This is a genomic window from Cupriavidus pauculus, from assembly GCF_003854935.1.
Classification (GTDB): domain Bacteria; phylum Pseudomonadota; class Gammaproteobacteria; order Burkholderiales; family Burkholderiaceae; genus Cupriavidus; species Cupriavidus pauculus_C.
In genome coordinates this window covers 1,527,767-1,583,221 of the sequence record NZ_CP033969.1, presented here as the reverse complement: position 1 = coordinate 1,583,221, position 55,455 = coordinate 1,527,767, and the positions used below count along the sequence as shown (strand labels likewise).

The following is a 55,455-nucleotide window of genomic DNA, read 5'->3' as shown; positions in this document are numbered from 1 at the left end:
GCGCACGCTGACCGCCCGCATCGTGTCGCGCGATACGGCCGATGCCGACGCCGAGGCGCTGGCCCGCGCCGCCTGCGAATCGGCGCTGGAGAACGGCAACGATGCCGTCTTTGGCGCGCTGTTCTGGTTCCTGGTCGGCGGCGCGCCGGCCGTCATCGTGTTCCGGCTGGCCAACACGCTCGACGCGATGTGGGGCTACCGCACGCCGCGCTGGGCCATGTTCGGCTGGGCGGCGGCACGCATCGACGACCTGCTCAACCTGATTCCCGCGCGGCTGACCGCGCTGTCGTATGCGCTGCTGGGCGCCACCGCGCAGGCGCTGCGCTGCTGGCGTACGCAGGCCGCGGCGTGGTCCAGTCCCAACGCCGGCCCGGTGATGGCGGCCGGCGCCGGCGCGGTGGGCGTGGCGCTGGGCGGCGGCGCGCGCTACCACGGCGAATGGGAAGCCCGCCCGCCGCTGGGCGTGGGCGATGCGCCGCGCGCCGCCCACGTGCTGGCCTGCCTGCGGCTGGTGCAGCGCACGCTCTGGCTGTGGCTTGGCGTGGCGATGCTGAGCGTGCCGGCCATCCATCTGATCTCCGCTTCATGACGTCCACCATCCGCCACGGCGGCAACCTGCAGCAGGCCATCCGTGAATTCGGCGGGCCGGCCGCGGACTGGCTCGACCTGTCCACCGGCATCCATCCCGACGGGTACCCGGTGCCGGCGCTGCCCGCCGCCGCCTGGCACCGGCTGCCCGAGGACGACGACCTCGCCGCGCTGGCCGCCCGCTACTACGGCGCACCGCACGCGCTGCCCGTGGCCGGCTCGCAGGCGGCCATCCGCACGCTGCCGCGCCTGCTGCGGCCCGGCCGCGTGGGCATCGCCGCGCTGGGCTACAGCGAGTACGCGCCGGCCTTCGCCCGTGCCGGGCACACCGTCGTGCTGCTCGATGAAGCCGACTTCGGCCGCCACGACCTGGCCGACGCGCTCGACCATCTGGTCGTCGTCACGCCGAACAACCCGACCACGCGCCGCGTGCCGTCGGACACGCTGCGGCACTGGCACCGCCGGCTGGCGGCGCGCGACGGCACGCTGCTGGTCGACGAGGCATTCATGGATGCCACGCCCGGCGGCTCGCTCGCGTCCCACGCCGATAGGCCGGGGCTGGTCGTGCTGCGCTCGCTGGGCAAGTTCTTCGGGCTCGCGGGCGTCCGCTGCGGCTTTGTGCTGGCGGCGCCGGCCCTGCTTGACGCGCTCGATGCCGAACTGGGCCACTGGGCCGTCTCGGGCCCGGCCCGCGCCATCGCCCGGACCGCGCTGGCGGATGCCGGCTGGCAGGCCCATGCACGCGACCATCTGGCCGCCAGCGGGCACCGGCTGGCGACGCTGCTGACCGGCCACGGCCTGGCAGTGGCATCGCACCCGCTGTTCTGCTGGGTGCCGCACGCCCACGCGCGGCGCCTGCACGTGGCGCTGGCGACGTGCCGCGTCTGGACCCGTTATTTCGATGCCGCCGGCGGCCAGCCGCCGAGCCTGCGTTTCGGCCTGCCGCCGGACCAGCCCCGGGCGTGGGACCAACTGGCCCGCGCGCTCGACAAGACCCTTCCCCTGCCCGATGCCGATGGCCTTTAAATCCTTCATGCTGGCCGCCCTGCTGGCCGCCACCCTGCCCGCGCACGCCGCCATCACCGTGGTCGACGACGCGGGCCAGACCGTCACGCTGGCCCAGCCCGCGCGGCGCGTGGTCTCGCTGGCGCCGCACGTGACCGAAATGATCTACGCGGCCGGCGGCGGCGAGCGCATCGTCGGCACGGTCAGCTACAGCGACTACCCGCCGCAGGCGCGCGACATCCCGCGCGTGGGCGACAACAAGGCGCTGGACCTGGAACGCATTGCCGCGCTCAAGCCGGACCTGATCGTGGTCTGGCGCCATGGCAACGCCCAGAAGCAGACCGACCGCCTGCGCGCGCTGGGCATGCCGGTGTTCTACAGCGAGCCGCGCCGGCTGGAGACCATCCCCGAGAATCTGGAAAAGCTCGGCACGCTGATGGGCACCGAACCCGTCGCCCGCCGCGCCGCGAGCGACTTCCGCCAGCAGGTGGACACGCTGCGCCGCACCTACGCGGGCCGCCCGCCGGTCACGGTGTTCTACCAGGTCTGGCAGCAGCCGCTGATGACGCTGAACGGCCAGCACCTCGTGAGCGACCTGCTGACGCTCTGCGGCGGCCGCAACCTGTTTGCCACCGAGGCGCCGCTGGTGCCCACCGTGTCCGTCGAAGCGGTGATCGCCGGCAACCCCGAGGTCATGCTGACGGCCGCCATGGGCGCCACGCGCCCCGACAAGCCGCTGGCCGATTTTTCGATATGGGAGAAGTGGAAGCAGGTCACCGCCGTGGCGCGCAACAACCTGTTCACCATCGACGGCGACCTGGTCAACCGCGCCGGCCCCCGCGTGGTGCAGGGGGCGGCGGAAATCTGCAAGGACCTGGAGGTGGCGCGGGGGCGCAGGGGGCGGTGAGGATGCCGGTGGTGCGGGACGCGCTGGCCCGCTCCCCCGGCCCCGCTCCCGCTTGCGGGCGAGGGGAGCAAACCGGCAGCATCTGAATTGCCGATGGATTTCCATCTCCCACAACGCGGGAGATCGGTAGGAGGTGAGGGCCAGCCGCTGATCAACCCACCACGCGATTCCACCACCCCAGCCTGACCGTCCCACCTTCCAGCACGAACTTGCACGTCGCGGCGAATCCCAGCGACCAGTGCAGCGTCTGGGCCAGCGGCAGGCCCAGCCAGTGCGCGGCCAGCATGCGCATCGGGCCGGCGTGGGTGACCGCCCAGAGCCGCGCGTCGGCGCCCGCATCGAGCGCGTCGGCCCAGGCCGTCACGCGCGCCATGGCCTGCGCGGGGCTCTCGCCGCCGTGGGGCCGGGCGTGCAACAGGTCGGCGGCCCACAGGTCCAGCGTGTCGCGCGGAATCGCGTCCCAGCGCTGGCCTTCCCAGGTGCCGAAATCCATCTCGCGCAGCGCCGGCTCCGCCTCGCAGACCGGCGGCGCGGCCAGGCAATCGGCCAGCAGCGTGGCGGTGTCGCGCGCGCGGCGGGCCGGGCTGGTGACGATGCGCGCCGGCGGCGCGAGCTGGGCGACGATCGACGCCAGCGGCGCCACGGGCTGCGCCAGCGCGAGGTCCAGCCGGCCGTAGCAGACGCCCTCGGCCACGTCGGGCTGCGCGTGGCGGATCAGTACCACTTCCATGCGGCCGCCACGAGGTAGATCGACAGTTCGGCCAGTTGCTGCGCCATGCCCAGGCAGTCGCCGGTATAGCCGCCGATGCGGCGCACGAAGTACGCGCCCAGCGCCGCGCGCAGGCCCGCCAGCACCAGCACCACCACCGCCGCGAACACCGGCGAGATCAGCAGCAGCGGCACCGCGCCGCAGGCAAGCGCGAACAGCAGGCTGCGCGTCTCCAGCCGCTGCGCCACGGGCTTGGCCTTGCCTTCGGCGCGCACGTAGTCGTGCGTGGCCAGGAACGTGATCGCCATGGCGCGGCTGGCACCGTGCGCGGCCACCAGCACGGCCAGCAGCAGCCCGGCATCGGCGCGGTCTTCCACCGACACCAGCAGTTGCCACTTCAGCAGCAGCGCCACGACGAGGGCAATCGCGCCAAACGCGCCGACGCGGGAGTCATGCATGATTTCCAGCACGTCCTCGCGCCGGTAGCCGCCGCCGAACGCATCAACGCAATCGGCCAGCCCGTCCTCGTGGAACGCACCCGTCAGCAGCAGCGTGGCCGCCATGCCCAGCACGATGGCCACCGGCGGCGACCAGAACTGCCACGAAAGACCCGTGACCGCGGCGCCGGCCAGGCCCACCAGCAGCCCCACCAGCGGAAAGTAGCGCGCGGCGGCGTTCAGGTAGTGCGGCGCAAAGCCGACCCAGCTTGCCAGCCGCTGCGGCAACGGCACGCGCGTGAAGTAGCCCACGGCGGTCAGGAAGAAGCGGAGTTCGTCGGCCATGCTCGCCCCCTTGCCGCTATGCCGACGCGTTGCTGACGCCGGCGCCGCTGAACGTGGCCATCTCGCGCAGGAAGGCCGCCGCCGAGGCCACCAGCGGCCACGCCAGCGCGGCGCCGGTGCCTTCGCCCAGGCGCAGGTCCAGCGCCAGCAGCGGCTCGGCGCCGAATTCGGCCAGCAGCGCGCGGTGGCCCTGCTCGTGCGAGCAATGCGAGAACACGCAGTACTGCAGCACGTTCGGGTCGATGCGCGCGGCCACCAGCAGCGCCGCCGACGCGATGAAGCCATCCACCAGGATCACCATCCGGCTGGCCGCCGCGGCCAGGTAGGCGCCGGTCATCGCCGCGATCTCGAAGCCGCCGAACGTGGCCAGCACGTCGAGCGGATCGGTCACGCCGGCATGGCACGCCAGCGCCTGCGACAGCACCGCGCGCTTGTGCGCCACGCCGGCGTCGTCCAGCCCGGTGCCACGGCCGATGCACGCCTCGATGGGCAGCCCGGTCAGCCGGCTCATCAGGCAGGCCGCCGCCGAGGTATTGGCGATGCCCATCTCGCCAAAGCCCATCACGTTGGTGCCAAGCTGCGCATGGCGCAGCACGCGCGCGATGCCGGCATTGAGCGCCGCGCCGGCCTGCGCCGGCGTCATGGCCGGGGCGTCGACAAAGTTGCGCGTGCCATTCGCCACCCGGCAGTTGACCAGCCCCGGCGCGGCCGGCAACGGCGCGCGCACGCCCACGTCCACCACTTCCAGCGCCAGCCCGTGCAGCCGCGTGAACACGTTGATCGCCGCGCCGCCGTTCAGGAAGTTCAGCACCATCTGGGCGGTGACCTCGGCCGGGAACGCGCTGACGCCGGCATCGGCCACGCCATGGTCACCGGCGAACACGATGACGGCCGGGCGGGACAGCACGGGCGCCGCGTCGCCACGGATCAGGCCGATCTGTAGCGCCAGCGATTCAAGCCGGCCCAGCGATCCGGGCGGCTTGGTCTTGTCGTCGATGGCGGCCTGCAGCGCCGCGCGCAGCGTCTGGTCCAGCGGCGCGACGGGCGGCAGCGTCAGCGCGACATCGGCAAAGGGGGTCATGGTCATCGGACGCTTCCCGGGCTACATTTCCACGCCGCGCTGGGCCTTGATGCCCTGCTGGAACGCGTGCTTCACCGGCGTCATGTCGGTGACGGTGTCGGCCGCCTCCACCAGCGCGGGCGGCGCGCCGCGGCCGGTGATGACCACGTGCTGCATCGGCGGACGGGCGCGCAGGTCGGCAATCACGGTGTCGACGTCCAGGTAGTGCAGCTTCAGCGCGATGTTCAGCTCGTCCAGCAGCACCAGCCCGACCGATGGGTCGCGCAGCATGCCGCGCGCGATCTCCCAGGCGGCCTCGGCCTTGGCCACGTCGCGCGCGCGGTCCTGCGTTTCCCAGGTGTAGCCCTCGCCCATCACGTGGAATGCGCACTGGTCCGGAAAGCGCTGCAGGAACAGTTCCTCGCCGCTGGGAATGGCGCCCTTGATGAACTGGACCACGCCCGTGCGCATGCCGTGGCCCATCGCCCGCACCACCATGCCGAAGCCCGAGCTGGACTTGCCCTTGCCGTTGCCGGTGGTGATGACGATCACGCCGCGCTCGGCCTGCGCGGCGGCGATCTTTGCATCCACCACTTCCTTCTTGCGGACCATGCGTGCCTTGTGGCGCGCGTCGCGGCCGTCGGCGTCGGCCGGGTCGATTCGTTCAATGTCGCTCATGGGGGTATCCGTCGGGGATCAGCGCGGTGTGCGTGCCGTCGCTGAGACTGATGATCGGGGTGCGCAGAGCGCGGGAGCACTGCGCGGGAGTCAGGACTTCGGGCGCGGGGCCGTGCAGCGCGGGGCCGTCCTCGGCCATCAGCAGCGCATGGCTGGCGTAGCGCCGCGCCAGGGTCAGGTCGTGCAGGATGACCACGGCGGCGTGGCGGCCTGCGGCGGTCAGGCGGCGCAGGACGTCCAGCACCATGATCTGGTGCCGCAGGTCCAGGTGCGACACGGGTTCGTCCAGCATCAGCAGCGGCGCCTGTTGGGCCAGCACGGCGGCCAGCGACACGCGCTGGCGTTCGCCGCCGGACAGCGTCAGCACGTCGCGCGCAGCCAGCGCGTCAAGGTCCAGCGCGGTCATCACGTCGCGCACGATGCGGTCGTCGTCGCGCCGGCCCCAGCCCCAGCCGCTCAGGCGCGGATGGCGGCCCACGCGCACCGCATCCTCCACGGCCATCGAGAACGTGTCGTGCACGGCCTGCGGCAGGTAGGCGCGCTGGCGGGCCAGCGCGGCCGGCGCGATCTGGCCCATGGCGGCGCCGTCCAGCGCCACGCTGCCGCCGTCGGGCGCGCGCAGGCCGGTCAGCACGCCCATCAGCGTGGACTTGCCCACGCCGTTCGGGCCGACGATGCACCAGAGCTGGCCCGGCGCGATCGACATCGACAACCGGTCGACCAGCACGCGCGGGCCGGCCTGCAGCCGCACGTCGCGCAGCGCCAGTTGCGGGCAGGCCGCCAGCGGTTCGTACCACGCGCTCATCGCGGCCTCCGCAGCAGCAGGTAGAGGAAGGTGGGCACGCCCAGCAGCGCGGTGATGACGCCCACAGGCAACTGCGCGGGCGCGATCACGGTGCGGGCGATCAGGTCGGCGGCCATCAGCAGCGTGCCGCCCAGCAGCACCGACGCCGGCAGCAACTGGCGCTGGTCGTTGCCCCAGGCCAGCCGCACCATGTGCGGCACCACCAGGCCGATGAAGCCGATGGAGCCGGCCGTGGTGATGGCCGCCGCAATCGACACCGACGCGATCAGGAACGTGGCCAGCCGCACGCGGCCCACGCGCACGCCCAGCGACTGCGCCACCGTTTCGCCCAGCAGCATCACGTTCAGCGCGCGCGCCATCGGCATGGCCAGGGCCAGCGCCACCACCAGCGTGGTCATCGCCCAGCCGTAGCTGGCCGTGCCGCCCAGGTCGCCGGTCAGCCAGAACAGCATGCCGCGCAGGCGCGATTCCGGGGCGATGGCCAGGATCAGCATGATGACGGCGCTCCAGCCGGCCGCCAGGATCACGCCGGTCAGCAGCAGCCGGGCGCCGGCCTCGTGGTGGCCGCCCTGCACCTGCGGGTGAAGCAGGTCGCGCCGCGCCAGCGTGGCCACCAGCAGCATCGACGCCAGCGCGCCGCCGGCCGCGCCGGCCTGCACCATCCAGACCGGCAGCGTCAGCAGCATCGCCATCAGCGCGCCGGTGGATGCCCCGCCGGACACGCCCAGCACGTAGGGCTCGGCCAGCGGATTGCGCAGCAGCACCTGCATCAGCGCGCCGGACAGCGCCAGCAGGCCGCCGCAGGCAAACGCCGCGGCCGCGCGCGGCAGCCGCAGCTCGCGGACGATGGCGCCGGCCGTGCCGCTGTCGGCGCCGGAGAGCGCCTGCCAGAGCTGCCCGGCATCGAGCGCCACGCTGCCCGCAGCCAGCGACAGCGCGAACACGGCCGCGCCGGCCAGGGCCAGGACCGTCCAGACAGCCAGCGCGCGCCGCAGGTCAGTCATCGGTTACTTCTGCCTCCAGCCAAGCGTGATGAAGCCGGCACGGCCCTGCGTGTTGTAGGGGTAGGCGAGCATGTAGTCCTTGTCGAACAGGTTTTCCACGCGGGCGGCGACGAACCATTGCTTGTCGATGTTGTAGCGGGCGGTCAGGTTGACGATACCGTATCCGCCCAGCCGGCGCGAGCCGGAATCCATGCGCGACGACGACAGCAGCCACTCGCCGCCGAAGCGCCAGTCGCCGAAGTTGCGGCCCACATCGAACGACGCATGGCGCCGCGCGCGGCGCAGCAACTGGGTATTGCTGCTTTCGTCCACCGGGTTCTGGAACGTCACGCTGGCGCCCAGGTCAGTGCCCAGGACCGTGGCGCGCCACGACGCCTCCACGCCCTGCACCTTGGCCTTGTTGACGTTCTGGGCCAGGTAGATGCCGCTGCCGACGCCCACCGGCGTGGACACGATCAGGTCGTCGTAGCGGGTCTCGAACGCGGTCACGCGCAGCAGGCCGGCGCTGACGGTATCGACCTGCACGCCAGCCTCGGCCGACTTGGCCCGCTCGGGCTGCAGGTTCGGCTGGCCAAAGCCGGGGTAGTACAGCTCGTTGAACGTGGGCGCGCGGAACGCGTTGCTGACGTTGGCGATCAGCTTGACCTGATCGGTCACGTTGAAGCCGTAGCCGGCGAAGAAGCTGCCCTGGTTGCCGAAGTCGGAATAGTGGTCGTTGCGGCCGTTCAGCTGAAGCTGGTGCCGGCCGATGCGGCCCTCGTAGCCGCCGTAGACCGAGAACACGTTGCGCGACGGCGCGTTGTAGGCGCTGGACGTCAGCTCCTGCTGCAGCCAGTCGGTGCCGAACAGCAGCTTGTGGCCGGCCGTCAGCGCGTATTCGTTCTGCCAGTTGAACTGGCGGTTGCGCGTGCTGAACAGGCTGTCGAACAGGCCGTTCTTGCGGCCCTCGCTGCGGTCCTCGCTCTGCGCCACCTTGACGTGCGTGGTCCAGGCCGACGTCAGCCGGCCGTTGGCGAACGCGGACAGCGTGTAGAGCTTGCTGAGCAGGCGGGTATCGTCGGTGCGGCCGCCGCCGTCGTAGGACAGGTCGCTGTCGGAGTAGTACGCGGCCACCCCTGCGTCCCAGTCGGGCGTGAACTTGTGGCGGAGCTGGCCGGAGACGCTCTTGTTCTCGTACGGGTTGTCGTTCGGGTTTGCGGTCGGGCGCAGTTTGGTATTGATCGACGAGAAGCCGTCGGTCTTGAACATCGACCCGGTCACGTTGAACGTGGTGTCGCCGATCTGGCCGCCATAGCCCACGGAGCCCTGGCGCGTGTTGTTGCTGCCGTACTCGATCTGCGCATTGGCCGCCGGCGCGTGGCCGGCGCCGTTCTTGGTGAAGACCTGCACCACGCCGCCGATGGCGTCGGACCCGTACAGCGCCGACACGTTGCCGCGCACCACCTCGATGTGGTCGATCTCGTCGGGCAGGATGTTGGCAAGCTGGGCCGTGCCGCTGCTGGCGCCGGACACGCGCACGCCATCGATCAGGATGAGCACCTGGTTGGAGTTGGCGCCGCGCATGAACAGCGACGTGTTGGCCCCCATGCCGCCGTTGACGGCGAATTCCACGCCGGCCTGGCCGCGCAGCAGCGAGCGCAGGTCGGGCGCCTGCGAATTGACGATGTCCTCCTGGGTCACCACCGTGGTGTGCGGCAGCGCCTCGGTCACGCTCTGCGCGGTGCGCGAGGCGGTGACGACGACGGGCGCCAGGGCCTGCGGCTGGGATTGCGGCTGGGATTGCGACGGCGCGGCATCGGCCGGCGCGGTCTGGGCAAGGCCCGGCACCGGGGCGGCGGACAGGACGGCAACGGCCGCCACGATGGCGGACGTGGATAGGCGGACCGGCGGCTTTGCCGCGGCAGTCGACCTGGAAGGCGTGGAACGCATGAGCAGGATGGAAGAGAACGGCCGGGTCCGTTCCCCCGCGGACCTGTTGGCGAATGGGCGCCGCAAGGGGCGGACGCCCGCGTTCTTCAGGCCGGTATCCGGGCTGACGACATCAGGCAGGCCGCCTTCCCGATCGGATCGCCAGAGGCTGACGAAATTGGATCAGTGGCGCTTGGCCGGCCCTGCGGGCGACGCTCGTCATGAGCGTGTCCGCGGTCGCTTACCGTTGCGGGGGCAGCACAGGTTGGCCCGCGCCGCGCTGTCCAGGCTGGCGATATCCAGTCTGGCAGCGGCACCCCGGCTCCCTGTTTCCCGTTGAACTGCAGCGCCTGCGAAAGGGCTGCGAGCACCTGGAACGTGCGCGAGTGTAGGGAGTTTCAAAGTTGGCGTCAATGCGATGGATCAGGTTGCCGATAACCACCGGATGACGCGCGCAATCGGGCCGATCGGCGGCGATCCGTGCAACTTCCGTGCGGCACGCAAGTCTCACCGGGCTTGTTGCAGGTAGCCAGCGTGCGTGCATCGGCTAGAATCCCGAAACCTGACCCTTACTCCTTACCGGACACGACAGGCACTATGCTCAACGAACTCGAACAACTGGCCGCCAAGATCGGACGTGTGCTGCACCATGCGGACACCCTGGCGGCGGAAAACCAGCGGCTGCGGGCGGAGATCGACCGCCTGCAGGCCGAGGCGGGCCAGTTGCGCGCGGACCGCGAAGCCATGGCGGCCGACCGCGAACTGCTCAATATCAAGATCGAGGAAGCCCAGTTGCGCATCCAGTCCATCCTGGACAAGCTGCCCACCGCCAGCGATGCGCGCCAGCTCGACCTGCTGGGCGACGGCCCGCGTGCCGCGGCGGAAGGTTCGCAGCAAGCCCCCGGAGAACATGCATGAGCAACAAGCAAGTGGAAGTGAACATCGCCGGCCAGCCCTATCGCTTCGCGATCTCGCCGGACAACGAGGCCGCGCTGCTGGAGGCCGTGGCGCTGGTCGACGACAAGATGAACAAGCTCAAGGGCAGCGTGGCGGCCAAGGGCGTGGAGCGCGTAGCCGTGATGGCCGCGATCAGCATCGCGTCCGACCTGCTGGCGGCCCGCCGCAAGCAGGAAGAGGACGGCGCGATCCCCGTGGACGCGGTGCGCGCGCGCATCCGCGAACTCAACGAACGCGCCGACGAGGCGCTGCGCCAGTACGCCCACGTGGGCACGCGCTGAGCCGCTGAAAAACCCTGCCGCGCATGCTTGAATTGCGCGGCGGTGGCCACATATGACGGCCATGTGAAGCCGATGCCGCGCCCTGTGTGGGCGTGGCGACAGGTGTGGTGGAAAATGTAACGACGCGACAGGTCCGACTTGGTATGCCCGACCTCGCGGTGTATAGTGGAGCCACTGCGCGGCGCGTGCGACCGACGCAGCTGGATGGTCGGGTTATCGTGCCTGGCCGCCGTTTCCATCCCATCCTAGTTTGAAACGGCAAACGTCTGACATCCCGAGCGTGCTGCACGCACAGGAACACAGGTCAGACGTTTGACAGTTTCCCTGCCTGGTTCGTGAGGGTCATAACTCCTTGAACCGATATGCATTGCATGGTGCGGGATCATGTCGTGTGGGCGAGCGCGTCGCCGCATTCATAGTCTGGGCCCAGCCTGGACTCCCTGAGTGGGTGATGTACCCGAAATACGACTTCCGCAGCCACTCTGAACCTCACTTGGGTTCAGGATGCCGACCCAGCGGCCAAGGCGGGGACCCCCTTCAAGTGATGAAGAGGCGGTGGTTTCAACGAACCACCGCCTTTTTCATTTCGCCTCCCGACCTGTCATCTGACCTGTCATCCATTGACCATGGCCGAACAGCGCGCCCGCCAGTACTGGCTGATGAAGTCCGAACCGGACGAAGCCAGCATCGACGACCTTGCCCGGGAGGGCACGCTGCCCTGGACGGGCGTGCGCAACTACCAGGCCCGCAACTTCATGCGCGACCAGATGCGCATCGGCGACGGCGTGCTGTTCTACCACTCGTCGTGCCCGGAGCCGGGCATTGCCGGCCTGGCCGAGGTCAGCTCCCAGCCCTACCCCGATCCCACGCAGTTCGATCCCAAGAGCGACTATTACGACAAGGCGTCGAAGCCCGACGACCCGCGCTGGTCGCTCGTGGACGTGCGTTTCGTCAGCAAGAGTGCGCTGGTGCCGCTGCCGGCCCTGCGCGAGCACGATGCGCTGGCCGACATGGTCGTGCTGCGCCGGGGCAACCGGCTGTCGATCACGCCGGTCACGCCGGCCGAATGGCGCTACATCACCGAAAAGCTGATGAAATAGCCGCCGCGGCGCCCGGTTTTCTTGCCCCGCCTTGACCCCGATCGGGCCGCTCGCCCGTTGGATCGCCCTGCTGGCCCGCGCGCGGAACGAAACGCGCGAACCCGTATCTGATAGCCATCACATTGATCGGAGAACAATATGAAGAAACTGTTGGCCGCTTCGCTGCTGGGTACCTGCGCCGCCATGGCCTCGGCCCAGACCGTGACCATGCCGCAACCATCGGGCGTGCTGTCGCTCAACGCCGAGGCCGTGACCGAGGTGCCGACCGACGTCGTCACAATGGTCCTGGCCGCCGAGCAGGAAGGCCCGGAGCCGTCAGCCATCTCCAGCGCGCTGGCACAGCGCACACAGGCCGCGCTGGCCCAGGCCAAGCGGGTCTCGGGCGTGGAGGCCCAGTCGGGCGGCTTCACGATCCATCCGAACACGGACCGCAACGGCAAGATCAGCACCTGGCGCGGGCGCTCGGAGATCCAGCTCAAGTCGAAGGATTTCGCGGCCGTGTCGAAGCTGGCGGGCGAACTGGCCGGCCAGATGCAGGTGCAGAACGTGGCGTTCTCGCTGTCGCGCGAGGCCCGCATGGCGGCCGAGCAGAAGCTGGCCGACCAGGCCGTCGCCGCGTTCCGCGACAAGGCGCAGGCCACCGCCAAGCTGTTCGGCTACAGCGGCTATACGATCCGCGAGGTTGCGGTCAACGAGCAGGGCGGCATGGTGCCGCCGATGCCGCGCATGTACGCGGCCAAGGCCATGTCCGCCGACGCCGCCATGCCGATCCCGGTGGAAGGCGGCAAGACCCAGGTGACCGTGTCGGTCAACGGGTCGGTGCAGATGGTGAAGTAAGCGGTCCGTTGCGCCCGGGCCCCGCGCGGGGGCCGGGCGCAAATCCCGCAAATCCGTATCCGGCGGGCCTCAGATGCCCGCAAACTGCTGGCGCAGTACGTTCTTCTGGACCTTGCCCATCGTGTTGCGCGGCAGTTCGTCCACCACGTGCACACGCTTGGGCACCTTGAAGTTGGCGATGCGGCCCTTGAGCGTTCCGATCATGCCGGCTTCGTCGATGTCGGCACCGGGCTTGCGCACCACCACGGCCACCACGGCCTCACCAAAGTCGGCATGGGGCACGCCGATCACGGCGGACTCGGCCACGCCCGGCATCTCGTCGATAAAGCTCTCGATTTCCTTCGGGTAGACGTTGTAGCCGCCCGAGATAATCAGGTCCTTGCTGCGGCCGACGATGGTCAGGTACTGGTCCGGCACCTTGCGTTCGCCGGCCTGGCTGACGATGGCGCCGCCGAAGCGGCCCACATCGCCGGTCTTGAACCAGCCATCGGCGGTGAATTCCTCGGCGGTCTTTTCCGGCATGCGCCAGTAGCCCTTGAACACGTTCGGGCCCTTGACCTCGACATTGCCGATCACGCCCGGCTCGCACAGCCGCCCTTCCCCATCCATCACACGCACCGACACGCCCGGCAGCGGCATGCCGACGGTGCCGCCGATGCGCTCGCCCAGCGCCGCATCGTACGGATTCGACACCAGCATCACGGTCTCGCTCATGCCGTAGCGTTCCAGGATCGTATGGCCGGTCTTCTCGCGGAATGCGTCGAATGTTTCCAGCAGCAGCGGCGCCGAGCCCGACACGAACAGCCGCATGTTGCGGCACAGGTCCTGGTCGAAGCGCGGCTCCTGCACCATGCGCACGTAGTACGTCGGCACGCCCATCATGACCGTGCTGCGCGGGATGAATTTCAACAGCTGGCCCATGTCCAGCCGGGGCGCCCAGATCATCTTGGCGCCGGCCAGCAGCGCGCCGTGCGACGCCACGAACAGGCCGTGCACGTGGAAGATCGGCAGCATGTGCAGCAGCACGTCGTCGCTGCGCCAGCCCCAGTACGCATGCAGCGTCTGCGCGTTCGACGCCAGGTTGCCGTGCGTCAACATGGCGCCCTTGCTGCGCCCCGTGGTGCCCGACGTGTACAGGATGGCCGCCAGGTCGTCCTCCTTGCGCGGCACCGTGGCAAAGGTGTCCGGCTGGGCAGCCGCGCGCTGCAGCAGCGACCCGGTGCGATTCTCGTCGAGCGTGAACACGTGGTGCGTGTTGTGCTTGAACGCCACCTTGGACACCCAGCCAAAGTTCGCGCTGCTGCAGACCACCACCGCCGGCTCGGCGTTGCCGATGAAGTAGTCGATCTCGGCTTCCTGGTAGGCGGTGTTCAGCGGCAGGTAGACCAGCCCGGCGCGCAGCGTGGCCAGGTACAGGCACAGCGCCTCGACGGACTTTTCCACCTGCACCGCCACGCGCGCGCCGGCGGGCAGCGTCAGCGCGGTCAGCAGGTTGGCGATCTTGGCCGTGGCACGGTCCAGGTCGTCCCAGGAGTAGTACAGGCCGTCGTGCGTCTCGATGCAGCAGGCGCCGCGGTCTTCGGGAAAGCGGGATTCGAACAGGGCGAACAGGTTGGCGTTCATGGTACGGAGCGATTGGAATGGCATGCCCGGGGGTGGCAGCGGAAAAGCCTGGGCAGCCGGCCATGATAGCCGGCCGGCCGACATATTACTCCCCGGTGAAATCCGGAGGCCGGTGCGCCAGGAACGCGGCCACGCCCTCGGCATGGTCGCGGCTGCCGGCGTAGGCAAAGTGGGCATCCAGTTCGGCCACCGTCAGCGGCGCCGGGGCCGGCGACAGGCGGCGGATCGTGGCCTTGTTGATGCGCGCGGCCAGCGGCGCGCCCGCGCACAGGCGCTGCACCGTGGCGGCCACCTCGTCGTGCAGGGCAGCCTCGGGCACCACGCGCGTCAGCAGGCCCTTGGCGGCGGCCTCGGCGGCGTCGAACACGCGGCCTTCCAGCAGGATTTCCAGCGTGACGGCGCGCCCGGCCAGCGCCAGCAGGCCCTGGAGCTCGCCCGGCGCCATCGGAAAGCCCAGCCGGTTGATCGGCACGCCGAAGCGGCTGCCCGCCGCGGCGATGCGCAGGTCACAGTTGCAGGCAATCTCCAGCCCGCCGCCCACGCAGACGCCTTCGATGGCCGCCAGCGTGGGCAGCGGGCATTCGGCGATGGCGCGCAGCGCCGGGGCGATGGTGTCGGCGTGGTAGCGCCGCACCGCGTCGGCATTGCCGCGCACGGTCGGGAACTCGGCGATGTCGGCGCCAGCGGCAAAGTTGCCGTCGGCGCCGCGCACCACCACGCAGCGCAGCGCGCGCGCGGTGCCATCGGCCACATCGGCGGCGAGCGCGCCAAACCCGGCGGCCAGCGCCTGCCACATGCCGGCCGAGATCGCGTTGAGCTTGCCCGGATGGGACAGCGTGACCGTGGCCACCTGTCCCTCACGCGCGAAAGTGACCGTGCCGGCCATCAGTCGATCTTGGCGCCCGAGCGCTGCACCACCTCGGCCCAGCGCTTGATCTCGGCGCGCTGGAACTGCGCGAACTGTTCCTGCGTGAACTGCGGGATCTCGGAGCCGTTCTGCAGCCAGATCGCCTTCATTTCCGGGCTGTTCAGCGCCTTGGTGGTCTCCGCGTAGAGCTTGTCGACCACTTCCTTTGGCGTGCCCTTGGGCGCCCACAGCGCGTACCACGTCGACACCTCGTAGTTCGGCACGCCCGCCTCGGCCGCGGTCGGCACGTTCGGGAACGCCGCCGAGCGCGTCTTGGCCGCCACCGCCAGCGCCTTGATGCGGCCCGCGCGGATGTGTTGCGCCGACGAACCCAGCCCGTCGAACATCAGGTCCACCTGGCCCGCGATCAGGTCGGACAGCGCTGGGCCGGCCCCCTTGTACGGCACGTGGGCCAGGTCGGTCTGGGTCTGCAGCTTGAACAGCTCGCCCGCCAGGTGGTGGGCCGATCCGTTGCCGGCCGACGCGTAGTTGAGCTGGCCCGGATGCGCCTTGGCGTAGGCGATCAGGTCCTTGAGCGTGTTGGCCTGCACCTTGTTCGGATTGACCACGATGACCTGCGGCGGCTGCGCGATCACGGTGACCGGGATGAAGTCCTTCTCGATGTCGTAGTCGAGCTTCTTGTAGAACGACGGCGCGATGGCATGGTGGGCGCCGCCGATGAAGATCGTGTATCCGTCCGGCGTGGCCTTGGCCGCCAGGCTCGCGCCCACCGTGCCGCCGGCGCCGCCGCGGTTGTCGATCACGAACTGCTTGCCGAGCTGCTTGGACAGCTGCGCGGTCAGGGGCCGCGCGAAGGCATCGGTCCCGCCGCCGGCCGGGAACGGCACGATCACGGTGACGGGCTTGCTGGGCCACGCATCGGCGGCCTGGACGGCGGGCGAATACAGGCTCACCCCGGTGCCGGCGACCAGGCCGGCGATTGCAAAGACGCGCGCGAACGCGGTCAGGCTGCGCTGACGACTCATGTACTGTCTCCTCTCTCTACTCTATGCGTGGAAAGTCAATCGAAGTACTGCCTACTGCAAACCCACCCGACAGAAACCCGCCCGGCGTTCGTGCCCGACCCAGGGGCTACAGCAGCTTGGCCACCGCACGGCTGATGCGGGGATTGCCGTCGCCGAGACGAGCCAGATTGTCATCCAGCGCCTCGGGCACGTAAAGATAATTCACCATCACCCCGCCCGACTGGGCGCGGCCTTTTCGCGACAGGTCCGCGCCCCAGTTCACGCGCTCGACACATGCCCCGTTACCCAGATGGAAACGCGCCACCGGATCGGCCGGCACGCCCTTGCCGCCCTCGCGCACCAGGTAGTGCGCCACCAGCGTCAGCGCGGTGTCGCGGATGACCGGGTCCTGCGCGTCGGCCGGCAGCGCCGCGAACCACGCCGCGCCGTCGGCCGGCGCGTCGCCGTGGCGCTCGCGCCAGCGCGACAGCCGCTTGTCACCCAGAATGCGTGCCACCGCCTCGGCCTCCTGCCGGCGCAGCCAGTCGGCAAAGCCCGGCACCGGCGACAGCGTGGCGAACTGCTTGAGCTTGGGGAATTCGCGCTGCAGCTCCTCGATCACGCGCTTGAGCAGGAAGTTGCCGAAGCTGACGCCGCGCAGCCCCGCCTGCGTGTTCGAGATCGAGTAGAAGATGGCCCACTTCACGCGGCGCAGGTCTTCCAGCGGCGCGGCTTCGTCCAGCAGCGCCTGCACGTTGGCTGCCATCTCGGGCACGAACGCCACCTCGACGAAGATCAGCGGCTCGCGCGGAATGCGCGGGTGGAAGAACGCGTAGCAGCGGCGGTCCGAATCGAGCCGGTTGCGCAGGTCCGTCCACGACGCGATCTCGTGCACGGCCTCGTAGCGGATCAGCTTTTCCAGCAGTGACGCCGGCGAATCCCACGTGATGGGCTGCAGCTCCAGCAGGCCCACGTCGAACCAGTTCGAGAACAGCGCCTCCAGGTCCTCGTCCAGCTCGCGCAGGCCCGGGATGCGCTTGTGCCAGCGCAGCATGTCGGCGCGCAACTGGATCAGGAAATGCAGCCCGCAGGCGCTGTCGCCGCGCTGGCCGTGGTGCGCGGCAAAGCGCTTGAAGAAGCGGATGCGCGCATTCGACAGCGCCTGCGACAGGGCCGATGCGCTGCTGCCCGCCGCCCCGGGCGCGTCGCGGCCCGCGGCCACTTCGGCCAGCACGCCGAGCATGGCCTGGCGCAGCGGCTCGGACGCGGCCTGGTAGGCGTCCTGCCAGGCCAGCGCGGCGGCGTTGGCCGCGCCATCGGTCAGCCGGGCGTCGAAACATTGGCGGAGCTGGTCGCGCTGGCGCTTGATGGCGCGCGCGGACAGCGTCTGGTCCGCCGCCGGCGCGGGCGGCTTGCCGGGCTTGCCGGGCTCGTCGCCCTTGCGGCCCCACCACCGGCCAAAGCGCGTGAACAGCGAGTCGCTGACCGGCTCGCTGGCTTCCAGCGGCGCACTGACTTTCTGTTGGTCTGCGGGATCGAAGGCGGTCATGGCGATGTCCTGCGGCGTCGGTTGGCGATGAAATCGATCGAAGGTGACGGGTCAGCCCTGCCCGGCCAGGCGCAGGCGGCCGGCCGATGCGGCATCGGGCGGCGGCACCGGCTCGGCCTCGGGTTCGGCCACCCCCAGCGCTCGCAACGCGCCACGCTGGCGCAGCACGTGGGTCTTCATCAGCGCCTCGGCCCCTTCGGGGTCATGTGCCTTCAACGCAGAAAACACCGACAGGTGCTCGGCGCACGATTCGTGGATGCGCCCCGGCAGCTTCAAACTCTTGTGGCGCGACAGCCGCAGCACCTTGCGCAGGTCGCTGACCACGCCCGACAGCCAGCGGTTGCCCGCCAGCCGCTGGATGGCCTCGTGGATCTGGTAGTTGGTCTCGTAGTAGGCGTCGATGTCGCCCGCGCGCGCGTAGCGGGCCAGATCGGCATGCAGGCCTTCCAGCGCGCCCAGGTCGGCTTCCGTGGCATTGCGGGCCGCCTCGTAGGCGCAGCGGCCTTCCAGCAAGGCCATCAGCGGGAAGATCTCGTCCAGGTCCTGCTCGCTCAGCGCGTTGACAAAGCAGCCGCGCCGCGGCTCCAGCCGCACCAGCCCCTCGGCGGCCAGCACCTTGAGCGCCTCGCGCAGCGGCGTGCGGGACGTGCCCAGCGTGGACGCCAGCGCCACCTCGTCGATCCACGCGCCGGGCGGCAACGTGCGGTCGTCGATCATCGTGCGGAGCCGGTCCGCCACCTCCAGGTACAGCGCCTGCCTGACGATACGCATCGTGCCCCTTTCGGACCGGAAAACACCGTAACGGAACTGCACGCCCGAGCGGCGATTACGCCGCAATAATTCATAATTACGGGAAGTTCGGCCAATCGCAAGCGGTTTCGATGCTGCATCGCGGCAGGTGTGCGTCAGGCGTGGCTGAAACGGCGGTGACTGCGGGAAATCCATGAGCGCGGCGGGCGCGCGGCGGCAGGATATCGGCGGGACAAAACAGGTGCGGCAGGCGACCGCTCCCACCTCCCTGCAGGAACGGTCGCCCGCGCGTGAAAGACTGCCGCGGTCTTGTCATGGGCGTCGGGCAGCGTGGCCGGACGCTTGCGGGTCGGATTGCTTGACTGGCGCCAACCCGACGCCTACCCCGATCAAGCACTCGTAACGGAGTGCGGATGTTCCCGTGCCTTTTCCCGTTCGGCTTTTCGTCGTTGTCATGGCGCGAACGCCTCGCCGTGCGCCCCTCCCCCTGCCGCCATGCCGGGCGGATCGCTGCCCGCCCCGACCATCTTGTAACAACCAACATAGCGAGGACCGTGCCACCGTCGCCAAGTCCTTGATTTCATTGAGGCGGACGAAACACGACTTGTGACACGGGCCAAGGTATGTAACAGGATGTATCTTCGCCGATACGAGTCTTGGTTACGCGGCTGCCTGTATCGTAGGCAACCCAGCCCCTAAATATGCCGAAAACGGTACATAGCGGGACGGGAATGCGTTCGGCGGCGCACGGAAACGGTGCGCCACCTGGTTGCAGAACTGAAACAGGAAGGGCTTCAGCGCGCCGCGCCAGCGGCGGCGCCGTTTGCCTGGCGGCGGTAGGCCCAGACCAGCATCAGCACGCCGGCCAGCACCATCGGCAGGCTCAGCCACTGGCCCATCGACAGCTTGAGCGCCAGCAGGCCCAGGAAGCTGTCCGGCTCGCGCGTGAATTCGGCCAGGAAGCGGAACGCGCCATACCCGATCAGGAACACGCCCGACACCGCGCCCATCGGCCGCGGCTTGCGTGCAAACAGCCACAGGATGATGAACAGCGCCACGCCCTCGCCGGCAAACTGGTAGAGCTGCGACGGATGGCGCGGGATGTTGTCGCCGGCCTGCGGGAAGATCATGCCCCACGGCAGGTCCGTGGCGCGGCCCCACAGCTCGCCGTTGATGAAGTTGCCGATGCGCCCGGCGGCCAGCCCGCACGGAATCAGCGGCGCGATGAAGTCGGTCACTTCCATCCAATGGCGCCGCCGCACCTTGGCGAACACCCACATCGCCACCAGCACGCCCAGGAACCCGCCGTGGAAGGCCATGCCGCCCTCCCAGACCTTGAAGATTTCCAGCGGATGGGTCAGGTAGTAGCTTGGCTTGTAGAACAGCACGTAGCCCAGCCGGCCGCCCAGGATCACGCCGAGCACGCCGTAGAACAGCATGTCGTCCAGGTCCCGCGTGACCCAGCCGCGCGCCGCCACGTGCGGCTGGCGGATGCGGAGCCGGCCGAACCACAGGAACATGATGAAGCCGGCCAGGTACATCAGTCCGTACCAGCGAATGGCCAGCGGCCCCAGGTGGATGGCAACCGGGTCGAATTGCGGATGAACGAGCATGTTTGGAAGCGGGGAGAGAAAGCGGTCAGGTTGAGCGCGGGGCGGCCGCGCTATGTAGTTGTCTCACGGCCATGCGTCAGGCCGATGGCGCCGGCCAGCCCCGTGGCGATGTCGATGAACGACCGCAGCACCGGGGCCACGCCGGCGGCGCCTTCGCGCCAGGCCAGCCCGGTCTCGATCTCGGGGCCGGCATCGCGCAGCGCCAGGTACGACACGCCGGTGCGCCGCAGGTTGCACAGCGACGCGGGCACCAGCGCCACGCCCATGCCGGCCGACACCAGGCTGACGATCGTCTGCATCTGGATGGCCTCCTGGGCGATCACCGGCGTCAGGCCGTCGCGCGCATAGTAGCCCGTAATGATGTCATAAAACGCCGGCGCGCTTCGGCGCGGGAAGATGATTAGCGGCTCGCGCGCGGCGTCGCGCAGCGACACCTGCGCCGGCACCTGCCGCGCGCCGGTCGGCCGCCAGCCATCGGGCACGGCCAGCACCAGCGGCTCGCGCACCAGCGGCAGGTACGACAGCCCGTGCGGCATCACGGCAAGCTGGGGGCGGATGACCAGCCCGGCGTCGATGGCCCCGTCGGCCAGCGCTTCGAGCTGGACGTCGCTGGTGGCCTCGCGCAGCTGCAACTGGACGTCCGGGTGCCGTGCGCGGAAATGCCGCAGCAGCTCGGGCAGGATGCCGTAGTCGGCGGTGCTGACAAAGGCCAGCGCCAGCGACCCCACCTCGCCGCGCGCCAGCCGCTGGGCCAGGCCGGGCAGCGCGGCGGCATCGGCCAGCACCCGGCGCACCTCGGGCAGCCACTGCTGGCCGGCCGGGGTCAGCATTACCGAGCGGCGGGTGCGCACGAACAGCGGCACGCCGATTTCCGCCTCCAGCGCCTGGATCTGCTGCGACAACGGCGGCTGCGTCATGGCGAGCCGGCGCGCGGCGCGTCCGAAATGGAGCTCTTCGGCGACGGTGACGAAGTAGCGCAACTGGCGCAGGTCCAAGCGCGGTGCCTCCTCAAATCCAGTCTGATTGATAGGTTTTTCGACTCAATAACGGTCGAATAATATATTGGACACGCAAAATGGCAAGGCGCATGCTCTGCGGCACAACAACGACATTCCCCCGGAGAGACCCCATGGCTTTCAACAAACGCTCCCAGCACATCACGCAAGGCGTGGCGCGCTCCCCCAACCGGTCGATGTACTACGCGCTGGGCTACCAGAAGGAAGACTTCGACAAGCCGATGGTCGGCATCGCCAATGGCCATTCGACGATCACGCCGTGCAACGCCGGCCTGCAGCGGCTGGCCGACGCGGCCGTGGAAGCCATCCGGGCCTCGGGCGCCAACCCGCAGATCTTCGGCACGCCGACGATCTCCGACGGCATGTCGATGGGCACCGAGGGCATGAAGTACTCGCTGATCTCACGCGAAGTGATCGCCGACTGCATCGAGACGGCCGCGCAGGGCCAGTGGATGGACGGCGTGGTGGTGATCGGCGGCTGCGACAAGAACATGCCCGGCGGCATGATCGCGCTGGCCCGCACCAACGTGCCCGGCATCTACGTCTATGGCGGCACGATCAAGCCGGGCAACTGGAAGGGCAAGGACCTGACCATCGTGTCGTCGTTCGAGGCCGTCGGCGAGTTCACGGCCGGGCGCATGAGCGAGGAGGATTTCGAGGGCGTGGAGCGCAACGCGTGCCCGTCCACGGGGTCCTGCGGCGGCATGTACACGGCCAACACGATGAGCTCGTCGTTCGAGGCGCTGGGCATGTCGCTGCTGTATTCGTCGACCATGGCCAACCCGGACCAGGAAAAGGTGGACAGCGCGGCCGAATCGGCCCGCGTGCTGGTGGAGGCCGTGAAGCGCGACATCAAGCCGCGCGACATCATCACGCGCAAGTCGATCGAGAACGCCGTGTCGCTGATCATGGCCACGGGCGGCTCGACCAACGCGGTGCTGCACTACCTGGCGATCGCGCACTCGGCGGAGGTGGAATGGACGATCGACGATTTCGAGCGCATCCGCCGCCGCGTGCCGGTGATCTGCAACCTGAAGCCGTCGGGCGCCTACGTGGCCACCGACCTGCACCGCGCGGGCGGCATCCCGCAGGTCATGAAGATCCTGCTCAACGCCGGGCTGCTGCATGGCGACTGCCTGACCATCACCGGCCGCACGCTGGCCGAGGAACTGGAGCACGTGGCCGACCAGCCGCGCGCCGACCAGGACGTGATCATGCCGATCGACAAGGCGCTGTACAAGCAGGGTCACCTGGCCATCCTCAAGGGCAACCTGGCCGAGGAAGGCGCCGTCGCCAAGATCACGGGCCTCAAGAATCCGGTCATCACCGGGCCGGCACGCGTGTTCGAGGACGAGCAGAGCGCGATGGAAGCCATCCTGGCCGACAAGATCCAGGCCGGCGACATCCTCGTGCTGCGCTACCTGGGGCCCAAGGGCGGCCCGGGCATGCCCGAGATGCTGGCGCCTACGTCGGCCATCATCGGCAAGGGGCTGGGCGAGTCGGTGGGCTTCATCACGGACGGCCGCTTCTCGGGCGGCACCTGGGGCATGGTGGTGGGCCACGTCGCCCCCGAAGCCCACGTGGGCGGCAACATCGCGCTGGTCCAGGAAGGCGATTCGATCACGATCGACGCGCACCAGTTGCTGCTGCAACTGAACGTTCCCGACGACGAACTGGCCCGCCGCCGCGCCAGCTGGCAACAACCGGCACCGCGCTACACGCGAGGGGTACTGGCGAAGTTCGCCCGCCTGGCATCGACGGCCAGCAAGGGGGCGGTGACGGATTGATGTTGCCGACTTGTCGCAGTTAGCACTGCTGGCCCTCTCCCCCGGCCCCTCTCCCGCGTTGCGGGAGAGGGGAGACAACATTGGGTCAGGTCGAGGTCTTCACTGGCTTTTTGCTCCCCTCTCCCGCGCTGCGGGGGAGACAACATTGGGTCAATGTCGAAATCTCCACCGGCTTTTTGCTCCCCTCTCCCGCGTGCGGGAGAGGGGTTGGGGGAGAGGGCGTTGCGGGTCTGCTTGCTGACTGTGGCAATTTGGACCGCCTGCCCTCACCCCCGGCCCCTCTCCCGCGTTGCGGGAGAGGGGAGACAACATTGGGTCAGGTCGAAGTCTCCACTGGCTTTTGTGCTCCCCTCTCCCGCAAGCGTTGCGGGAGAGAGGAGCAAACCGCGAGGCGAGCGGTGCCGCTAAACCCCGCCTGGGTCGCGTTCGATTTCTTCCAGCGTGGCGTCGAGCCATTCGACCAGGCGGGCTTCCAGGGCCTGGGTCAGTTCGCTGGCGAGCTGGGCGGTCAGGGGGGCCAGCCGTGATTGCAGCGTGGCCTCGGTGTGGGCTTCCACGACCTGCGGCCATTCGGTGCGAAAGCGCATCATCACGCGCGTCAGCAGTTCGGTGCGAACAGCGCGCAGGTCGTCCTCGCCGGGCTGGAAGGCCGCGGGGTCGGCCAGTGGTTCGGTGTCGGGCGCCGTGACGATGTCCGGCAGCGAGTCGGTGTCTCCCACGGCCGTCACCAGGCCCGAATCGGGCATGTCCGCCGTGTCGATCACCGCCGCTTCGGTCCGGGCGGCCGGGGGCGCCTCGAACACCGTGTCCGGCAGTTCGACGATCTCCGTCAGCAGCGGCACGCTGTCGTTGGGCCCCAGGCGCGGGATCACCCGCGAAGTCGTGCGTTCGCTCATGCCGATTCTCCCTTGGCCTGCCCGATGTCATGGTGCGTGAGCGGGTAGCCGCGCTCACGGTAGAAGCGATAGCGTTCGCGGCCGGCGTCGCGGGCGTCCGGCGTCGCGCCGACCACCTCGATCAGCCGCTCGAAGCTGGCGAACTGCGGCGGGGCTTCCGCCGCGATGTTCACCAGCAACTGGTGGTGCGGCACCTGGTCCAGCGTGGCCGCCAGGATGATCGGCGTCACCGCCGCATTGGGGCTGTCCAGCCCGCAGTGCGGCAGGAAGTCGAGCGGCGAGAACGACCACAGCCGCGCGTCGAGCTGCCCCAGCTGCTGGGGCGCGCCGTAGACCACGACCTTCTGCCCGGCGCCGTACGCCTTGCGGACCAGGCGGCAGACGTAGGCCAGCGTATCCGGCACGTTGCTGTGGAAGTCGATGCGCGTCATGGATGGCTGCCTTGCCCTGTCGGCCGCTTACGCGGCGCGGTCCATCAGGAACTGCGTCAGCAGCGGCACCGGGCGGCCCGTGGCGCCCTTGGCCGCGCCGCTCTTCCAGGCGGTGCCGGCGATGTCCAGGTGGGCCCAGTCGTACTTCTCGGTGTAGCGCGCCAGGAAGCAGGCCGCGGTCACGCTGCCCGCCGGACGGCCGCCGATGTTGGCCATGTCGGCAAAGTTCGACTTGAGCTGGTCCTGGTAGTCGTCGTCCAGCGGCATGCGCCAGGCGGTGTCCATGGCCTTGCGGCCGGCGTCCAGCAACTGGTCGGCCAGCATGTCGCTGCGCGCGTACAGGCCGCTGTTCACGTGGCCCAGCGCGATGATGCAGGCGCCGGTCAGCGTGGCCACGTCGACCACGGCGGCCGGCTTGAAGCGTTCCACGTAGGTCAGCGCGTCACACAGGATCAGGCGGCCCTCGGCGTCCGTGTTCAGGATCTCGATAGTCTGGCCCGACATGCTGACCACCACGTCGCCCGGCTTGGTGGCGTTGCCGGCCGGCATGTTCTCGCAGGTGGGCACCACGGCAATCACGTTCAGCTTCAGGCCCATCTCGGCCACGGCCTGGATGGTGCCCAGCACCGACGCGGCGCCGCACATGTCGTACTTCATCTCGTCCATGCCCTCGCCCGGCTTCAGCGAGATGCCGCCAGTGTCGAACGTGATGCCCTTGCCCACCAGCACCACCGGCGCCGCCTTGGCGCTGGCACCGTCGTAGCGCAGCACGATGAACTGCGGCGGCTCGACGCTGCCCTTGGTCACGGCCAGGAAGGCGCCCATGTTCAGGGCCTCGATCTGCTTGCGGCCCAGGATCTCCACCTTGAGCTTGTGGCGCTTGGCGATGCCGCGCGCGGTATTGGCCAGGTAGGTCGGCGTGCAGATGTTCGACGGCAGGTTGCCCAGGTCGCGCGTCAGTTCCATGCCGTTGGCGATGGCGGTGCCGCGCACCACGGCCTGGGTGGCGGCCTTGCCGTCGGCCACGTCCACGGCCAGCACGATCCGGCGCAGCGTGGGCTTGTCGGCCGTGCCGGCGCCCTTGGCCGGGCGCTTGAGTTCGGGATGGCGCTCCAGCAGGCGGTAGCCGGCCTCGCGCACGATGGTGATCGTCGTGATCACGCCCCAGGTCATGTCGCGCTGGGGCGGCACCTGCTGTGCCAGGCACCACAGCGCCGTGGCGGCGCGCGTGCTGCCCAGCGCACGCATGGCGGTGCGCACGGCTTCGGCAAAGGCGCGGTCGCTGAACTCGGCCTCCTTGCCCAGGCCCACCAGCAGCACGCGGGCGGCCCCAATGCCGGCCACCTCGTGCAGCATCAACTGGGTGCCGCGCTTGCCTTCGAAGTCGCCCTGGCGCACCAGACGCGCCACCAGCCCCTTGGTGGCCACGTCCAGCGCCTTGGCCACGTCGGCAAGGTTCTGGCCCTCGAACAGGCCCACCACCAGGCAGTCGGTCTTGGTGGCCAGGAAACCATTTTGGCCGGCTTTGCTCAGATCCAGGGCTTTTGTGCTAAATTCCATCGCGCTTCCTTCCAGGGGCTCGTCGAAAAGAAAGCCCCCATTATCCGCGATTTTCATCCGCGATCTGCCGCCGCCGATCCTGCAAGCTGACAGCCCGCGGTCCTGCCAGTCCCTCGGCCCCGGCACATCGCCCGCTCCGGCCGGAAGCCGGAAGCGATTGGCGCATGATTTTTCAACAAGCCCTGCGACGCGAGCTTGCCTACACCGCCGGTGCGGTGTTCCTGGTGATGCTGACGTTCATGCTCACGTCGCTCGTGATCCGCATCCTGGGCATGGCCGCCAACGGCAAGGCCAGCCCCAACGACGTGCTGATGCTGATCGGCCTGGCCACCATTGGCTACCTGTCGATCCTGCTGTCGGCCACGCTGTTCATCTCCACCCTGATCGTCCTGACCCGCTGGTACAAGGATTCGGAGATGGTGGTGTGGTTCTCGGCCGGCATCTCGCTGCGCGACCTGGTCAAGCCGGTGCTGCAGTTCGCCACCCCGTTCTTCATCATGGCGCTGCTGCTGGGCATGTTCGCCTGGCCGTGGGCCAACCAGCAGAGCGCGCTGTTCCGGGACCGGTTCCAGCAGCGCGGCGTGCTGTCGATGATCGCCTCGGGCCGCTTCATCGAGCCCGCCAACGGCAACTACGTGCTGTTCATCGAGGGCATCGACGCCGACATGAAGCACGCCCGCAACGTGTTCGTGGCCAATTCCGAGGCCGGCAAGATCGGCGTGGCGCTGTCGCACCAGGGCCAGTTCGAGACCCAGCCCAACGGCGACCGCCTGGTGGTCATGGAGAACGGCCGGCGCTACGCCGGCGTGCCGGGCCAGCTCAACTATCGGATCCTGGAATTCGATAAGTACGCGGTCAAGGTCGACAACAAGCCGCCCGAGACCGAGGCCGACCTGCCCGCCAAGAGCCGCGACACCATAGATCTGCTCCGCAACCCCACCCGCGACAACATGGCCGAGCTGCTCTGGCGCGTGTCGCTGCCGATCCTGGCCTTCAACTTCGTGATGATCGCCATCCCGCTGGCCTACGTGAACCCGCGGCTTGGCCGCTACACGCCGCTGGTGTTCGCTGTGCTGATCTACCTGACCTACAGCAACACGATCAACCTGGCGCAGGCCTGGGTGCGGTCGGGGTCGCTCTCGTTCTGGATGGCGCTGATCCCGCTGCACGTGCTGGTGTTCCTGTGCGCGCTGATGCTGTTCCGCTACCGGCAGAACCGCAGCCTGGGCGGCTGGCGGGCCGTGTTCGGCCTCAAGCGCAAGGCCAATGGCAATGCCGGGGGCCAGGCATGAGGGTGCTGGCCGTCTACGAGCGCTATTTTGCGCGGCTGATCTACGGCGTCTTCGCGTTCATCCTGTTCGCGGTGCTGTCGCTGTTCATCTTCTTCGACATGCTCAACGAGCTGGAAAGCGTGCAGGGCGGCTATACGTCGCTGGTGGCGTTCTTCCACGTCATGCTGCAGGCGCCCACGCGCGTCTACGAGGTGCTGCCCATCGCGGTGCTGATCAGCGCCATCTACGTGTTTTCGCAGCTTGCCAGCCAGTCCGAGTTCACGATCTTCCGCGTGGCCGGGCTGAACACGCGCCAGGCGCTGTTCTCGCTGTTCAAGCTCGCCGTGCCGCTGGCGCTGGTCACGTTCGTGTTCGGCGAATTCATTGGCCCGGCGGCCGAGCAATACGCGCAGAAGATCAAGCTGCAGGCGATTGGCGCGACGGTATCGTCCGGCTTCCGCTCGGGCGTCTGGGTCAAGGACCGCGACCGCGATACGTCCGCGGGTGGCGGCGAGATCACACGTTTCGTCAACGTCCAGGGTCTGCGCCCGGACCAGACGATCAACGGCATCACGATCTACGAGTTCGACCAGGACTACCGCCTGCGCGTGATCCGCGTGGCCAAGGAAGGGCGCTACCAGGGCGGCCAGCAATGGCAGTTGAACGACGTCAACGAGACGCGCTTCGTGGAACTGCGCGACGGCGCGGCGGCGCCCGCCCCGGCCAAGCGCGACGCGCTGGCGCCCGATTTCCGGGCCGAGCAGGCGCTGTTCCCGAACATGGTCATGCATTCCGAGCTGACGCCGCAGATCCTGTCGGTGCTGCTGGTGACGCCCGAGCGGATGTCGACGCTGGACCTGTTCCGCTACATCCGCCACCTGCGCGACAACAAGCAGGACACACAGCGCTACGAGATCGCGTTCTGGAAGAAGGTGGTCTATCCGCTGACGCTGTTCGTGATGGTGGCGCTGGCCCTGCCCTTCGCCTACCTGCACGCGCGCGCCGGCGCGGTGGGCGTCAAGGTGTTCGGCGGCATCATGCTGGGGCTGTCGTTCCACCTGGCGAACACGCTGTTCTCGCACGTCGGCCTGCTGCACACCTGGCCGCCGATTGTCTCGGCGCTGGTGCCGGGCACGCTGTACTTGACCATCGCGCTGACGTCGCTGCGCTGGGTCGACCGGCACTGAGCGCCATGCGGCAAGCCATCGTCCTCTTTGGCCACGGCGCGCGCGACCCGCGCTGGCGCGAGCCGTTCGACCGGCTGCATGCCAGGCTGTCGGCACTGCGGCCCGATTGCGTGGTGCGGCTGGCCTTCCTGGAGCTGATGGCGCCGTCGCTGGCGGAGGCCATCGACGCGCTGGCTGCCGAGGGCATCGACGCGGTGACGGTGGTGCCCGTGTTCCTGGGCCAGGGCGGGCATCTGCGGCGCGATTTCCCGCTGCTGGTCGAGGAATGCCGGGCGCGCCATCCGGGCGTGGATATCGGCGTGGCCACGGCGGTGGGCGAGGCCGATGTGGTGGTCGACGCGATGGCGGCCTACTGCGCGCAGGCCGTCTCTCCCGGCAACGGGGCGCAACCCTAGCCATCCCGCACGCCGCAGCGAGCCCCAGCAAGCAAAAAGGCCAGGATTCCCCTGGCCTTTTTTGTTTTACCGCCGTGGCGGCGTTACGCCGCCCGGTCCACCGCTACCGTTTCCGCCACCTCGGTCGCGCGGGTCCCCAGGGCCTCGCCGATCATCAGCAGGCTGGGCTGCACCGGGTCCATCCAGCGCGCGGCCTCGCCGGCGGCCATCTCGCGCAGCGTGAACTGGTGGCTGCGCTGGCGCGGCGTGGTGGCGGCTTCCACCACCCAGGCAGGCGTGGACGCCGGCTTGCCACGCGCGATGAGCTGGGCGGCGATGTTGGCGGCCTGGTCCCGGCCCATGTAGTAGACGATGGTGTCGGCCTTGACGTCGGCCTCGACGTCCACTGCATCGGCAGCCTTGGCCTGGGTGGCGAATGCCACGCTGCGCGACACGCCGCGCCGGGTCAGCGGCCGGGCGATGGCGCTGGCGGCGGCCAGCGCCGCCGTGATGCCGGGCACCACCTCGTACGCGATGCCCGCGGCCTCCAGCGCCTGCAGTTCCTCGTCGGCGCGGCCGAACAGCATCGGGTCGCCGCCCTTGAGCCGCACCACGCGCTCGTACTTGCCGGCCAGGTCGACAATCTGGCGGTTGATGAACAGCTGCGCCGTCGAGCGCTGCCCGCAGCGCTTGCCCACCTCGATCAGCTCGGCCTGGGGGCACCAGGCCAGCATCTCGGGCGACACCAGCGCGTCGTGCAGCACGACCTGGGCTTCGCCCAGCAAGCGGGCACCGCGCACCGTAATGAGGTCGGCCGCACCGGGGCCTGCACCAATCAGGTACACCTTGCCGGTCGAGGTTGCCTTGCGCGTGTTCATCTGCACCACCATTACCATTGCTGTCCGTTCGGGACGATATCAGGCATACGCACGGATCATGCCCGCCGCCACCGTGTGATTGGTGGCCTCGTCGATCAGCACGAAGGCGCCCGTGGCCGGGTTGTCGCCGTAGGTGTCGCAGACAATGGGCTTCTGCAGCGACAGCTGCACCGATCCGATGTCGTTCAGGCGGATGTCGTGGCGGCCGGTCTCGTGCGACAGCGTGTGCACGTCCAGCACGCGATCCACCGCCGACACGCGCGCGAACACGCTGGCCGTGGTGTGCTTGAGCACGTACTTGCGCGACGGGTTCAGCGATTCGTCATCGAACCAGCACAGGTCGGCCGTCAGCTTCTTGGCCGAAGCCGCCGTGGCGTCGGCCGCCACGAACATGTCACCGCGTGACACATCGACGTCCTCGGACAGGCGCACCGTGATGGTGTCGCCGGCGTTGGCCGAATCGGCCGCGCCGTTCGGCGTCAGCACCTCGGCCACCACGGCCTCGCGGTTGGCGGGCAGCACGCGCAGCTTCTGGCCCACGCGCACCGTGCCGGCTTCCACGCGGCCGGCATAGCCGCGGAAGTCGTCAGCGGCGGCGCCGTCCTGGCGCACCACCAGTTGCACCGGAAAGCGCAGCGCCGCGTCGCCCTCGGGCGCCACGTCTTCCACCGGCAGCGCCTCCAGCAGCGGCAGCAGCGGCTCGCCCTGGTACCACGGCATGGCGTCGCTGGCGTGGACGATGTTGTCGCCACGCAGCGCCGACACCGGCACGTAGACCACGTCCTTCAGGCCAAGCTGGTTTGCCAGCTCGGCGTAGGCGGCGCGGATCTCGTTGAAGCGCTGCTCGCTGTATTCCACGAGGTCCATCTTGTTCACGGCGACGATCACGTGCTGGATCTCCAGCAGCTTCAGGATCGCCGAGTGGCGCTTGGTCTGCGCCAGCAGCTCGGCACGGCCGCCGGTCACGGTGACGCGCGTGGCGTCCACCAGCACGATGGCCGCGTGCGCCGTCGACGCGCCCGTCACCATGTTGCGCGTGTACTGCTCGTGGCCCGGCGTATCGGCGATGATGAACTTGCGGCGCGCCGTGGAGAAATAGCGGTACGCCACGTCAATCGTGATGCCCTGCTCGCGCTCGGCCTCCAAGCCGTCGGTCAGCAGCGAGAAGTCGATCTCCTCGCCAGCCGTGCGCTTGTTCTTAGCGTTGGCCAGCGCGGTCAACTGGTCGGACAGCACGGCCTTGCTGTCGAACAGCAGGCGGCCGATCAGCGTGCTCTTGCCGTCGTCGACGGAACCCGCCGTGATGAAGCGCAGCAGGCCCTGGTGTTGCGAATATTGAGACATGTTCGTGTTCCTCTGCGGCATCGGCTTAGAAGTAGCCTTCCTTCTTGCGGCGTTCCATCGACGCTTCGCTGGTCTGGTCGTCCATCCGCGTGGCGCCGCGCTCGGTAATCTCGGTCACGGCCGTCTCGGCGATGATCTCGACCGGCGAGGCCGCGGTGCTGGCCACGGGGCAGGTGCAGCTGATGTCGCCCACGGTGCGGAAGCGGACCGACAGCACCTCGCTGACGTCGCCGTCCTGCTTGGGCGTGATCGGCGTCACGGGCACCAGCAGGCCGTTCTTGCGCACCACTTCGCGCTCGTGCGCGTAGTAGATCGGCGGCAGCGCCAGGTTCTCGCGGGCGATGTACTGCCACACGTCCAGTTCCGTCCAGTTCGAGATCGGGAACACGCGCATCTGCTCGCCGGCGGCCATGCGGGCGTTGTACAGGCTCCACAGCTCGGGGCGCTGGGCCTTCGGGTCCCACTGGCCGAACTCGTCGCGGAACGAGAAGATCCGCTCCTTGGCGCGCGCCTTTTCCTCGTCGCGGCGGGCACCGCCCATCAGCGCGTCGAACTTGTGCGCCTCGATGGTTTCCAGCAGCGTCACGGCCTGCGCGGCGTTGCGCGAATCGGTTTCCTTGCGCAGCCGCACGGTGCCGCGCTTGATGGAGTCCTCGACATGGCCCACCACCAGCCGCGCGCCCAGTTCCGCCACGCGCTGGTCGCGGAAGGCGATGACCTCGGGGTAGTTGTGGCCGGTGTCGATGTGGACCAGCGGGAACGGCAGCTCCACCTTGCGGTCGCCCAGGCGGAACGCCTTCAGCGCCAGGTGCAGCATGACGATCGAGTCCTTGCCGCCCGAGAACAGCAGCGCCGGGTTGCGGCACTCGGCCACCACCTCGCGGATGATGTAGATCGACTCGGCTTCCAGCCGGTCGAGGTGGTCGTTCTGGACCTGCAGCAGGTGTTCCACGTTGGCGGCCACGCCTGCGTCTGCGATGTCGTTCATGATGCCCATGTCGTTATCGGCCTCTGGTAATTCGTTCAATGCTTGATGTTCTGCTCGTGGAGCCCGCACTCTTTCGAGTCCTTCGACTCCCACCACCAGCGCCCCGCCCGCACATCCTCGCCCGCCTTCACGGCCCGCGTGCACGGCTCGCAGCCGATGCTCGGGTAGCCCTTGGCGTGCAGCGCGTTGACCGGCACGTCGTGGCGCGTCAGGTAGGCCCAGACCTCGGCCTCGGTCCAGTCGGCCAGCGGGTTGAACTTGGGGATGCCGCGCGCCTCGTCCAGTTCCTCGAACGGCAGCTCGGCGCGCGTCACGGCCTGCTCGCGGCGCTGGCCAGTCATCCACGCGTCGGCGTGCGACAGCGCGCGGTTCAGCGGCTCCACCTTGCGGATGCCGCAGCAGGTCTTGCGCAGGTCCACGCTGTCGTAGACCGCGTTCAGGCCGTGCTTGCGGACGTAGTTGTCCACCGCTTCCTGGTCCGGCGTGAACTGCTCGACCGTGTAGCCGTAGCGGGTCTGCACGGCGTCCAGCACCGCCAGCGTCTCGGCGTGCAGGCGGCCCGTGTTCAGCGTGAACACGCGGATGCCGGCGCGCACGGCGTCGGTGCCGCGCAGGATCGCGTCGGTCAGCACCATGTCCTCGGCGGCCAGGCTCGTGGCAAAGCGCGCGCGGAAGAAACGCCCGGCGATGCCCGCCAGCCGCTCGGCCAGCGCGCGTTCCTTGGCTTCCAGCGCCTCGACCGAGCCCATGTACAGCGGCATCGTCCACAGCGCTGGGGGGCGCAGCGACGACACCTGGGGCGCGGCCCCGTCGACCACGGGGATCTCGGAAATGGTGCTCATGCCGAACCTTGCGCGGTCACGTCGGCGCGGGCGCGGCGGAACAGCGGCAGCGGCTCGTCCACCGACGCCTGGTACGCCACCGTGAACTCGGTGAAGCCCTTGATCGCGTCGTCGATGTTCTTGTCGGCGCGCACGGCGAACGTGTCAAAGCCGCAGCGCTTCATGAAGTTGAGCTGATCGCGCAGCACGTCGCCGATGGCGCGGAGCTGGCCGGTCCAGCCGTAGCGGGTGCGCAGCAGGTAGGCCGACGAGAAGCCGCGGCCATCGCGGAACACCGGGAAGTCGACCGCGACGACCGACACCTGGTCGAACAGCGGCTGCGCATCGGCGGGTTCGTCCTCGGGGGCCAGCCACACGCCGGTGACAGCCTTGTCGCGGCCGGCCAGCAGCGCCTGGTTGTCCTTCCACACGGACAGCGGGAACAGCACGGCGTCGGCGCCCTGTGCCACGGCGGCAATGCGCGCGGCGTCCAGCGGCTGCTCGTCGGTGGCGCGCAGCACGGTCCAGTGGTCTTCGACGATGACGGGACGGAATTGGCCTGCGTCGTCGCGTTGCAGTTGAATGATCTTTGCCATGTTCGGTCTCTTTCAGGCTTCGGCGCGCTCTTCGCGCTGCTTGTCGGCGTACACGCGCTCCTTGAACGGGGCGATGCCGATGCGGGCGAACGTCTCGATGAAGCGCTCGTCGCCGGCACGGTTGGCCACGAACGTGTCGATGATGCGGGTCACCACCTCGGGCATTTCCTCGGCGCTGAACGACGGGCCAATCACCTTGCCGATCGCCGACTGGTTGCCCTGGGCGCCGCCCAGCGTTACCTGGTACCACTCGGAGCCGTCCTTGTCGACGCCGAGCACGCCGATGTTGCCGACGTGGTGGTGGCCGCAGGCGTTGATGCAGCCCGAGATGTTCAGCGACACCTCGCCCAGGTCATGCACGTAGTCCAGGTCGTCAAACCGTTCCTGGATGGCCAGCGCGATCGGGATCGACTTGGCGTTGGCCAGCGAGCAGAAGTCGCCGCCCGGGCAGGCGATGATGTCGGTCAGCAGGCCGATGTTGGCCGTGGCCAGGCCGGCCTTGCGGGCCGCTTCCCACAGCGCGAACAGGTCCTTCTTCTTCACGTCGGGCAGCACCAGGTTCTGCTCGTGCGCCACGCGCAGCTCGCCGTAGCCGTAGCGGTCGGCCAGGTCGGCCACCGCTTCCATCTGCTCGGCGGTGGCATCGCCCGGGGGCGACACGGGGCCCGGCTTGGTCGACAGCGTCACCGACGCGTAGCCCGTCACGCGGTGCGCGCGCACGTTGCGGCTGACCCAGCGGGCGAACGCCTTGTTCTCCAGCAGGTGCTTCTCGAACGACGCGTCGGTGTCCGGCAGCTTTTCATAGGCGGGCGGCTGGAAGTACTGGGCCACGCGGTCGAACTCGGCCTGCGTCAGCGTGCCGGGGCCGTCCTTGCTGAACTGCCACTCTTCTTCCACCTCGGCGGCGAACTTCTCGGCGCCGATGGCCTTCACCAGGATCTTGATGCGGGCCTTGTACTTGTTGTCGCGGCGGCCGTAGCGGTTGTAGACGCGGATGGCGGACTCGACGTAGGTCAGCATGTGCTGCCACGGCAGGTCTTCCTTGATGATCGTGCCCAGGATCGGCGTGCGGCCCAGGCCGCCACCGGCCAGGATGCGCAGGCGCGTCTCGCCATCGGCGTTCTTGTACGCGTAGATGCCGATGTCGTGCATCTGCACCACGGCGCGGTCGTCCTGGCTGGCCGAGATGGCGATCTTGAACTTGCGCGGCAGGAACGCGAATTCCGGCTGGAACGTGCTCCACTGGCGCAGCAGTTCGGCCAGCACGCGCGGGTCCACGGACTCGTCCGGGGCCACGCCCGCGAACTGGTCGGTCGTGATGTTGCGCACGCAGTTGCCCGAGGTCTGGATGCCGTGCATTTCCACGCTGGCCAGGTCCGCCAGCACGTTGGGCACCTGCTCCAGCTCCATCCAGTTGTACTGGATGTTCTGGCGCGTGGAGAAATGGCCATAGCCGCGGTCGTACTTGCGGGCGATGTGGGCCAGCATGCGGAGCTGCTTCGACGCCAGCAGGCCGTACGGAATGGCCACGCGCAGCATGTAGGCGTGGCGCTGCATGTACAGGCCGTTCTGCAGCCGCAGCGGCAGGAACTCTTCCTCGGTCAGCTCGCCCGACAGGCGGCGGCGCACCTGGTCGCGGAATTGCGCGACACGTTCCTGGACGATGCGCTGGTCGTATTGATCGTACTGATACATGGTGTGGGTCCGTTCAGTATTCGTTGGATGCTTAGGAAACGAGCTTGATGGCGACGAGCGTCAGCGTGGTCGCCAGTGCGGCGCGCACGAGCCGCTCGGGCAGCGCCCGCGACAGTTGGGCGCCCAGCCAGATGCCGGGGATCGATCCCACCAGCAGCGCCAGCAGCAGATTCCAGTCGACGGTGCCAAGCCACACGTGGCCCAGCCCGGCCACGGCCGTGAGCGGCACGGCGTAGGCGATATCGGTGCCGGCCACCTCGGCCGGCTTCATATGGGGGTACAGCAGCAGGATCAGCGTGGCGCCCACGGCACCGGCGCCAATCGACGAGACCGTCACCAGCACGCCGATCACGGCGCCCACGACGATCGTGGCCACCACCTGGCGGCGGCCTTCCAGCTGGTAGCGCGGGTTGCGTTCCAGCCACGCCAGCATCTGCTTGCGGAACAGCAGCGACAGCACGGTCAGCAGCACGGAGACGCCAATCGTCACGCGGATGGCATGCAGCCACTGGGCGTTCAGCTCGCCGGCACTCTTGAGCACCAGGATGGCGGCCAGCGCGGCCGGCAGGCTGCCGATGCACAGGCGGCGCACCACCTGCCACTGCACGTGGCCGTGCGCGCGGTGCGCGATCGTGCCGAAACCCTTGGTAATGGAGGCGAAGGCCAGGTCGGTGCCCACGGCAGTGGCCGGGGAGAAGCCGAACAGCAGCGTCAGCAGCGGCGTCATGAGCGAGCCGCCACCTACCCCGGTCAGACCAACCAGGATACCTACCAGCAGACCGGAAACGGTGAAAGCCAGGGACATCGGGGACGCTTATCGGATTGCGCCTGCCGCCGGTGGTGCCGGCGCCACCTCTTCAGGCGGGCCGCGGACGCAATTCGGGCAGGCGAACGTTTAACAAAGTTCGAGAATCGTAATAAACTCGCCTCATATCTCAAACTAATAAGAAGTTGTTTGTTTATACGAGCGAAGTTATATGAATCTCCACCAGTTTCGCTTCGTGCGTGAGGCCGTCCGGCAGAACTTCAACCTGACGGAAGCGGCAAAAGCGCTTTACACATCACAACCCGGCGTGTCGAAGGCCATCATCGAGCTTGAGGAAGAGCTGGGTGTCGATATCTTCACACGGCATGGCAAGCGCATCCGCAGCCTCACCGAGCCGGGCCGCCGCATCCTGGTGTCCGTCGAGAAGATCCTGCAGGAAGTGGAAAGCCTGAAGCGGGTGGGCAAGGACTACGCTGCGCAGGACCAGGGCAACTTCACCATTGCCACGACCCATACCCAGGCACGCTACGCGCTGCCGCGCGTGATTGCCGAGTTCACCAAGCGCTACCCGAAGGTGCGGCTGTCGATCCAGCAGGGCACGCCGGTGCAGATTGCCGACATGATCCTGCACGACCAGGCCGACATCGGCATCGCCACCGAAGGCATCTCCAGCGACAAGGCGCTGGTGTCCCTGCCCGGCTACCAGTGGCAGCATATGGTGATTACGCCACCTGACCATCCGCTGCTGGAAAAGAAGCACCTGACGCTGGAAGACCTGGCGACCTACCCGCTGATCACCTATGACGTGAACTTCGCCGGCCGGCCCAAGATCGACAAGGCGTTCGCGCTGCGTCACCTGGAAGCCGACATCGTGCTGGAAGCCATCGACGCCGACGTGATCAAGACCTACGTCGAGATTGGCCTGGGCATCGGCATCGTGGCCGGGCTGGCCTTCGACCCCGAGCGCGACCGCAACCTGCGCGGCCTGCCCGCCGGCCACCTGTTCGGCACCAATGTCACGCACCTGGCCGTCAAGCAGGGCGCCTACCTGCGCAGCTTCGTCTATACCTTCATCGAACTGTTCTCGCCGACCCTGAACCGCAAGCTCGTGGAGCAGGCGATGTCCGGCGACCACGAGGCTTACGAGCTGTAAGCCGGCCCTCCTCTATATAGATATGTCCGTATCCGATTCCCCTCCCCGCCTCCACTGGTCCGAGGACGGCGCCGAGCGCAGCGCGCTGTGGCGGTCCGAAGCCGGCCTGCCGCCGCCCCGGCGCGTGGTGGTGGCCGACGACCAGATGGCGGCCGATACCGCCTACCGGCTGGCCAGCGAAGGCACCGCCCTGCTCTGGCGCGGCGACTTCCAGAACGCGCGCCAGTTGCTGCAGGCCATGGCGCGGCGCGTCGACCGCAAACCCCAGCGCAAGGCGCGCGGCGCCGCCCAGGCACCGGCCAGCCTGACCGAAGCCTTCCACAAGCACCGGCTGGCCCAGTCCCAGCGCGCCCGCACGCTGGGCATGCTGCTGCTGCCGTTCGAGCCCGGCCACGTGGTGCCGCTGCGCCGGGCACCCGACGTACAACAGGCCTGCGAGCAGGTCTACGGCCCGGCCGATGCCCCCTACGTGGCGTCGATGCGCGAGCTGCTGGGCCTGATCGGCGCCTACGAGTGGCGCCGCAAGGGCGTGGAGATTCCGCTGCTGGGCGACCGCATCCATCCGTGGTACGGCGTGTTCTCGCCGGTGCGCGGCGAGTACCTGGAACTGGTGGCGCGGCAGGACCTGCCGTCGAAGGCGCTGGCCTTCGACGTCGGCACCGGTACTGGCGTGCTGGCGGCGCTGCTCGCGCAGCGCGGCGTCCGGCGCGTGGTCGGCACCGACCAGGACCCCCGCGCGCTGGCCTGCGCGCGCGAGAACATCGACCGGCTGGGCCTGGCGCAGCACGTGGAGATCGTCGACGCCAACCTGTTCCCCGAAGGCCGCGCGCCGCTGATCGTCTGCAACCCGCCGTGGGTGCCGGCGCGGCCGAGTTCGCCCATCGAGCACGCCGTGTTCGATCCGGACAGCCGCATGCTGCGCGGCTTCCTGGACGGGCTGGCGGCGCACCTGGAACCGGGCGGCCAGGGCTGGCTGATCCTGTCCGACTTTGCCGAGCACCTGGGCCTGCGCACGCGCGACGAGTTGCTGGGATGGATCGACGCAGCCGGGCTCAAGGTGCTGGGCCGTGCCCACATCCGCCCCAAGCATCCCAAGTCCACCGACGCCGATGACCCGTTGCACGCGGCCCGCAAGGCCGAGGTCACGTCGCTGTGGCGGCTGGCCGCGAAGTAGCGCCCACCCCTCAAGACCCACCCGAGACCACCCGAGGAAGCATTGATGACTACCGTGGCTTTTATCGGCCTGGGCGCCATGGGCGCGCCGATGGCCGGTCACCTGATCCGCGCCGGGCATACCGTGCGCGCCTTCGTCCGCCGCCCCGAGGCCGCCGACGCGGCGCGCGCGCTGGGCGCCGAACCGTTCTTCACGCCGGCCGAGGCCGCACGCGGCGCCGAGGTGGTGTTCACCAACGTCACCTCGTCCGAGGATGTCCGTGAGGTGCTGCTGGGCCGCGACGGCGTGATCGAAGGCGCCGCGCCGGGCACGATCTGCGTCGACCACAGCACGATCTCGCCCATCGTCACGCGCGAGATTGCCCAGGCGCTGGCCGCGCGCGGCATCGCGGCGCTCGACTGCCCGGTCTCGGGTGGCACGATGGGCGCGCAGGCCGGCACGCTGACGATCATGGTCGGCGGCAAGGCCGAGCACCTGGAGCGGGTACGCCCGCTGCTGGCATGCATCGGCAAGACCATCACCCATATCGGCGACCACGGCGCCGGCCAGGTGGCCAAGCTCTGCAACCAGATCGCGCAGGTGGTGAACATCGAGGGGATCGCCGAGGCCATGCGCTTTGCGGGCGCCCAGGGCGTGGATACCGGCAAGGTGTTCCAGGCGCTGTCGACCGGCTTTGCCGGCAGCCGCATGCTGGACATGATGGGACCGAAGATGGTGGCGCGCGACTTTGGCGCCGGCATCGAATCGCGGCTGCATGCCAAGGACTTCGGGCTGGCCGCCGACATCGCCGGCGAGATCGGCCTGGACCTGCCCGCCATGCGCGCCACGGCCGCCCAGCTGGATACGCTGATGGCCCAGGGCTGGGGCAAGGACGATACGTCGTCGCTGCTGAAGGTGCTGGAAATCAAGCCCTAGGACGATGCCGCCGGCTCAGACCCCGGCGATCATCCCCAGCAGCGCGCGCGACAGCGCGCTGTCGTCGCGCATCAGGTCGTCCATCACATTGAAATGGTGGCGGCCGGCCAGCACGATGTCCTCGCGCACGTTGGCCGGCCACGCAGCGCGGATCAGCGCGTGCTGGCGGTGGTACTCGCTCGATTCCAGCGCCCCGACCGCCGTGATCAGCGGCGCGGCCGTGGCCGGCGCCATGAACGCCGGCGACAGGCGCGCCACTTCGGCCTCGGTCAGTTGCAGGTCGGCCTGCAGGAAATCGGCGCGGCGCAGCGGTTCCAGGTCGTAGATCCCGCTGATCGACAGGCCGCCCTTGATCAGGTCCACCGGAAGGTCACCGCCGAACTGCGGCCAGAGCGCCGCCATCAGCATCGTCACAAGGTGCCCGCCCACCGAATGGCCGGCCAGGAAGATCCGGTTGCGATCGTGGCCCAGCCGGTCGGCCTCGCGGTACAGCCACGCCACCGACTGCATCACCTGCCAGACGATGGTTTCCACGCTCACGGCCGGGCACAGCGCGTAGTTGACCACGGCCACCGACACCCCGCGCCGCGTGGGCACGTTGGCGACGAAGCTGTGGTCGTGCTTGTCCAGCGCGCGGAAGTAGCCGCCGTGCAGGAACACCAGCAGCGGCGGCGCGTCGTCGTCGCGCAGCGCGGCCGGGAAGTAGTCGAGCGTCTCGGTGGCGGCAAGTGGCGAATCGGTATCGCCGTAGTTCAGGTTCTCGAAGTACGTGACCATGCCGGCCCGCGCCAGTGCCGAATCCGCCGCCCAGCGGGCCATGTGCATGGCATTGTCCGGCACATTGGCGCGATTGTTGTACGCCTTGGCGTAGAACGCGGGGTCCTGGGACGGCAACGCCGCCAGGCTGGCAAGGCTGGCGGCGGGCGTGGCATCGAGGGTCGGCTGGGCGGACATGGCTCTCGGCTCCGGGTGGATTCGGTGCGGCACCGCGTGGGGCGGTTGCGCGCTATCCTACCGCAACTGCCAGACCCCCCCGTTTTCACCGGACCCCCGCATGGTCGTCAAGCGCCGGCTGCGCGCCGGCAAGGTTTCGCAACCGGGCCCGCCCGATGTCGCGCCCGCCCCGGCCGCCGCCACGTGCCCGCTGTGCGGCCGGCCGCTGCTCGACGACGCCAGCACCGACCTGCACCATCCCGTCCCACGCAGCCGGGGCGGCCGGGCCGTGGTGGCCATGCACCGGGTCTGCCATCAGAAGATCCACTCGGTCTTCACCGAGGCCGAACTGGCCACCACGTGGCACGACTGGGACGCGCTGCGCACCCACCCGGCCATGGCCGACTTCATCCGCTGGATCGCCCGCAAGCCGCCCGGCTTCTACGACCGCAGCCGCACCACCAACGCCCGGCGCGGACGCTAGGCGCGGCCCGGCGCGCGGTTGTCCGGCCCGGTGAATTCCGGCATAATCCGCGATTCATCAGCGCGCGATGGGCAGTCCAGGCCATCGCCCAGCCCATGCCCGGGTGGTGAAACAGGTAGACGCAGGGGACTCAAAATCCCCCGCCGCAAGGCGTGTCGGTTCGAGTCCGACCCCGGGCACCACCTCACGCGCCATCCGGCGCGCCGCGGCCGTCCTGGCCACCGTAACGCCCCCGCCGTCCCGCAGCCTTCGCGATGCCGCACGTCCGCATCCCCGTGCAGCCCCTGCCTTGTCAGACATAAACCACTGGCCCGCGCGCCCGTCGATGCTTATCCTTCACGCAGCGCCTCCGTCACAACAACGACTTGCTTTCAGGGAACCGAAGATGAATCGCCTTACTGCTACTGCCGCGGCCTTAGGTTGCGCGGCGCTGCTGGCCGGCTGCGCTGGTGCCAACATGGACAGCCTGACCCAGGCCGGCGGCAGCCTGTTTTCGGCGGCGTCGCTGACCGACGCCAACGTCAAGCAGCTTTCCGACCAGTCCTGCGCCGAGATGGACAAGAAGAACCAGGTGGCCCCGGCCGACAGCACCTATGCCAAGCGGCTGGTCAACGTCATGAGCGGGCTCAAGAACACCGGGCTGCCGCTGGACGCCAAGGTCTACATGACCAAGGACGTCAACGCCTGGGCCATGGCCAACGGCTGCGTGCGCGTGTACAGCGGGCTGATGGACATGATGACCGACGACGAGGTGCGCGGCGTGCTGGGCCACGAGATCGGCCACGTGGCGCTGGGCCATACCAAGCGCGCCATGCAGGTGGCCTACACCACGGCCGCCGCGCGCGGGCTGCTGGGGTCCACCGGCAACGCCACGCTCACCGCGCTGTCGTCGTCGCAGATCGGCGAGCTGGGCGAGACCTTCGTCAATGCGCAGTTCTCGCAACGTCAGGAAAGCGAGGCCGACGACTACTCGTTCGACCTGCTGACCAAGAACGGCGCCAACCGCCAGGCGCTGGTCACGGCGTTCCAGAAGCTGGCCAAGCTCGATGGCGGCAAGTCGAGCATGCTCAGCTCGCACCCGGGCTCCGAGGCCCGCGCCAAGCACATCCAGGACCGGCTCAACAGCGGCAAGTAACGCGCCCGCCGCCCCCCGCCCGGCCACCGTCGCGTGGCCGGCGCCCCCTCCCTTCCCCGCTCATCCCCCCTGTTTTCTGAACGCGTTTAATACGCGTCACCAAAAGCTTTCAGTACGCGCCACGGCGCGGCGTACCGATAATGCCTCACGCCTGCGGAGCTTCCGCAAGGCGGCTACACGATTCCCTACGCCATCTCCAATGTCCTGCTGCCATTTGCTCGGCCCGGTTGCCGTCGCCATGGCCGGCGCCCTCGCCACGGTGCCGAAGTAGCTGTGCCCCGCAGGCCGGGCGGGCTGCCGCAGCGCTCGCCGGTCCGCGCCCCTTCAGCCTTTGTTTCGCAGAGGAGTTTCCATGGACTGGTTGCACACCATCTTTCAGAAATCGCCCGAGTCGGCGCTGTTCCTGTCGCTGGCCATCGGCTACGCGATCGGCAAGATCACGTTCGGCAAGTTCCAGCTTGGCGGGGTGGCCGGGTCGCTGCTGGCGGCCGTGATCATCAGCCAGGTGGGCGTGGAGATCGACAACGGCGTCAAGGCCGTGATGTTCGCGGTCTTCATCTACGCCGTGGGCTACGAGAGCGGCCCGCAGTTCTTCAACTCGCTGAACCGCAATTCGCTGCGCGAGATCGCCATGGCCGTGTTCATGGCCCTGGCGGGGCTTGTCACGGTCGTGGTGCTGGCCAAGATCTTCAACCTGGACAAGGGCATCGCGGCGGGGCTGGCGGCCGGCGGCATGACGCAGTCGGCCATCATCGGCACGGCCGGCGACGCCATCACCAAGCTCGGCCTGCCGCCCGACCAGGTCAAGATCCTGCAGGCCAACGTGGCCATCGGCTATGCGGTGACCTACGTGTTCGGGTCGCTGGGCGCCATCATCGTCTGCGTCAACATCCTGCCGCGCTTCATGAAGGCGGACCTGAAGACCGACGCCAAGAAGGTGGAAGCGGCCATGCACGGCGGCCTGCCGCAGTTCGGGCCGGGCCAGTTCGGCGCACTGCCGCGGCTGGTGGGGCGGCTGTTCCGCGTGACCGCGGCGGCCGGCAAGACGGTCAAGGACATCGAGGTGGGCGGCGAGGACCTGATCACCGTGGAGAAGGTGCAGCGCGCCGGCAAGGTGATCGAGTTTGGCCAGGACACCGTGCTGGAGGCCGGCGACATCGTGCTGCTGGTGGGCCGCCGCGACGCCATGGTGCCGACCGCCCTGGTGATTGGCGACGAGGTGGCCGACGCCGACGGCATGGGCATGGTGATGCAGACGCGCCGCGCGGTCTTTACGCGCAAGGGGCTCAACAACAAGCCGCTGGGCGAGATCGTGGCCAACGTAAGCCGCGAGATGCGCCACGGCGTGTACCTCGAGCGGATCGAGCGCTACGACCATCCGCTGCCGATCCTGCCCGACCTGAAGCTCCAGCACGGCGACATCATCACGTTCTACGGCACCCCGGCCGACACCAAGCGCGCCGCCGAGCGCGCCGGCTATGAACTGGTGCCCAGCGAGAAGACCGACTTCGTCTACTTCGGCGCCGGCGTGCTGGTGGGGCTGCTGATCGGCCTGCTGGTGGTGCGGATCGGGTCGATCCCGCTCACGCTGGGCGCCGGCGGCGGCGCGCTGCTGTCCGGGCTGGTGTTCGGCTGGGCGCGGTCCAAGCACCCGATGTACGGCGCCATGCCCACGGCGGCCTGCCAGTTGCTGAAGGACTTTGGCCTGGCCGCGTTCGTGGCCATCGTCGGCATCAACTCCGGCCTGCAGGCCGTGGACACGCTGCGCCACAGCGGCGTGACCATCTTCCTGCTGGGCGCCGTGGTCACGCTGCTGCCGCTGTTCCTGACGATGTTCTTCGGCCGCTACGTGCTCAAGTACGACAACGCCGCGCTGCTGGCCGGCGCGCTGTCGGGCTCGCGCAGTGCCAACCCGGCCTTCGGCGGCATCCTCGACAAGGCCGAAAGCCCCGTGCCGACCGTGCCGTTCGCCATTACCTATGCCCTGGCCAACGTCCTGCTGACGCTGCTTGGCCCCCTGGTCGTCGGCTTTGTCTGATGGCCGTTTCCCGATGCCTCATCGAACACGGATTCCCGAAAGGAGCAATGCCATGAGCAAACCGGACCTGTCCACGCTGTCCAGCCTGTCGCCGTTCGAACTGAAGGACGAACTGATCAAGCTGGCCAGCAGCGATGCCAACCGCCTGATGCTGAACGCGGGCCGTGGCAACCCGAACTTCCTGGCCACCGTGCCGCGCCACGGCTTCTGGCAGCTTGGCCTGTTTGCGATGCGCGAGTCGGAGCGCTCGTTCCAGTACATGCCCGAGGGCGTGGGCGGATTTCCGCGCCGCGACGGCATCGAGGAACGCTTCGACCTGTTCGCGCGCGAGAACCAGGAAGTACCGGGCGTGAAGTTCCTGGCCGGCGCGGTGTCGTACGTGCGAGACCAGCTCGGCCTGAGCGCCGCCGACTTCCTGTACGAGATGTGCGAGGGCATCCTGGCCTGCAACTACCCGGTGCCGGACCGCATGCTCAAGCTGAGCGAGGTGATCGTCGGCCAGTACATCCGCAGGGAGATGATCGGCAAGCACCCGTTCATCGGCGAGTTCGACCTGTTCGCCGTGGAAGGCGGCACGGCGGCCATGACCTACCTGTTCAACTCGATGCGCGAGAACCACATGCTCAAGGCCGGCGACAAGATCGCGCTGGGCATGCCGATCTTCACGCCGTACATCGAGATCCCGGAGCTGAACGACTACCAGCTCGTGGAGCTGTCGATCGACGCCGACCCCGAGTCGCGCTGGCAGTACTCGAACCAGGAGCTGGACAAGCTGCGCGACCCCAGCGTCAAGGCGTTCTTCCTGGTCAACCCGAGCAACCCGCCGTCCGTGCGGATGAGCGACGAGAGCCTGGAATACCTGGCGTCGATCATCGAGGAGCGGCCCGACCTGATCATCCTGACCGACGACGTCTACGGCACCTTTGCCGACGACTTCGTCTCGCTGTTCGCGCTCTGCCCGCGCAACACAATCCTGGTCTACTCGTTCTCGAAGTACTTTGGCGCCACGGGCTGGCGGCTGGGCGTGATCGCCACCCACCGCGACAACATCTTCGACGAGAAGCTGGCCAAGCTGCCCGAGGACCAGCGCAAGGGGCTGCACAAGCGCTACAACTCGATCACGACCACGCCGGACACGCTCAAGTTCATCGACCGCATCGTGGCCGACAGCCGCACCGTGGCGCTGAACCACACGGCGGGGCTGTCCACGCCGCAGCAGGTGCAGATGGTGCTGTTCTCGCTGTTCTCGCTCATGGACACGCCGGACGCCTACAAGCAGGCGATGAAGCGGCTGATCCGCAGCCGCAAGGCCGCGCTGTTCAGGGAGATCGGCATCGCCCCCGAGGATGCGGCCGATCCGAACGTGGTGGATTACTACACGCTGCTCGACATCGAACAGCTCGGCGGCAAGGCGCTGGGGCCCGAGTTCGTGAAATGGGTGCTGTCGTCGACCGAACCCACCGAACTGCTGTTCCGCCTGGCCGAGGAAGCCGGCGTGGTGCTGCTGCCGGGCCGCGGCTTCGGCACGCGCCACCCGTCGGGGCGCGTGTCGCTAGCCAACCTCAACGAGTCCGACTACGCCAAGATCGGCAAGTCGATCCGCAAGCTGTTCGAGGACTACGTCGAGCGGTACAACCAGGCCACCGGCAGCAAGGCCGACAAGAACGTGACCAAGAAGTAGGCCGCCGGCTCAGCGCGCCTCGACGAACGCCAGCACCGTCTCCAGCATCTGCCGGATGGCCGGGCGGATGTTGGCGGCCCTGGCTTCGTCGTACGCGAACGGGTAGACCTCTTCCATGTACGACGATTGCGTCTGCTCCAGTTGAATGGCGTGCACGCCGGCGGCCGGGTTGCCGTACTGGCGCGTGATGTAGCCGCCCTTGAAGCGGCCGTTCAGCGCCGCCGTATGGTTGGGCACGGCGCTGGCGATGTCGAACAGGCTGGCGGCCAGTTCGGGGTCGCAGCTCTTGCCGTCGGCGGTGCCCAGGTTGAAGTCGGTCAGCTTGCCTTCGAAGAAGCGCGGCAGCACCGAGCGGATCGAGTGGGCGTCCCAGAGCGCGATCGTGCCGTGGGCGTCGCGCAGGCGCTGCAGTTCGGCCTGCAGCGCGTTGTGGTACGGATGCCAGATCGCGTCGCGGCGCAGCGCGATCTCGGCGTCGTCGGGGCCGGGCGCGCCGTCGGCGTAGACCGGCGTCTTGTCGAACGTGTCCACCGGGCACAGGCCCGTGGTGTCCTGGCCGGGGTACAGGTTGGCGTTGTCGGGCGGGCGGTTCAGGTCGACGACGTAGCGCGAATGCGTGGCCATCAGGATCGACGCGCCCAGGTCGCGGGCAAAGTCGTACAGGCGGTCCATGTGCCAGTCGGTGTCGGGCACGGTGCGGGCCTCGGGCGTCAGGCGCGCGGCCAGCCCGGCGGGTACGTGGGTGCCGACGTGCGGCATCGACACCAGCAGCGGGCGCGTGCCGCGATGCAGCGTGAAGGCGGGAGTATCGGTGCGGAAGGAGGAGGACATCGTGGGGGCTTTGTGTCTCTGAGGCTTTTGTAACGAGGACGGGCCGGCGGCGCGTCAGTCCGCCAGCAGCCGGGCGCGCGCCTCGGCGAACAACCGGCCGGCATCGGCCTGATCTCGATGCACGCCGTGCTGCACGCGGCACGTGCCGCCCGTGCGGACTTCCGCTAGTGTCTCATGCCCGTGGCTGGCGAACACGTGGGTCGCCAGCGCCTGGGGGCCATCCAGCCCGGCCAGCGTCGGGTGCAGGCCGTCCAGCACAATGAAGTCGGCACGCTGGCCTGCCGCCAGCCCGGCCACCGGCCGCGCGGCGGCCTGCGCGCCGCCGGACACCGCTTCCAGCCACAGCCGGTCCGCCACCTGCGGGTGCGCGGCCGACGCCAGCACGTTGCGGCGCTGCAGGCCCAGCCGCTGGCCGTATTCGAACGTGCGCAGTTCCTCGGCCACGCTGACGCTGGCATGGCTGTCCGAGCCGATGCCCCACGCGCCCTGCTGCGCCAGGTACGGCGCGGCGTCGAACACGCCATCGCCCAGGTTGGCCTCGGTGGTCGGGCAGATGCCGGCCACCGCGCCGCTGCGCGCCAGCCGGCGCCGCTCGTCCCAGTCCATGTGCGTGGCGTGCACCAGGCACCAGCGCGCGTCCACGGACGCATGGTCGAGCAGCCATTGCACGGGCCGCACGCCGGTGGCCGCCAGGCAGTCGTCCACCTCCTTCTGCTGCTCGGCGATGTGGATATGCACCGGCGCCGTGGCGTCCATTGCGTGCAGCGCGGCCACCGCCTGCGCCAGGCTGCGCGGCGGCACCGCGCGCAGCGAATGCGGCGCCAGCCCCAGCCGCGCGCCATAGGCGGCGCAGTGCGGCGCCAGCCGTTCCAGCAGCGCCAGCATGGCGTCGGTATCGTGCAGAAAGCGGCGCTGGTCGGCCTGCGCGGGCTGCTCGCCAAAGCCGGCGGTCTGGTACAGCACCGGCAGCAGCGTCATGCCGATGCCGGCGGCCTGCGCGGCGCGCAGCAGCCGCAGCGACATCTCGGCCCGGTCGGCATAGGGCCGGCCGTCCGGATCATGGTGGACGTAGTGGAATTCGCAGACGCTGGTATAGCCCGCGCGCAGCATTTCGATATAGAGCTGCGTGGCGATGGCTTCCAGCGCATCGGGCCCCACGCGCAGCGCAAAGCGGTACATCAGCGTGCGCCAGCTCCAGAACGAATCGGCGCCGGCCGGATCGTCGCCGTCGGGCGACACGGTGCGGTACTCGGTCAGCCCGGCAAACCCGCGCTGGAACGCATGCGAATGCAGGTTCGGCATGCCCGGCAGCACCGGCCCCGCCGCCTGCGGCACGCCGGGCGCGGGTGCGGCGCCGGCCGTCACGCTGGTGAACGCGCCCTGCGCGTCCCATGCCAGCAGCACGTCGCGGGCCCAGCCATCGGGCAGCAGCGCGTCGCGCGCGAACAGTTGGCCGGCGTTCATCGGAACACCCTGCCCTGCCGCACCACGCCGGCACACGGATTGCGGCCGAACCAGTACGCGAGTTCCGCCGGCGATGCCACGCGCCAGAGCGCAAAGTCGGCGGCGCGGCCGGGGGCCAGGCGGCCATGCCGGTCGGCCGCGCCCAGCGCACGCGCGGCGTGCGTGGTGACGCCGGCCAGTACCTCCGGCACGGTCATGCGGAACAGCGTGCAGGCCATGTTCATCATCAGCAGCAGCGACGTGGTGGGCGACGTGCCCGGGTTGTGGTCGGTCGAGATGGCGACCGGCACGCCGTACTGGCGCAGCAGCGCCAGCGGCGGCAGGTGCGTGTCGCGCAGGAAGTAGTAGGCGCCGGGCAGCAGCACGGCCACGGTGCCGGCCTGGGCCATCGCGGCCACGCCGGCTTCGTCCAGGTGTTCGAGATGGTCGGCCGACAGCGCGCGGTGCCGCGCGGCCAGCGCCGCGCCGCCCAGGTTGCTCAGCTGTTCGGCATGGAGCTTGACCGGCAGCCCGTGGCGCGCGGCGGCGTCGAACACGCGCTCGGTCTGCGCCGGCGAGAAGCCGATGCCCTCGCAAAACGCATCCACCGCGTCGACCAGCCCCTCTTCGGCCAGCGCCGGCAGCATCGTGCCGCAGACCAGGTCGATATAGTCGTCGGCGCGCCCCGCGTACTCGGGCGGCAGCGCGTGGGCACCCAGGAACGTGGTGTGGACGGTCACGCCGAATGCTTCGCCCAGTTGCCGCGCCACGCGCAGCTGCTTGCGCTCGGCGTCCAGCGACAGCCCGTAGCCGGACTTGATCTCGATGGCCGTCACGCCCTCGGCCAGCAGCGCCTGCAGCCGCACGGCCGACTGCGCGAACAGCGTGGCCTCGTCGGCCTCGCGCGTGGCGCGCACGGTGGACACGATGCCGCCGCCGGCGCGCGCGATGTCCTCGTAGCTGGCGCCGGCCAGCCGCATCGCGAACTCGTCGGCCCGCTGGCCACCGTAGACCAGGTGCGTGTGGCAATCGACCAGCCCAGGCGTGATCCACGCCCCGCCGGCATCGTGGCGGTCCAGGTGCGCAAAGTCGCCCGGCAGCGCGGCGTGCGCGCCGACCCAGGCCACCCGGCCATGCTCGACGACCAGCGCGCCGTCGCGGATCGCGCGGTCCGGGTCGCCATCGGGCAGCAGGTGGCAGTGATGCCAGACGCCGTCGGCGGACGGCGCGTCGTGGATGTTCATCGGTCCCGCTCCCCAAGCAAGGTCACGCGCAGGCACAGCGCGGAAGGTTCGGCCGGTTGCCAGGCGATGGCCGGCAAGCCGGCAGGCACCAGCAGGCCCGCGCCGGCCGCCAGCCGCTGGCCGTCGCCGGCCTGCCACGCGCCGCGCAACGCCAGCAGCAGCACGGTGGCATCGGCGCCGTCGACCGACTCGGTCGTGAATGGCGCATGCATCGTCGATAGGAGGGCGCGACAGGTGCCGCGCCGGGTCATCACGTTGAAGTCGCGCGTGGGGCCGTCCACCAGCGTGGCGTGCACGGCCGTGTCGCCGGAGAACGCGAACGGCTCGCCCACGCGCACGAGCTTGTGGCAGAACGAGTCGTCGTGCGCCTGCAGGTGCACGCCCGCGCCTTCCATCAGCACGATCTGGCGGTCGATGCCCGGAAAGGCCGAGAACGGCCCGTCCGTGGCGATGTCGGCCACGCTGATCCGCCAGTCGAAGGTGTCCATGCCCGCGCCGGGCGGCCACACGGCAATCTCGCGCGTGCTGCCGCCGCCGTTCTTCCACGGCGTGGGCGCGATGGCGTCCAGCGTGAACGGCGTGGCGCGCATCAGCGGTTCACCATCGGCAGGTTCAGGCCTTTTTCCTGCGCGCAGGCGATGGCGATGTCGTAGCCCGCGTCGGCATGGCGCATCACGCCCGTGGCCGGGTCGTTCCAGAGCACGCGCGCGATGCGGCGGTCGGCAGCCTCGGTGCCGTCGCAGACGATGACCACGCCGGCGTGCTGCGAGAACCCCATGCCCACGCCGCCGCCGTGATGCAGGCTGACCCACGTGGCGCCGCCGGCCGTGTTCAGCAGCGCGTTGAGCAGCGGCCAGTCGGACACCGCGTCGGACCCATCGCGCATCGCCTCGGTCTCCCGGTTCGGCGACGCCACCGAGCCGCAGTCCAGGTGGTCGCGCCCGATCACGACCGGCGCCTTCAGTTCGCCGTTGCGCACCATCTCGTTGAACGCCAGCCCGGCGCGGTGGCGCTCGTCCAGCCCCACCCAGCAGATGCGCGACGGCAGGCCCTGGAACGCGATGCGGTCGCGCGCCATGTCCAGCCAGCGGTGCAGCGGCTTGTCGTCCGGGAACAGCTCCTTCATCCTGGCGTCGGTCTTGTAGATGTCCTCGGGGTCGCCCGACAGCGCCACCCAGCGGAACGGCCCCTTGCCACGGCAGAACAGCGGGCGGATATAGGCCGGCACGAAGCCGGGGAAGTCGAACGCGTTCTGCACGCCTTCCTCGAACGCCACCTGGCGGATGTTGTTGCCGTAGTCGACGGTCGGCACGCCCATCTGCTGGAAGGCCAGCATCGCCTGCACGTGCTTGACGATGGACTGGCGCGCGGCGGCCTCGACGGCCTTCGGGTCGCGCACGCGCAGGTCTTCCCACTGCGCGACGGTCCAGCCTTCGGGCAGGTAGCCGTTGATGACGTCGTGCGCCGACGTCTGGTCGGTCACGATGTCCGGCCGCATGCCGCCAGCCTGCGCCCGGCGCGCCAGTTCCGGGACGATCTCGGCCGCGTTGCCGAGCAGGCCCACCGAGATGGCCTGGCCCTGCCGGGTGGCCGATTCGATCATCGCCAGCGCCTCGTCGAGCGTGGTGGCCTTCTTGTCCAGGTAGCGCGTGCGGATGCGGAAGTCGATGCGCGACTCCTGGCACTCGATCGCCAGCACGCACGCGCCGGCCAGCACGCCGGCCAGCGGCTGCGCGCCGCCCATGCCGCCCAGCCCGGCGGTCAGGATCCACTTGCCGGTCAGGTCGCCGCCGTAGTGCTGGTTGCCGGCCTCGACGAACGTCTCGAACGTGCCCTGCACGATGCCCTGCGTGCCGATGTAGATCCACGAGCCGGCCGTCATCTGGCCGAACATCATCAGCCCGGCGCGGTCCAGTTCGTTGAACTTGTCCCAGGTGGCCCAGTGCGGCACGAGGTTGGAGTTGGCGATCAGCACGCGCGGGGCGTCGGCATGGGTGCGGAACACGCCCACCGGCTTGCCCGACTGCACCAGCAGCGATTCGTCCTCGCCCAGCCGGCGCAGGCTGTCCAGGATGGCGTCGAAGCATTCCCAGTTGCGCGCAGCCTTGCCGATGCCGCCGTAGACCACCAGGTCCTGCGGGCGCTCGGCCACGTCGGGGTCGAGGTTGTTCTGGATCATGCGGTACGCGGCCTCGATCAGCCAGTTCTTGCAGTGGAGCTGGCTGCCGCGCGGGGCGCGGATCTCGCGCTGGCCGCGCGCGGTGTCGGTGAATTGGCGTTCGTTGGCGTTCATGGCGGTCTCGTGTCTCTGCGAAGGGGTTCGGATGTCAGGCTGCGGCGTTGGTGGGCAGGATGTCGCGGACGGCGGCGGGCCAGCCGGCGCCGGCGTCGCCCTGTACCACCCACTGCTTCATCGCCTCGATGTCGGGCGCCAGGTAGCGGTCCTGCTCGACAAACGCCACGCGGCTGCGGATGCGGGCCAGTTCCTGCTCCACCAGCGGCGACGACTTGAGCGGGCGGTGGAATTCGATGCCCTGCGCGGCCGCCATGGCCTCGATGCCGACGATCACGGCCGTGTTGGCGGCCATGTCGCCCAGGCGGCGGGCGCCGTAGGTGGCCATCGACACGTGGTCTTCCTGGTTGGCCGACGTGGGCAGGCTGTCGACGCTGGAAGGGTGCGCCAGCGACTTGTTTTCCGACGCCAGCGCCGCCGCCGTGACCTGCGCGATCATGAAGCCCGAGTTCAGGCCGCCGTCGCGCACCAGGAACGGCGGCAGGCCGGACAGGCCCGTATCGAGCAGCAGCGCCAGCCGGCGCTCGGAGATCGCGCCGATCTCGGCGATGGCCAGCGCCAGGATGTCGGCCGCGAAGGCCACCGGCTCGGCGTGGAAATTGCCGCCCGACACCACGTCGCCCTGCTCGGAGAAGACCAGCGGGTTGTCCGACGCGGCGTTGGCCTCGATGCGCAGGATGCGGGCGGCGTGCGCGAGGTTGTCCAGGCAGGCACCCATCACCTGCGGCTGGCAGCGGATCGAATACGGGTCCTGCACGCGGCCGCAGGTCTTGTGGGAGTCGACGATGTCGCTGCCGTCCAGCATCGCGCGCACGGCGCCGGCCACGGCGATCTGGCCGGCCTGGCCGCGCGCCGCGTGGATGCGGGCGTCGAACGGCTTGACCGAGCCCTTGATGGCTTCCAGCGACAGCGCGCCGGCCACGAGCCCGGCGGCGAAGGTGTCCTCGGCCGCGAACAGGCCAGCCAGCGCCAGCGCGGTGGACACCTGGGTGCCGTTGAGCAGCGCCAGCCCTTCCTTGGGACCCAGCGTGAACGGCCGCAGCCCCGCGTGTTCCAGCCCCTGCGCGGCCGGCACGCGGCGGCCATCGACCAGCACGTCGCCCACGCCGATCAGCGTGCACGACATATGCGCCAGCGGCGCCAGATCGCCCGACGCGCCGACCGACCCCTTGGCCGGGATGCACGGCGTGACGCCGTGGTTGGCCAGCGCCAGCAGCGCCTCGATCAGTTCGCGGCGCACGCCCGAATGGCCGCGCGCCAGGCTCACGGCCTTGATCGCCAGGATCAGCCGCACGGTGTCCGGCGCCAGGTCGGGGCCGGTGCCCACGCTGTGCGACAGCACCAGGTTGCGCTGCAGTTCGGCCAGCTTGTCGTGCGCGATGCGCGACTGGGCCAGCTTGCCGAAGCCGGTGTTGATGCCGTAGACCACGGCGTCGGCGTCGATGATGTCCTGCACGGTGGCCTGCGCGGCGCGCACGCCGGCCCAGGCGGCGTCGGCCATCGCCAAGCGCACTTCGCCACGATGGATGCGGCGCAGGTCGTCCAGCGTCACGTGGCCGGGGTTCAGGGTCAGGAGGGGGCGGGAATCTGCGGTCATGTTGCGGCGCCTCGGGTAGTGGCTTGTTGTATGAGCCTGTCTATACAGGTTAGTCGAAAAATAAACCCGTGGACCGGTTTCTGGCCGGCCCTCGGGCTTCTTGTCCTAGCCGAAGGCGGGATTGCCGTCGGCGCGAAAGCGGCTGCCCAGCCGGTAGCGGTTGCCCGGATGCAGGCATCGCACGAACGTGACCGGTACGCCACTGGTCCACGTGCGGCGCGTCAGCAGCAGGCACGGCTGGGTGGGCGGCATTTCCAGCTGCGCGGCCTGCTCGGGCGTGGCGGCGATGGCGTCGACCACATGCTCGACCTGGTCGTACGGCACGTTGCGCAGCAGGTATTCGCCGGGCTGGGTATCGGCAAAGTCCTGCGTGATGAAATCGGGCGCCACGCGCGGGTTCACGTAGCGGTCTTCCAGCTGCACCGGCACGCCGTCCTCGCGGTGGATGCAGATCGAGTGGTAGACCGATTCGCCGGTGCGCAGCTCCAGCGCGGCGGCCACCTCGATCGACGCGGACACGCGCTCCACCAGGATCACGTCGCACGCGTAGTCGTGCCCGCGCATGCGGATCTCGTCCTGCAGGTTGACCACCGACAGCAGCGTGGACTGCGGCTTGTGCTCGGCCACGAACGTGCCCACGCCGGCCACGCGCACCACCCTGCCCTGCTCCGACAGCTCGCGCAGCGCGCGGTTGACCGTCATGCGCGACACCGAGAACCGGTTCACCAGCTCCTGCTCTGACGGCACGCGGTCGCCCGGCTGCCACGCGCCGCTCTGGATCTGGCGCGCGATGTATTCCTTGACCTGCTGGTACAGCGCGGCCGGGGCGTTGGAGGCGGGGGCGGGCGCCGCGGGGTGGGCTGCCGGATGGGCGGACGAATTCATGGATGGGTCTGCGGGCTGCCCGGTCAGTGTTCGGCCGAAGCCATGGCCTCGGCGCGAATCTCCTCGGTGAGCCGTGCCTTGAGCACGGAGAACTCGGGCGACGTCTTGATCGTGTAATGGCGCGGATGGGGAAAATCCACCGCGATCTCGCTCTTGATCCGACCGGGCCGCGCGGAAAAGACCGCCACGCGGTTGGCCATGAAGATGGCCTCGTCGATATCGTGCGTGACGAATAGTACCGTCTTGCGGTGCGATTCCCAGATGCCCAGCAGCAGCTCCTGCATCAGCACGCGCGTCTGGTTGTCCAGCGCGCCGAACGGCTCGTCGAGCAGCAGGATCTTCGGGTCGTTGGCCAGCGCGCGCGCAATTGCCGTGCGCTGCTGCATGCCGCCCGACAACTGCTTCGGATAGTGCTGCTCGAAACCGCGCAGCCCGACGCGCGAAATAAAGAAATCGCTACGCTCCTTCTGCTCGGCCAGGCTCATGCCGCGCTCGCGCAGGCCAAAGCGGACGTTCTGCTCGATGGTCAGCCACGGAAACAGCGTGTACGACTGGAACACCATGCCGCGGTCGGCGCCGGGGCCGGCCACGGGCTGGCCGTCCAGCAGCACCCGGCCGCCGCTGGGCGCATCGAGCCCGGCCACGATGCGCAGCAGCGTGGACTTGCCGCAGCCCGACGGACCCAGGATCGTCACGAAATCGTTGTCGCGCACCTCGAAGTCCACCGGCAGCAGCGCCTGCGTGCTGCCCCCGTTCGGATTGGCGAAAGTACGAGAAACCTGCTGGATCGACAGCGCGCTCATTTGATCGAACTCCACGGGAACAGGCGCTGGTTGGCCAGCTTGAAGACAAGGTCGGACACCAGCCCGATGCAGCCGATCACGATGATGCCGAAGATGATCTGGCCAGTGTTCAGCAGCGCCTGGCTGTCGGTGATCATGTGGCCGATGCCCGACGACGAGCCGATCAGCTCCGCCACGATCACGTACGTCCAGGCCCAGCCCAGCACCAGCCGCAGCGTCTCGGCAATCTCGGGCGCCGCGCCCGGAATCAGCACGCGCCGGACGATGCCGCGCGGCGTGGCGCCCAGCGTGTAGGCCGCCTCCACCAGGTCCTTGCGCGCGCCGCCCACGGTCACCGCCACCATCAGCACGATCTGGAAGAACGACCCGATGAAGATGACCAGCAGCTTCTGCGTCTCGCCGATGCCGGCCCAGAGGATCAGCAGCGGGATGAACGCCGATGCCGGCAGGTAGCGGCAGAACGACACGAACGGCTCGAAAAACGCCTCGGCTGCCTTGTACGACCCCATCAGGATGCCCAGCGGCACGGCCAGCACGGCCGCCAGCACGAAGCCGCCCACCACGCGCCAGACCGTCATGCCGATGTCGCCGATGAAGCCGTACTGCGTGAACAGCAGCCAGCCTTCGTTGGCCATCGTCAGCGGATCGGCCAGGAACGTGCGCGACACGAATCCGCCCAGCGTGGCGGCCGCCCAGACGCCAAAGAACAGCACGAAGAACGACAGGCCGAGCATCCAGCGGGCCCGCGACGACACGGGCACCAGCGGCGACAGCCACGGATGGCGGGCGCGCGCCGCGCGGTCGGCCGCTGCGGCGACGATGGGCGCGGGCGCCTGCGTGGTGGAGGCTTGCGACATCGTGGCCTCCCGCTTACTTGAGGAACCGGGCGTCATAGAGCGCCGTCACGTCGGGCACCTGGCGGATCACGCCGATGTCCTTGAGCACGTCGGCCGCTTCCTTGCTGAAGCTGGCCAGCTCGCCCGAGAAGAATTTCTGGTTCGCCGCCTTGTCCTGCCAGCGCAGGTACGACGACGACTTGGCAAACTGCTCGCCGGTCTGCTTGACCGCCGCGCCCATGATCTCGTTGGATTTTTCCGGCTCCTTGCGGATCAGCTCCAGCGCCTCGAAGTAGCTGTCGACCAGCGCCTGCGCGGCCTTGGGATTGTCCTTGAGCCACTTGGGCGCGCAGCCGAGCGTATCGGTCACCA

Annotated in this window: 53 protein-coding genes, 1 tRNA gene, 1 other RNA gene and 1 riboswitch (2 of these 56 only partly in view); of the genes, 20 read left to right on the top strand and 35 right to left on the bottom strand. The window is 69.1% G+C overall.

The features are described 5' to 3' along the window. The 3 genes in view from EHF44_RS09010 to EHF44_RS09000 are tightly spaced (each overlapping or abutting the next) and all read left to right on the top strand, a layout consistent with a single transcriptional unit that may run on beyond the window. Positions 1–589, top strand: partial view of a CobD/CbiB family cobalamin biosynthesis protein gene (locus EHF44_RS09010; protein WP_124683432.1) — the 3' portion only. It extends 377 nt beyond the left edge of the window; the window shows 589 of its 966 coding nt (coding positions 378–966); its start codon lies beyond the left edge, outside the window; the stop codon is at positions 587–589. Beyond that, on the top strand, positions 586–1,614 hold the full coding sequence (cobD, locus tag EHF44_RS09005) for a threonine-phosphate decarboxylase CobD (RefSeq protein ID WP_124683431.1): 1,029 nt from the start codon (positions 586–588) through the stop codon (positions 1,612–1,614). Before EHF44_RS09010 ends, cobD begins: the two co-directional genes overlap by 4 nt. Then, a complete protein-coding gene (locus tag EHF44_RS09000; RefSeq protein WP_124683430.1) occupies positions 1,604–2,500 on the top strand; it encodes a cobalamin-binding protein in 897 nt (298 codons plus the stop codon). Before cobD ends, EHF44_RS09000 begins: the two co-directional genes overlap by 11 nt. Before the next feature lie 151 nt (positions 2,501–2,651). On the opposite strand, the gene EHF44_RS08995 is transcribed toward EHF44_RS09000, so the two are convergent. The 7 genes from EHF44_RS08995 to EHF44_RS08965 are packed head-to-tail and all read right to left on the bottom strand — an operon-like array spanning position 2,652 to position 9,467. Continuing rightward, positions 2,652–3,230 carry a histidine phosphatase family protein gene (locus tag EHF44_RS08995; protein ID WP_124683429.1) on the bottom strand — a complete coding sequence of 193 codons (579 nt, stop codon included), beginning with the start codon at positions 3,228–3,230 and terminating at the stop codon, positions 2,652–2,654. Continuing rightward, entirely contained in the window at positions 3,215–3,991 is a 777-nt protein-coding gene (locus tag EHF44_RS08990; protein ID WP_124683428.1) for an adenosylcobinamide-GDP ribazoletransferase, read from the bottom strand. Before EHF44_RS08990 ends, EHF44_RS08995 begins: the two co-directional genes overlap by 16 nt. 16 nt (positions 3,992–4,007) lie before the next feature. Then, positions 4,008–5,078 carry a nicotinate-nucleotide--dimethylbenzimidazole phosphoribosyltransferase gene (gene cobT, locus EHF44_RS08985; protein WP_301337480.1) on the bottom strand — a complete coding sequence of 357 codons (1,071 nt, stop codon included), beginning with the start codon at positions 5,076–5,078 and terminating at the stop codon, positions 4,008–4,010. Positions 5,079–5,093: 15 nt separating this feature from the next. Beyond that, positions 5,094–5,729: a cob(I)yrinic acid a,c-diamide adenosyltransferase gene (gene cobO / locus EHF44_RS08980; protein WP_124683427.1), complete on the bottom strand. Its 636-nt coding sequence runs from the start codon at positions 5,727–5,729 to the stop codon at positions 5,094–5,096. Continuing rightward, on the bottom strand, positions 5,716–6,534 hold the full coding sequence (locus EHF44_RS08975) for an ABC transporter ATP-binding protein (protein WP_124683426.1): 819 nt from the start codon (positions 6,532–6,534) through the stop codon (positions 5,716–5,718). The genes cobO and EHF44_RS08975 overlap by 14 nt, the downstream gene beginning before the upstream one ends. Beyond that, a complete protein-coding gene (locus EHF44_RS08970; RefSeq protein ID WP_124683425.1) occupies positions 6,531–7,538 on the bottom strand; it encodes a FecCD family ABC transporter permease in 1,008 nt (335 codons plus the stop codon). The genes EHF44_RS08975 and EHF44_RS08970 overlap by 4 nt, the downstream gene beginning before the upstream one ends. 3 nt (positions 7,539–7,541) lie before the next feature. Continuing rightward, entirely contained in the window at positions 7,542–9,467 is a 1,926-nt protein-coding gene (locus EHF44_RS08965; protein WP_124683424.1) for a TonB-dependent receptor plug domain-containing protein, read from the bottom strand. A gap of 72 nt (positions 9,468–9,539) precedes the next feature. Continuing rightward, positions 9,540–9,836, bottom strand: a riboswitch (cobalamin riboswitch). Positions 9,837–10,043: 207 nt separating this feature from the next. Here EHF44_RS08965 and EHF44_RS08960 point away from each other — a divergent pair. From EHF44_RS08960 to EHF44_RS08940, 5 genes are all read left to right on the top strand, one after another. Then, positions 10,044–10,364: a hypothetical protein gene (locus EHF44_RS08960; RefSeq protein WP_124683423.1), complete on the top strand. Its 321-nt coding sequence runs from the start codon at positions 10,044–10,046 to the stop codon at positions 10,362–10,364. Next, the gene (locus EHF44_RS08955; RefSeq protein WP_124683422.1) at positions 10,361–10,684 is read left to right on the top strand and encodes a cell division protein ZapA; all 324 of its coding nucleotides are present in this window, start codon (positions 10,361–10,363) and stop codon (positions 10,682–10,684) included. Before EHF44_RS08960 ends, EHF44_RS08955 begins: the two co-directional genes overlap by 4 nt. A gap of 318 nt (positions 10,685–11,002) precedes the next feature. Continuing rightward, a non-coding RNA gene (gene ssrS, locus EHF44_RS08950) (6S RNA) lies at positions 11,003–11,219 on the top strand. A 91-nt stretch (positions 11,220–11,310) separates the two neighbouring features. Next, entirely contained in the window at positions 11,311–11,784 is a 474-nt protein-coding gene (locus tag EHF44_RS08945; protein ID WP_172966030.1) for an EVE domain-containing protein, read from the top strand. A 138-nt stretch (positions 11,785–11,922) separates the two neighbouring features. After that, positions 11,923–12,621, top strand: a complete 699-nt coding sequence (locus EHF44_RS08940) for an SIMPL domain-containing protein (protein ID WP_124683420.1) — start codon at positions 11,923–11,925, stop codon at positions 12,619–12,621. Between the two features lie 69 nt (positions 12,622–12,690). Here the strand turns inward: EHF44_RS08940 and EHF44_RS08935 are convergent, their stop codons facing one another. From EHF44_RS08935 to EHF44_RS08905, 7 genes are all read right to left on the bottom strand, one after another. Further along, positions 12,691–14,244 carry a malonate--CoA ligase gene (locus EHF44_RS08935; RefSeq protein ID WP_124683419.1) on the bottom strand — a complete coding sequence of 518 codons (1,554 nt, stop codon included), beginning with the start codon at positions 14,242–14,244 and terminating at the stop codon, positions 12,691–12,693. An 85-nt stretch (positions 14,245–14,329) separates the two neighbouring features. After that, positions 14,330–15,130 carry an enoyl-CoA hydratase/isomerase family protein gene (locus EHF44_RS08930; protein WP_124683418.1) on the bottom strand — a complete coding sequence of 267 codons (801 nt, stop codon included), beginning with the start codon at positions 15,128–15,130 and terminating at the stop codon, positions 14,330–14,332. Continuing rightward, on the bottom strand, positions 15,130–16,137 hold the full coding sequence (locus EHF44_RS08925; protein ID WP_124683417.1) for a Bug family tripartite tricarboxylate transporter substrate binding protein: 1,008 nt from the start codon (positions 16,135–16,137) through the stop codon (positions 15,130–15,132). The genes EHF44_RS08930 and EHF44_RS08925 overlap by 1 nt, the downstream gene beginning before the upstream one ends. Before the next feature lie 106 nt (positions 16,138–16,243). After that, positions 16,244–17,665: a malonyl-CoA decarboxylase domain-containing protein gene (locus EHF44_RS08920; protein WP_124683416.1), complete on the bottom strand. Its 1,422-nt coding sequence runs from the start codon at positions 17,663–17,665 to the stop codon at positions 16,244–16,246. 51 nt (positions 17,666–17,716) lie between these two features. Further along, positions 17,717–18,436, bottom strand: coding sequence for a GntR family transcriptional regulator (locus tag EHF44_RS08915; protein ID WP_124683415.1), 720 nt, complete (start codon positions 18,434–18,436; stop codon positions 17,717–17,719). A gap of 773 nt (positions 18,437–19,209) precedes the next feature. Further along, the gene (gene lgt, locus EHF44_RS08910; RefSeq protein ID WP_124683414.1) at positions 19,210–20,028 is read right to left on the bottom strand and encodes a prolipoprotein diacylglyceryl transferase; all 819 of its coding nucleotides are present in this window, start codon (positions 20,026–20,028) and stop codon (positions 19,210–19,212) included. A gap of 50 nt (positions 20,029–20,078) precedes the next feature. Beyond that, a complete protein-coding gene (locus tag EHF44_RS08905) occupies positions 20,079–21,023 on the bottom strand; it encodes a LysR family transcriptional regulator (RefSeq protein WP_124683413.1) in 945 nt (314 codons plus the stop codon). Positions 21,024–21,157: 134 nt separating this feature from the next. Here EHF44_RS08905 and ilvD point away from each other — a divergent pair, with 134 nt between their 5' ends. Continuing rightward, on the top strand, positions 21,158–22,831 hold the full coding sequence (ilvD, locus tag EHF44_RS08900) for a dihydroxy-acid dehydratase (protein WP_124683412.1): 1,674 nt from the start codon (positions 21,158–21,160) through the stop codon (positions 22,829–22,831). Positions 22,832–23,235: 404 nt separating this feature from the next. On the opposite strand, the gene EHF44_RS08895 is transcribed toward ilvD, so the two are convergent. The 3 genes from EHF44_RS08895 to EHF44_RS08885 are packed head-to-tail and all read right to left on the bottom strand — an operon-like array spanning position 23,236 to position 25,718. Next, entirely contained in the window at positions 23,236–23,727 is a 492-nt protein-coding gene (locus EHF44_RS08895) for a DUF2486 family protein (RefSeq protein ID WP_124683411.1), read from the bottom strand. Next, positions 23,724–24,158, bottom strand: coding sequence for a DNA polymerase III subunit chi (locus EHF44_RS08890; RefSeq protein WP_124683410.1), 435 nt, complete (start codon positions 24,156–24,158; stop codon positions 23,724–23,726). The genes EHF44_RS08895 and EHF44_RS08890 overlap by 4 nt, the downstream gene beginning before the upstream one ends. A gap of 27 nt (positions 24,159–24,185) precedes the next feature. Next, complete coding sequence (locus EHF44_RS08885; protein WP_124683409.1) at positions 24,186–25,718, bottom strand: leucyl aminopeptidase; 1,533 nt, start codon at positions 25,716–25,718, stop codon at positions 24,186–24,188. A 164-nt stretch (positions 25,719–25,882) separates the two neighbouring features. Here EHF44_RS08885 and lptF point away from each other — a divergent pair, with 164 nt between their 5' ends. The 3 genes from lptF to EHF44_RS08870 are packed head-to-tail and all read left to right on the top strand — an operon-like array spanning position 25,883 to position 28,571. Continuing rightward, a complete protein-coding gene (gene lptF / locus EHF44_RS08880; RefSeq protein ID WP_124683408.1) occupies positions 25,883–27,010 on the top strand; it encodes an LPS export ABC transporter permease LptF in 1,128 nt (375 codons plus the stop codon). Beyond that, the gene (gene lptG, locus EHF44_RS08875) at positions 27,007–28,176 is read left to right on the top strand and encodes an LPS export ABC transporter permease LptG (RefSeq protein WP_124683407.1); all 1,170 of its coding nucleotides are present in this window, start codon (positions 27,007–27,009) and stop codon (positions 28,174–28,176) included. Before lptF ends, lptG begins: the two co-directional genes overlap by 4 nt. Beyond that, complete coding sequence (locus EHF44_RS08870) at positions 28,173–28,571, top strand: sirohydrochlorin chelatase (RefSeq protein WP_124685042.1); 399 nt, start codon at positions 28,173–28,175, stop codon at positions 28,569–28,571. Before lptG ends, EHF44_RS08870 begins: the two co-directional genes overlap by 4 nt. Positions 28,572–28,654: 83 nt before the next feature. Here EHF44_RS08870 and cobA read toward each other — a convergent pair whose 3' ends face one another. From cobA to EHF44_RS08835, 7 genes are read right to left on the bottom strand one after another with little or no spacing between them, the layout of a single operon-like run. Further along, entirely contained in the window at positions 28,655–29,428 is a 774-nt protein-coding gene (cobA, locus tag EHF44_RS08865; protein ID WP_124683406.1) for a uroporphyrinogen-III C-methyltransferase, read from the bottom strand. Between the two features lie 39 nt (positions 29,429–29,467). Beyond that, the gene (locus EHF44_RS08860; protein ID WP_124683405.1) at positions 29,468–30,772 is read right to left on the bottom strand and encodes a sulfate adenylyltransferase subunit 1; all 1,305 of its coding nucleotides are present in this window, start codon (positions 30,770–30,772) and stop codon (positions 29,468–29,470) included. 25 nt (positions 30,773–30,797) lie between these two features. Further along, positions 30,798–31,769, bottom strand: a complete 972-nt coding sequence (gene cysD / locus EHF44_RS08855) for a sulfate adenylyltransferase subunit CysD (RefSeq protein ID WP_124685041.1) — start codon at positions 31,767–31,769, stop codon at positions 30,798–30,800. Between the two features lie 26 nt (positions 31,770–31,795). Further along, the gene (locus EHF44_RS08850; protein WP_124683404.1) at positions 31,796–32,602 is read right to left on the bottom strand and encodes a phosphoadenylyl-sulfate reductase; all 807 of its coding nucleotides are present in this window, start codon (positions 32,600–32,602) and stop codon (positions 31,796–31,798) included. Beyond that, the gene (locus EHF44_RS08845) at positions 32,599–33,177 is read right to left on the bottom strand and encodes a DUF934 domain-containing protein (protein ID WP_124683403.1); all 579 of its coding nucleotides are present in this window, start codon (positions 33,175–33,177) and stop codon (positions 32,599–32,601) included. Before EHF44_RS08845 ends, EHF44_RS08850 begins: the two co-directional genes overlap by 4 nt. A 12-nt stretch (positions 33,178–33,189) precedes the next feature. Continuing rightward, on the bottom strand, positions 33,190–34,872 hold the full coding sequence (locus EHF44_RS08840) for a nitrite/sulfite reductase (RefSeq protein WP_124683402.1): 1,683 nt from the start codon (positions 34,870–34,872) through the stop codon (positions 33,190–33,192). A 31-nt stretch (positions 34,873–34,903) separates the two neighbouring features. Then, entirely contained in the window at positions 34,904–35,677 is a 774-nt protein-coding gene (locus tag EHF44_RS08835) for a sulfite exporter TauE/SafE family protein (protein WP_124683401.1), read from the bottom strand. Positions 35,678–35,849: 172 nt separating this feature from the next. Here EHF44_RS08835 and EHF44_RS08830 point away from each other — a divergent pair, with 172 nt between their 5' ends. The 3 genes from EHF44_RS08830 to EHF44_RS08820 are packed head-to-tail and all read left to right on the top strand — an operon-like array spanning position 35,850 to position 38,880. Beyond that, positions 35,850–36,791, top strand: coding sequence for a CysB family HTH-type transcriptional regulator (locus EHF44_RS08830; protein WP_124683400.1), 942 nt, complete (start codon positions 35,850–35,852; stop codon positions 36,789–36,791). A 22-nt stretch (positions 36,792–36,813) separates the two neighbouring features. Continuing rightward, on the top strand, positions 36,814–37,965 hold the full coding sequence (locus EHF44_RS08825) for a methyltransferase (protein ID WP_124683399.1): 1,152 nt from the start codon (positions 36,814–36,816) through the stop codon (positions 37,963–37,965). 45 nt (positions 37,966–38,010) lie between these two features. Continuing rightward, positions 38,011–38,880, top strand: coding sequence for an NAD(P)-dependent oxidoreductase (locus EHF44_RS08820; protein WP_124683398.1), 870 nt, complete (start codon positions 38,011–38,013; stop codon positions 38,878–38,880). 15 nt (positions 38,881–38,895) lie between these two features. Here the strand turns inward: EHF44_RS08820 and EHF44_RS08815 are convergent, their stop codons facing one another. Then, positions 38,896–39,834: an alpha/beta hydrolase gene (locus EHF44_RS08815; protein ID WP_124683397.1), complete on the bottom strand. Its 939-nt coding sequence runs from the start codon at positions 39,832–39,834 to the stop codon at positions 38,896–38,898. Positions 39,835–39,934: 100 nt separating this feature from the next. On the opposite strand from EHF44_RS08815, the gene EHF44_RS08810 reads away from it, so the two are divergent. From EHF44_RS08810 to EHF44_RS08790, 5 genes are all read left to right on the top strand, one after another. Beyond that, on the top strand, positions 39,935–40,297 hold the full coding sequence (locus EHF44_RS08810) for an HNH endonuclease (RefSeq protein ID WP_124683396.1): 363 nt from the start codon (positions 39,935–39,937) through the stop codon (positions 40,295–40,297). Between the two features lie 97 nt (positions 40,298–40,394). Beyond that, positions 40,395–40,479 (top strand) — tRNA-Leu (locus EHF44_RS08805). 203 nt (positions 40,480–40,682) lie between these two features. Then, on the top strand, positions 40,683–41,432 hold the full coding sequence (locus EHF44_RS08800; protein WP_124683395.1) for a M48 family metallopeptidase: 750 nt from the start codon (positions 40,683–40,685) through the stop codon (positions 41,430–41,432). A gap of 352 nt (positions 41,433–41,784) precedes the next feature. Continuing rightward, positions 41,785–43,470 (top strand): aspartate-alanine antiporter, encoded by a 1,686-nt coding sequence (aspT, locus tag EHF44_RS08795; protein ID WP_124683394.1) that lies wholly within the window; start codon positions 41,785–41,787, stop codon positions 43,468–43,470. Positions 43,471–43,522: 52 nt separating this feature from the next. Next, on the top strand, positions 43,523–45,151 hold the full coding sequence (locus EHF44_RS08790) for a bifunctional aspartate transaminase/aspartate 4-decarboxylase (protein ID WP_124683393.1): 1,629 nt from the start codon (positions 43,523–43,525) through the stop codon (positions 45,149–45,151). 9 nt (positions 45,152–45,160) lie between these two features. On the opposite strand, the gene hutG is transcribed toward EHF44_RS08790, so the two are convergent. The 10 genes from hutG to EHF44_RS08740 all read right to left on the bottom strand — a co-directional run. Continuing rightward, entirely contained in the window at positions 45,161–45,982 is an 822-nt protein-coding gene (gene hutG, locus EHF44_RS08785) for an N-formylglutamate deformylase (protein ID WP_124683392.1), read from the bottom strand. Positions 45,983–46,036: 54 nt separating this feature from the next. Then, a complete protein-coding gene (locus EHF44_RS08780; RefSeq protein WP_124683391.1) occupies positions 46,037–47,446 on the bottom strand; it encodes a formimidoylglutamate deiminase in 1,410 nt (469 codons plus the stop codon). Continuing rightward, the gene (hutI, locus tag EHF44_RS08775; RefSeq protein WP_124683390.1) at positions 47,443–48,669 is read right to left on the bottom strand and encodes an imidazolonepropionase; all 1,227 of its coding nucleotides are present in this window, start codon (positions 48,667–48,669) and stop codon (positions 47,443–47,445) included. Before hutI ends, EHF44_RS08780 begins: the two co-directional genes overlap by 4 nt. Further along, complete coding sequence (locus tag EHF44_RS08770; protein WP_124683389.1) at positions 48,666–49,259, bottom strand: HutD/Ves family protein; 594 nt, start codon at positions 49,257–49,259, stop codon at positions 48,666–48,668. Before EHF44_RS08770 ends, hutI begins: the two co-directional genes overlap by 4 nt. Beyond that, complete coding sequence (gene hutU, locus EHF44_RS08765; RefSeq protein WP_124683388.1) at positions 49,259–50,962, bottom strand: urocanate hydratase; 1,704 nt, start codon at positions 50,960–50,962, stop codon at positions 49,259–49,261. The genes EHF44_RS08770 and hutU overlap by 1 nt, the downstream gene beginning before the upstream one ends. Positions 50,963–50,996: 34 nt before the next feature. Continuing rightward, positions 50,997–52,559, bottom strand: coding sequence for a histidine ammonia-lyase (hutH, locus tag EHF44_RS08760; RefSeq protein WP_124683387.1), 1,563 nt, complete (start codon positions 52,557–52,559; stop codon positions 50,997–50,999). Positions 52,560–52,664: 105 nt separating this feature from the next. Continuing rightward, the gene (hutC, locus tag EHF44_RS08755) at positions 52,665–53,444 is read right to left on the bottom strand and encodes a histidine utilization repressor (RefSeq protein WP_124683386.1); all 780 of its coding nucleotides are present in this window, start codon (positions 53,442–53,444) and stop codon (positions 52,665–52,667) included. Between the two features lie 23 nt (positions 53,445–53,467). Further along, positions 53,468–54,247 carry an ABC transporter ATP-binding protein gene (locus EHF44_RS08750; RefSeq protein WP_124683385.1) on the bottom strand — a complete coding sequence of 260 codons (780 nt, stop codon included), beginning with the start codon at positions 54,245–54,247 and terminating at the stop codon, positions 53,468–53,470. After that, positions 54,244–55,104, bottom strand: a complete 861-nt coding sequence (locus EHF44_RS08745; protein WP_124683384.1) for an ABC transporter permease — start codon at positions 55,102–55,104, stop codon at positions 54,244–54,246. The genes EHF44_RS08750 and EHF44_RS08745 overlap by 4 nt, the downstream gene beginning before the upstream one ends. Before the next feature lie 13 nt (positions 55,105–55,117). Next, on the bottom strand, positions 55,118–55,455 hold the 3' portion of the coding sequence (locus EHF44_RS08740) for an ABC transporter substrate-binding protein (protein WP_124683383.1). 622 nt of this gene lie beyond the right edge of the window; 338 of the gene's 960 nt are visible here — the last part of the coding sequence; its start codon lies beyond the right edge, outside the window; its stop codon occupies positions 55,118–55,120.

Coding starts and splice junctions, on each gene's coding strand:
- cobD (WP_124683431.1), top strand. CDS start 586: ATGACGTCCACCATCCGCCACGGCGGCAACCTGCAGCAGGCCATCCGT.
- EHF44_RS09000 (WP_124683430.1), top strand. CDS start 1,604: ATGGCCTTTAAATCCTTCATGCTGGCCGCCCTGCTGGCCGCCACCCTG.
- EHF44_RS08995 (WP_124683429.1), bottom strand. CDS start 3,230: ATGGAAGTGGTACTGATCCGCCACGCGCAGCCCGACGTGGCCGAGGGC.
- EHF44_RS08990 (WP_124683428.1), bottom strand. CDS start 3,991: ATGGCCGACGAACTCCGCTTCTTCCTGACCGCCGTGGGCTACTTCACG.
- cobT (WP_301337480.1), bottom strand. CDS start 5,078: ATGACCATGACCCCCTTTGCCGATGTCGCGCTGACGCTGCCGCCCGTC.
- cobO (WP_124683427.1), bottom strand. CDS start 5,729: ATGAGCGACATTGAACGAATCGACCCGGCCGACGCCGACGGCCGCGAC.
- EHF44_RS08975 (WP_124683426.1), bottom strand. CDS start 6,534: ATGAGCGCGTGGTACGAACCGCTGGCGGCCTGCCCGCAACTGGCGCTG.
- EHF44_RS08970 (WP_124683425.1), bottom strand. CDS start 7,538: ATGACTGACCTGCGGCGCGCGCTGGCTGTCTGGACGGTCCTGGCCCTG.
- EHF44_RS08965 (WP_124683424.1), bottom strand. CDS start 9,467: ATGCGTTCCACGCCTTCCAGGTCGACTGCCGCGGCAAAGCCGCCGGTC.
- EHF44_RS08960 (WP_124683423.1), top strand. CDS start 10,044: ATGCTCAACGAACTCGAACAACTGGCCGCCAAGATCGGACGTGTGCTG.
- EHF44_RS08955 (WP_124683422.1), top strand. CDS start 10,361: ATGAGCAACAAGCAAGTGGAAGTGAACATCGCCGGCCAGCCCTATCGC.
- EHF44_RS08945 (WP_172966030.1), top strand. CDS start 11,311: ATGGCCGAACAGCGCGCCCGCCAGTACTGGCTGATGAAGTCCGAACCG.
- EHF44_RS08940 (WP_124683420.1), top strand. CDS start 11,923: ATGAAGAAACTGTTGGCCGCTTCGCTGCTGGGTACCTGCGCCGCCATG.
- EHF44_RS08935 (WP_124683419.1), bottom strand. CDS start 14,244: ATGAACGCCAACCTGTTCGCCCTGTTCGAATCCCGCTTTCCCGAAGAC.
- EHF44_RS08930 (WP_124683418.1), bottom strand. CDS start 15,130: ATGGCCGGCACGGTCACTTTCGCGCGTGAGGGACAGGTGGCCACGGTC.
- EHF44_RS08925 (WP_124683417.1), bottom strand. CDS start 16,137: ATGAGTCGTCAGCGCAGCCTGACCGCGTTCGCGCGCGTCTTTGCAATC.
- EHF44_RS08920 (WP_124683416.1), bottom strand. CDS start 17,665: ATGACCGCCTTCGATCCCGCAGACCAACAGAAAGTCAGTGCGCCGCTG.
- EHF44_RS08915 (WP_124683415.1), bottom strand. CDS start 18,436: ATGCGTATCGTCAGGCAGGCGCTGTACCTGGAGGTGGCGGACCGGCTC.
- lgt (WP_124683414.1), bottom strand. CDS start 20,028: ATGCTCGTTCATCCGCAATTCGACCCGGTTGCCATCCACCTGGGGCCG.
- ilvD (WP_124683412.1), top strand. CDS start 21,158: ATGGCTTTCAACAAACGCTCCCAGCACATCACGCAAGGCGTGGCGCGC.
- EHF44_RS08895 (WP_124683411.1), bottom strand. CDS start 23,727: ATGAGCGAACGCACGACTTCGCGGGTGATCCCGCGCCTGGGGCCCAAC.
- EHF44_RS08890 (WP_124683410.1), bottom strand. CDS start 24,158: ATGACGCGCATCGACTTCCACAGCAACGTGCCGGATACGCTGGCCTAC.
- EHF44_RS08885 (WP_124683409.1), bottom strand. CDS start 25,718: ATGGAATTTAGCACAAAAGCCCTGGATCTGAGCAAAGCCGGCCAAAAT.
- lptF (WP_124683408.1), top strand. CDS start 25,883: ATGATTTTTCAACAAGCCCTGCGACGCGAGCTTGCCTACACCGCCGGT.
- lptG (WP_124683407.1), top strand. CDS start 27,007: ATGAGGGTGCTGGCCGTCTACGAGCGCTATTTTGCGCGGCTGATCTAC.
- cobA (WP_124683406.1), bottom strand. CDS start 29,428: ATGAACACGCGCAAGGCAACCTCGACCGGCAAGGTGTACCTGATTGGT.
- EHF44_RS08860 (WP_124683405.1), bottom strand. CDS start 30,772: ATGTCTCAATATTCGCAACACCAGGGCCTGCTGCGCTTCATCACGGCG.
- cysD (WP_124685041.1), bottom strand. CDS start 31,769: ATGGGCATCATGAACGACATCGCAGACGCAGGCGTGGCCGCCAACGTG.
- EHF44_RS08850 (WP_124683404.1), bottom strand. CDS start 32,602: ATGAGCACCATTTCCGAGATCCCCGTGGTCGACGGGGCCGCGCCCCAG.
- EHF44_RS08845 (WP_124683403.1), bottom strand. CDS start 33,177: ATGGCAAAGATCATTCAACTGCAACGCGACGACGCAGGCCAATTCCGT.
- EHF44_RS08840 (WP_124683402.1), bottom strand. CDS start 34,872: ATGTATCAGTACGATCAATACGACCAGCGCATCGTCCAGGAACGTGTC.
- EHF44_RS08835 (WP_124683401.1), bottom strand. CDS start 35,677: ATGTCCCTGGCTTTCACCGTTTCCGGTCTGCTGGTAGGTATCCTGGTT.
- EHF44_RS08830 (WP_124683400.1), top strand. CDS start 35,850: ATGAATCTCCACCAGTTTCGCTTCGTGCGTGAGGCCGTCCGGCAGAAC.
- EHF44_RS08825 (WP_124683399.1), top strand. CDS start 36,814: ATGTCCGTATCCGATTCCCCTCCCCGCCTCCACTGGTCCGAGGACGGC.
- EHF44_RS08820 (WP_124683398.1), top strand. CDS start 38,011: ATGACTACCGTGGCTTTTATCGGCCTGGGCGCCATGGGCGCGCCGATG.
- EHF44_RS08815 (WP_124683397.1), bottom strand. CDS start 39,834: ATGTCCGCCCAGCCGACCCTCGATGCCACGCCCGCCGCCAGCCTTGCC.
- EHF44_RS08810 (WP_124683396.1), top strand. CDS start 39,935: ATGGTCGTCAAGCGCCGGCTGCGCGCCGGCAAGGTTTCGCAACCGGGC.
- EHF44_RS08800 (WP_124683395.1), top strand. CDS start 40,683: ATGAATCGCCTTACTGCTACTGCCGCGGCCTTAGGTTGCGCGGCGCTG.
- aspT (WP_124683394.1), top strand. CDS start 41,785: ATGGACTGGTTGCACACCATCTTTCAGAAATCGCCCGAGTCGGCGCTG.
- EHF44_RS08790 (WP_124683393.1), top strand. CDS start 43,523: ATGAGCAAACCGGACCTGTCCACGCTGTCCAGCCTGTCGCCGTTCGAA.
- hutG (WP_124683392.1), bottom strand. CDS start 45,982: ATGTCCTCCTCCTTCCGCACCGATACTCCCGCCTTCACGCTGCATCGC.
- EHF44_RS08780 (WP_124683391.1), bottom strand. CDS start 47,446: ATGAACGCCGGCCAACTGTTCGCGCGCGACGCGCTGCTGCCCGATGGC.
- hutI (WP_124683390.1), bottom strand. CDS start 48,669: ATGAACATCCACGACGCGCCGTCCGCCGACGGCGTCTGGCATCACTGC.
- EHF44_RS08770 (WP_124683389.1), bottom strand. CDS start 49,259: ATGCGCGCCACGCCGTTCACGCTGGACGCCATCGCGCCCACGCCGTGG.
- hutU (WP_124683388.1), bottom strand. CDS start 50,962: ATGAACGCCAACGAACGCCAATTCACCGACACCGCGCGCGGCCAGCGC.
- hutH (WP_124683387.1), bottom strand. CDS start 52,559: ATGACCGCAGATTCCCGCCCCCTCCTGACCCTGAACCCCGGCCACGTG.
- hutC (WP_124683386.1), bottom strand. CDS start 53,444: ATGAATTCGTCCGCCCATCCGGCAGCCCACCCCGCGGCGCCCGCCCCC.
- EHF44_RS08750 (WP_124683385.1), bottom strand. CDS start 54,247: ATGAGCGCGCTGTCGATCCAGCAGGTTTCTCGTACTTTCGCCAATCCG.
- EHF44_RS08745 (WP_124683384.1), bottom strand. CDS start 55,104: ATGTCGCAAGCCTCCACCACGCAGGCGCCCGCGCCCATCGTCGCCGCA.